The organism is Pseudomonas brassicacearum (assembly GCF_003732265.1).
GTDB classification, from domain to species: domain Bacteria; phylum Pseudomonadota; class Gammaproteobacteria; order Pseudomonadales; family Pseudomonadaceae; genus Aquipseudomonas; species Aquipseudomonas brassicacearum_D.
On the sequence record NZ_MOBK01000010.1, the window covers coordinates 113,023 to 170,338 of the forward strand.

The following is a 57,316-nucleotide window of genomic DNA, read 5'->3' on the forward strand; positions in this document are numbered from 1 at the left end:
GGCTTCTCCCAGCACTCGGGCATGGTGATTGTCTGCGACGGTACTGACGAAGCGGCCGAGCGTATTGCTCGCGTGCTGCACAACGACCCGGCGACCGGCGTTATGCGTCACGCCGATGCGGGTTACCAGATCGCAATCGACTGCGCCAAGGAACAAGGGCTGAACCTGCCGATGATTACTGGAAAATAACGCAGTACTTGTGGGAGCGGGCTTGCTCGCGAAAGCGGTAGACCAGTCGGCATTGATGTTGGATGTGCTGGCCTCTTCGCGAGCAAGCCCGCTCCCACATAGAGCAGTTACACAGTGAATTCCAATAACAATCCACAGAGGTTGAACCATGGCTGTCAACGATCGTGCAAGCAACAAACCGTTGATCGAGAAGCGCTCGATCGACTACATCCCGGAAGCGGAAAGACACGGTCGTCTATTTAGCCAGTTCACCCTGTGGATGGGTGCCAACCTGCAAATCACCGCGATTGTCACCGGGGCCCTGGCCGTGGTGCTGGGCGGTGATGTGTTCTGGTCGTTGATCGGTCTGTTGATCGGTCAACTGCTCGGCGGCGGGGTCATGGCGTTGCATGCGGCGCAAGGGCCTAAACTTGGTCTGCCGCAGATGATTTCCAGCAGGGTACAGTTCGGCGTGTATGGCGCGGCCATCCCGATCGTGCTGGTCTGCTTGATGTACCTCGGCTTCACCGCAACGGGCACCGTACTTTCCGGTCAGGCGCTGGGCCAGTTGTTTGGCGTCAGCGACAGCGTCGGCATTCTGATTTTCGCCAGTGTCATCGTGCTGGTGACGGTGCTCGGTTATCGGGTGATCCATTGGATCGGCCGTGTGGCCAGTGTCATTGGCGTGATTGCCTTTGTTTATCTGTTCAGCCGTCTGATGAGCCAGGTCGATGTGGGCGCACTGTTGCAAATCCGCCACTTCAGCTGGAGCAGCTTCCTGCTGGCGGTGTCGCTCGCGGCGTCCTGGCAGATCGCCTTCGGCCCTTACGTGGCTGACTACTCGCGCTACCTGCCGAGCAAGATTTCCTCGGTGAAAACTTTTTTTGCCGCCGGCGCAGGTTCGGTCATTGGTGCGCAGGTGGCGATGGTCCTCGGTGTGTTCGCTGCCGCCTCGGCCAACGGCCAATTCGCCGGCCATGAAGTCGCCTACATCGTTGGTCTGGGCGGTACCGGTGCCACCGCTGCGCTGCTGTATTTCAGCATCGCGTTCGGCAAGGTCACGATCTCCACGCTGAACTCCTACGGCAGCTTCATGTGCATTGCGACCATCATCAGCGGCTTCCGTGGTGACCTGAAAGTATCGCGCATGCAGCGTCTGGTCTTCGTGCTGGTAATCGTCGGTGCGGCGACCCTGATGGCGTTGCTCGGTCAGCACTCGTTCCTCGGTGCGTTCAAGTCCTTCATTCTGTTCCTGCTGGCGTTCTTCACGCCATGGAGCGCGATCAACCTGGTGGACTACTACTGCATCACCCGCGAGCGTTATGACGTGCCGGCACTGGCCGATCCGAACGGTCGCTACGGCCGTTGGAACGCCCTCGGTATCAGCGTCTATGTCTTCGGTGTGCTGGTGCAGCTGCCGTTCATCTCCACCAAGTTCTATACCGGTCCGCTGGTGGCGGCCCTGGGTGATGTGGATATCTCCTGGATCATCGGTCTGGTGATTCCCGCAGCCCTGTATTACGTGTGTGCGAAAAAATGGCACGGCAGCGTGCCCGATCAACTGATTCTGCCGGTCGAGCAGGACAGCGTTGTACAACCTAAAACAAACGGGACCGGTCGCGTGGCGACGCAGGCCTGATTGGACGTGGACAGGGCTGGATGCCTCTTGACTGCCGTAAGCCAATTCATGATTAGGAGCGTCACAACAATGAAATCGAACAAGACCCTGCTGACCACATTGCTTTCCATGGGCCTGCTGGCCAGTGCTGGCGCCACTCAGGCTGCTGGTTGGTGCGAGTCGGGCAAACCGGTGAAATTCGCCGGCCTGAACTGGGAAAGCGCCATGCTGCTGACCGACGTGATGCAAGTCGTGTTGGAGAAGGGCTACGACTGCAAGACCGACAGCCTGCCGGGTAACTCCATCACCATGGAAAACGCCCTGAGCAGCAACGACATCCAGGTGTTTGCCGAAGAGTGGGTCGGCCGCAGTGAAGTCTGGAACAAGGCCGAGAAGGCCGGCAAAGTCGTCGGTGTCGGCGCACCCGTTGTGGGCGCCATCGAAGGCTGGTACGTGCCGCGTTACGTCATCGAAGGCGATGCCAAGCGCAAGCTGGAAGCCAAGGCCCCCGACCTGAAAAACATTGCCGATCTGGGCAAATACTCGGCGATTTTCAAGGACGCCGAAGAGCCATCCAAGGGCCGTTTCTACAACTGCCCGGCCGGCTGGACCTGCGAGCTGGATAACAGCGAAATGCTGAAAAGCTACGGCCTGGAAAGCACCTACACCAACTTCCGCCCAGGCACCGGCCCGGCGCTGGATGCGGCCGTGCTGTCGAGCTACAAGCGTGGCGAGCCGATCCTGTTCTACTACTGGTCGCCAACTCCGCTGATGGGCCAGATCGACGTGGTGAAACTCGAAGAGAAACCAGGCGTGAACAAGACCGTGGATATCAAGGTCGGCCTGTCCAAGACTTTCCACGAGCAAGCCCCGGAACTGGTGGCCGTGCTGGAAAAGGTCAACGTGCCAATCGACATCCTCAACCAGAACCTTGGGCGCATGACCAAAGAGCGGATCGAGTCGCCAAAACTGGCCAAGATCTTCTTGAAGGAACATCCTGAAGTCTGGCACGCGTGGGTGAGCGAAGACGCAGCCAAGAAAATCGACGCGGCCTTGTAGGTTGAGCCTCTCCGACTGCCGGTAGCGGCAGTCGGACGCTTGATCGCAACCCCTTGATTGAGAGTCTCTTATGTTTCCCGAAAGCTTTACCTTTTCCATCGCCGACTGGGTCAACGGTTGGGTCGATTCGCTGGTCACCAACTACGGCGACGTGTTCCGGCAGATCTCTGACACGCTGCTGTGGGCCATCGTCAACCTTGAAGGCCTGCTGCGTGCGGCGCCTTGGTGGTTGATGCTCGCCATCGTCGCGGGCATTGCCTGGCACGCCACGCGCAAAGTCGTGACCACGGCCGTGATTGTCGGCTTGTTGTTCCTGGTGGGAGCGGTCGGCCTCTGGGACAAGCTGATGCAAACCCTGGCGCTGATGATGGTGGCGACGATCATTTCGGTGCTGATTGGCATTCCGCTGGGCATTCTCTCGGCGCGCAGCAATCGCCTGCGTTCGGTGCTGATGCCGTTGCTGGACATCATGCAAACCATGCCGAGTTTCGTTTACCTGATCCCGGTGCTGATGCTGTTTGGCCTGGGCAAGGTGCCGGCGATTTTCGCCACCGTGATCTACGCCGCACCCCCGCTGATTCGCTTGACCGACCTGGGCATTCGCCAGGTTGATGGTGAAGTGATGGAAGCGATCAACGCCTTCGGTGCTAGCCGCTGGCAGCAACTGTTTGGCGTGCAACTGCCCCTGGCGTTGCCGAGCATCATGGCCGGCATCAACCAGACGACAATGATGGCGCTGTCGATGGTGGTCATTGCCTCGATGATTGGTGCCCGTGGCTTGGGCGAAGACGTACTGGTGGGGATTCAGACCCTCAACGTCGGACGTGGCCTGGAAGCCGGTCTGGCGATCGTGATTCTGGCTGTGGTGATCGACCGCATTACTCAGGCGTACGGTCGGGCACGGCATGAGGTGAGCAAATGAACAACGCGACCGTAAGCAAGATCGAAGTCAAAAACGTCTTCAAGATTTTCGGCAACCGCTCCAAGGATGCGCTGGCGATGATTGGCCAGGGCAAGACCAAAGACCAGGTGCTGTCCGAAACCGGCTGCGTGGTCGGCGTGAATGATCTGTCCCTGAGCATCGGCACCGGCGAGATCTTCGTGATCATGGGCCTGTCGGGTTCCGGCAAATCGACTTTGGTGCGCCACTTCAATCGCCTGATCGACCCGACCAGCGGCGCGATCCTGGTGGACGGCGTGGACATCCTGCAATACGACATGGAAGCCCTGCGCGAATTTCGCCGGCACAAGATCAGCATGGTGTTCCAGAGCTTCGGCCTGCTGCCGCACAAGACCGTGGTGGACAACGTCGCCTACGGCCTGAAAGTGCGCGGCGAGAGCAAGCAAATGTGCTCTGAGCGCGCGCTGCACTGGATCAACACCGTGGGCCTCAAGGGCTACGAAAACAAATACCCGCATCAGCTCTCGGGCGGCATGCGTCAGCGTGTCGGCCTGGCCCGCGCCTTGGCGGCGGACACCGATATCATCCTGATGGACGAAGCGTTCAGTGCCCTCGACCCGCTGATCCGCGCCGAGATGCAGGACCAGTTGCTGGAACTGCAAAAGACCCTGCACAAGACCATCGTCTTCATCACCCACGACCTCGACGAGGCCGTGCGCATCGGCAACCGCATCGCGATCCTCAAGGACGGCCGCCTGATTCAGGTCGGCACCCCGCGCGAGATCCTGCATTCGCCGGCGGATGAGTATGTCGACCGGTTCGTGCAGCGTCGGGCTGCGGTGGTTTGAGAGATTTGCGGTGACTGTACCGGCCCCTTCGCGAGCAGGCTCGCTCCCACATTGGAATGCATCCCCTGTGGGAGCGAGCCTGCTCGCGAAGGCGGCGGTGGAGTTGCATCAAAATTGAAGAAATACAGTTGAGGTCAAAGATGTCCCAGGCTGAAAAAATCGTTATCACCGAAGCGCAGGTCCGTTGGCAGGATGTGGTCGCCGTCGCCCGTCATGGCGCACAGCTTGAGCTGTCGGCGCCGGTCTGGGCACGCATTGAAAATGCTCAGGGCATCGTCCAGCGCATCGTTACCAGCGGCGAGCGTGCCTATGGCATCAACACCGGGCTGGGCGCGTTGTGCAACGTCTCCCTGCAAGATGAACAACTCAGCCAACTGTCGCGCAACACCCTGCTCAGCCACGCCTGTGGTGTCGGCGCACCGCTGACCAACGAGCAGACTCGCGCCATCATGTGCGCCGCCGTCGTCAACTACAGCCACGGCAAATCCGGCCTGCACCGCCAGGTGGTCGAAGCCCTGCTGGCGCTGCTCAACCGTGGCATCACCCCGCAAGTGCCGTCCCAGGGTTCCGTCGGCTACCTGACGCACATGGCGCACATCGGCATCGCGTTGCTGGGTGTCGGCAATGTCAGCTATCGCGGGCAAATCGTCTCCGCTCAGCAAGCCCTGGCCGAAGAAGGCCTGCAACCGGTCAAGCTCGGCGCCAAGGACGGTTTGTGCCTGGTCAACGGCACGCCGTGCATGACCGGCCTCAGTTGCCTGGCGATTGCCGACGCTGCGCATTTGCTGCTGTGGGCCGACGTGATCGGCGCCATGAGTTTCGAAGCCCAGCGCGGTCAGATCGATGCGTTCGACGCCGAGATCATCGCGCTCAAACCGCACCCGGGCATGCAGCAAGTTGGCATCAACCTGCGCGCCGTGCTCGATGGCAGTGAAGTGATCGCCAGCAGCAAAGGCATTCGCACCCAGGACGCCTTGAGCATTCGCTCGATCCCGCAGGTCCACGGCGCTGCCCGTGACCAGCTGGTTCACGCGACTCAACAGATCGAAAACGAACTCAACGGCGCCACCGACAACCCGTTGGTGCTGGGTACACCGGACAACTACCGCGTCGTTTCCCAAGCCAACCCGCACGGCCAGTCCGTAGCGATGGCGGCGGACCTGCTGGCCATCGCCATGGCAGAAATCGGCTCCATCGCCGAGCGTCGCCTCGATCGCCTGATCAACCCGCACGTCAGCGGTCTGCCGGCGTTTCTGGTGGCCAATCCGGGCGTCAACTCCGGGATGATGATCGTCCAGTACGTCGCCGCTTCCCTGTGCGCGGAAAACCGTCAATTGGCGCAACCGGCCGTGCTCGACAACTACGTTACGTCCGGACTGCAGGAAGACCACTTGAGCCTGGGCACCAACGCTGCGCTGAAGCTGCATCGCGCATTGGAAAACTGCACGCAGATCCTTGCCATCGAGTACTTGCTGGCGGCCCAGGCGTTTGAATTCTTGAAAGAGCAACGCTTCGGCGCGGGCACTGATGCGGCGTGGCGTCTGCTGCGCGAGCGTGTTCCGGCTTATGATCAGGACCGCTGGCTGGCGCCGGACATTGCTGCCGCTGCCGCCGTATTGAAAGAACAGAATTTGCTGCACAAGGCTGTACCGAACCTGAACTGAAATCCACAACACCAGCGTGCCAAGGCGCCAGCCCCTCTCACAAAGTCGGGAAGCGACGGACAACGGAAATCTCCGGAGCGTCTGGTTAGTTAATAAAAACTCTCAAAAGGAGAATGATGTGACTGCGCTTAATTTGATTCCCGGCCAACTGAGCCTTGCCCAACTGCGTGATGTGTATCAGCAACCGGTCAAAATCACCCTCGACAACAGCGCCTCGGCGCAGATCGAGGCCAGCGTTGCCTGTGTAGAACAAATTCTCGCCGAGAACCGCACCGCCTACGGCATCAACACCGGTTTCGGCCTGCTGGCCTCGACCCGCATCGCCAGCGAAGACCTGGAAAACCTCCAGCGCTCGCTGGTGTTGTCCCACGCCGCCGGTGTCGGCGAGCCGATCAGCGACGCGCTGGTGCGCCTGGTCATGGTGCTCAAGGTCAACAGCCTGAGCCGTGGTTTCTCCGGTATTCGCCGTGTGGTCATCGACGCGCTGATCGCCCTGATCAACGCCGAGGTTTACCCGCATATCCCGTTGAAAGGTTCAGTCGGTGCTTCCGGCGATTTGGCGCCTCTGGCCCACATGTCGCTGGTGCTGCTGGGCGAAGGCAAGGCGCGCTACAAGGGCGAGTGGATGGAAGCCACCGAAGCGCTGAAAATCGCTGGTCTGACTCCGCTGACCCTGGCCGCGAAAGAAGGTCTGGCGCTGCTCAATGGCACTCAGGTGTCGACTGCTTACGCCTTGCGTGGTCTGTTCGAAGGTGAAGACCTGTTCGCTGGCGCTGTGGCGCTGGGTGCGCTGACCGTTGAAGCGGTATTGGGCTCGCGCTCGCCGTTCGACGCACGCATCCACGCTGCCCGTGGCCAGAAAGGCCAGATCGACGCGGCTGCCGCGTACCGCGATTTGCTGGGTGAGCGCAGCGAAGTGTCCGACTCGCACGAGAACTGCGAAAAGGTCCAGGACCCGTACTCCTTGCGCTGCCAGCCACAAGTCATGGGCGCTTGCCTGACCCAGTTCCGTCAGGCTGCCGAAGTGTTGGTCGTCGAAGCCAACGCCGTGTCGGATAACCCGCTGGTGTTCGCCGCTGAAGGCGACGTGATTTCCGGCGGTAACTTCCACGCCGAACCGGTGGCCATGGCCGCCGACAACATGGCGCTGGCCATCGCCGAAATCGGCTCCCTGAGCGAGCGTCGCATTTCGCTGATGATGGACAAGCACATGTCGCAACTGCCGCCGTTCCTGGTGGCCAATGGCGGCGTGAACTCCGGCTTCATGATCGCCCAGGTGACTGCCGCGGCACTGGCCAGCGAGAACAAGGCCCTGGCGCATCCGCATTCGGTGGATAGCCTGCCGACCTCGGCGAACCAGGAAGACCATGTGTCCATGGCTCCGGCGGCGGGCAAGCGCCTGTGGGAAATGGCCGAAAACACCCGCGGTGTGCTCGCGGTGGAATGGTTGGCAGCGGCTCAAGGCTTGGACTTGCGCAATGGCCTGAAGACTTCGCCGAAACTGGAAAAGGCGCGGGCGATTCTGCGTAACGAAGTGCCGTTCTATGAGAAGGACCGCTTCTTCGCACCGGACATCAATGCCGCGACCGAGTTGTTGGCGACCCGTTGCCTGAATGAGCTGCTGTCGGTGAAGTTGCTGCCTAGCCTGTAAGGGCCCCTTCGCGAGCAGGCTCGCTCCCACAGGGAGTACGCAATCTCCTGTGGGAGCGAGCCTGCTCGCGAATCGATTTTGAATTTGATGGAGACTCGGGATGAAAACTCTCTGGCAACACTGCCACGTCGCAACCATGGCGCAAGGCGTCTACTCGATCATCGAGGATGCGGCCATCGTGACGTCCGGTGCGCACATTGAGTGGATTGGCCCACGCACTGAACTGCCGGCGGGTGAATACCCGGCCGTCAACGATTTGAAAGGGGCCTGGGTAACGCCGGGCCTGATCGACTGCCACACCCACACGGTGTTTGGCGGTAACCGCAGCGGTGAATTCGAACAGCGTCTGCAAGGCGTCAGTTACGCGGAAATCGCCGCGGCCGGTGGTGGTATCGCCAGCACCGTGCGCGCTACTCGCGCGGCGACCGAAGACGAACTGTTCGCCAGCGCCGCCAAGCGCCTGAAAAGCCTGATGCGCGACGGCGTGACCACGGTCGAAATGAAATCCGGCTACGGCCTGGACCTGGCCAGCGAACGCAAAATCCTTCGCGTGATCCGCCGCCTCGGCGCCGAGCTGCCGGTGAGCGTGCGCAGCACCTGCCTGGCTGCCCACGCCTTGCCACCGGAATATGCCGATCGCGCCGACGACTACATCGATCACATCTGCGCCGACATGCTTCCGGCCCTGGCCGCCGAAGGGTTGGTGGATGCAGTGGACGCCTTCTGCGAATACCTGGCGTTCTCGCCGGCGCAGGTTGAGCGTGTGTTCATCACCGCACAAGAACTCGGTTTACCGGTGAAGCTGCACGCCGAGCAACTGTCCTCGCTGCACGGTTCGAGCCTGGCGGCGCGTTATCACGCACTGTCGGCCGATCACCTGGAGTTCATGACCGAGGACGACGCCATCGCCATGGCCAAGTCGGGCACCGTCGCGGTGCTGCTGCCGGGCGCGTTCTACTTCCTGCGGGAAACCCAGTTGCCGCCAATGGAAGCCCTGCGCAAGCACGGCGTGAAAATCGCCATCGCCAGCGACCTCAACCCCGGCACCTCGCCGGCGCTGTCGTTGCGCTTGATGCTGAACATGGCCTGCACCTGTTTCCGCATGACCCCGGAAGAAGCCCTGGCCGGTGCAACGATTCATGCCGCCACCGCGCTGGGCATGGCCGACACCCACGGTTCGCTGGAGGCCGGCAAGGTCGCGGATTTTGTCGCCTGGCAAATCGATCGGCCGGCCGACCTGTCGTACTGGCTGGGCGGTGACCTGGAAAAACGCGTCGTGCGTCACGGCGTCGAGACAAGCGTTTAGGAGAGCAGTTGTGGATAAGGTTCTGAACTTCAAACAAGGCCGCGTGCCGCTGCTGATCAGCATGCCCCACGCCGGCCTGCGCCTGACCCCGGCGGTCGAAGCCGGGTTGATCCCCGACGCCCGCAGCCTGCCGGACACCGACTGGCACATTCCGCAGCTTTACGAGTTTGCCGCCGAGTTGGGCGCGAGCACGTTGGCTGCCGAGTATTCGCGGTTCGTGATCGACCTGAACCGGCCATCCGACGACAAGCCTTTGTATGTCGGCGCGACCACTGGTCTGTACCCGGCGACGCTATTCGATGGCATTCCATTGTTCCGCGAAGGGCTGGAGCCGTCGAAAGAAGAACGCGCGACCTATCTGGAGCAGATCTGGACGCCGTATCACACGACCTTGCAGAACGAACTGGCGCGACTGAAAGCCGAGTTCGGTTATGCGTTGCTGTTTGACGCGCACTCGATCCGCTCGATCATCCCGCACCTGTTCGACGGCAAACTGCCGGACTTCAACCTCGGTACTTTCAATGGCGCCAGTTGCGATCCGCAGTTGGCCACTCAGCTGGAAGCGATCTGCGCGCGTCACGGCGACTACAGCCATGTGCTGAACGGTCGCTTCAAGGGCGGCCACATCACCCGGCATTACGGTAACCCGGCCGAAAACATTCATGCGGTGCAACTGGAGTTGGGGCAGTGCACGTACATGGAAGAGTTCGAGCCGTTCCGCTATCGCCCGGATCTGGCCGAGCCGACGCAAGTGGTGCTCAAGGAATTGCTGCAAGGCCTGCTCACTTGGGGCAATAAACGCTACGCAGCCTAACCCTGTGGCGAGGGGGCTTGCCCCCGTTCGAGCGCGAAGCGGTCGTAGATTTTTTTGGGGCCGCTCCGCGGCCCAACGGGGGCAAGCCCCCTCGCCACAGGTTTTCATTCGTCTCGATGGCTCTTCGATTCTGTCGCCACCGTGCAAAACTCGGTCGCCACAGTTCGCTTTTACCCTCTCGCTGCTGCGTAATGTGCTGAGCACGGTGCACGAAGACACCGGCCCTCACAATAATCTGCCGCACGAGACTCTCCCGATGAAAAGACTGTTCACCCGCTGTCTCTCAATCCTCTGCGGCACCGCTCTTCTGAGCACCAGCGTCCTGGCCAGTGATGATGCTTCCTGCAAGGCTGTGCGCATGGGCGTGGTCAACTGGACCGACGTCATCGCCACCAGCGGCATGGCCGATGTGCTGCTCAATGGCCTCGGCTACGAAAGCAAGCAAACCAGCGCCGTGCAGCAAATCATCTTCGCCGGCATCCGCGACAAGCGCCTCGACATCTTCCTCGGTTACTGGAAACCGGCGATGGACAAAAACATCGCGCCGTTTGTGGCCGCCAATCAGGTGAAGGTCATGGACAAGCCGAGCCTGGCCGATGCCCAGGCGACGCTCGCGGTGCCTGATTACGTGGCCGCCGCTGGATTGAAAACTTTCGCAGATATCGCAAAATTCAAGGATCAGCTCGGTGGCAAGATCTATGGCATAGAGCCGGGAAGCGGCGCCAACACCACGATCAAAACCATGATCGAGACCAATCACTTTGGCTTGAAGGATTTCAAACTGATCGAGTCCGGTGAGGCCGGCATGCTTGCCGCCGTGCAACGCGCAGTGAACCGCAAGGAATTCGTGGTGTTCGTCGGCTGGACCCCGCACCCGATGAACATCAACATGAAGATCGCCTACCTGACCGGCAGTGAAGACGTGTACGGGCCGAACGAAGGCGCGGCCACCGTTTCCACCGTTACCGCGCCGGATTACGCCGAGCGTTGCCCGAACGTCAACCGTCTGCTGGAAAACCTGACGTTTACCGCGTCCCAGGAAAGCCAGTTGATGGTGCCGATCATGGAGCGCAAGACACCTCAGGACGTGGCCCGGCAATGGTTGCGTGATAACCCGCAAGATTTGCAGCGCTGGTTGGCGGGGGTGTCCAGTTTTGATGGCAAGGATGGCGTCGCAACCGTACAGGCCAGCCTGAAAAACTGACCCACCGGTAATGACGAGTACACCCCTGTGGTGAGGGGGCTTGTCGGATCGCCGCACCGTCCCGTTCGGCGGCGAAGCCGTCGTCAATCCGGCTGACAGGGTGTGCCTGATGCAACTGGGTTGAATGGCTATGGGGTTGCTTCGCAACCCAGCGGGGGCAAGCCCCCTCGCCACAAAGGCCCTCTTCACGACATTCTGACGGACTGACACTGGCTCATGACTTCCTACCCGCTTTCCGAACAGATGACGGCCTTCGTCGACAAAACCGTCAGCTTCAACAGCACCGACACCAGCCTCGCCGGTTTGCGCCTGGCCTACAGCGAGATGTGCCGGGCGTTCACCCCGCCGCGTCCTGAAGGGCTCTATGTCGTCGATTTCGATTTGGCCGGTGTGGCTGTCAGGTCTTACCAGCCACACGCGTCGCCATCGTCCGATGCGTGCTCGTGCATTGTGTATCTGCACGGTGGTGGGTGGGTGGTCGGTGATCTGGATTCCCATGACTTCATCTGCGCCGAGCTCGCCTCGACACTCGGTGTGTTGGTGATTGCCGTCGATTACCGTCTGGCGCCGGAGCATCCGTTTCCAGCGGGGTTCGATGATTGCCTCAAAGTCTGGCGCGCGTTGCGCACCGGCCCGTTCCGGCTTGATCCCCAACGAACGCTGGTGATGGGGGACAGTGCCGGCGGCAATCTGGCGGCGGCATTGTGCCTGGCGCTGCGCGATGCCCACGAGCCACTGCCGGCTGCGCAAGTCCTGATCTATCCGGGCCTGGGTGGCAATCAGCAATCGCCATCGCGCAGCGAATGCATCGACGCACCGTTACTCAGCAGCAGCGATGTCGATTGCTATCACGCCTTGTACTTGCGCGGCAGCCGACAGCCGGGCGCCTATGCCATGCCATTGCTCGCCGGGCATTTCGGTGGACTGCCGCCGGCCTTGATTGCCGTTGCGCAATTCGATCCGCTGCGCGATGACGGCGTGCTCTACGCCGAACAACTGGAAGCCGCTGGTGTGGCCACCACGTTGTACTACGGCGAAGGGCTGGTTCACGGCTGTTTGCGCGCGCGCGGCGAGGCCGCCGAGGTCGACGCACTCTATGAAACGCTGCTCGGGTTTTTGGCTGACAGACTCTGACGCAGCAAGGGGCATGCTCATTGACGTAATTCGGGTTTATGATGCCGGACGGCAGAATAATAGAAGTCCCCCCAGGGATGACCTCGACCCCTTACGGAGCGCGCAATGCAGACTTTGTACCCGCAGATCAAACCCCACGCCCGGCACGATCTGGCCGTCGATGACACCCATACGCTCTACGTCGACGAAAGCGGTTCACCGGAAGGTTTGCCGGTGGTGTTCATCCACGGCGGCCCCGGCGCCGGGTGTGATGCCCAGAGCCGTCGGTATTTCGATCCAAACCTGTATCGCATTGTCACCTTTGACCAGCGTGGTTGCGGGCGCTCCACCCCCCACGCCAGCCTCGAAAACAACACCACCTGGGATCTGGTCGCCGACCTTGAGCGAATTCGCAAGCATCTGGGCATCGACAAATGGGTGCTGTTTGGCGGCTCCTGGGGTTCGACCCTGGCGCTGGCCTACGCGCAAACCCACCCGGAGCGTGTCCACGGTCTGATCCTGCGCGGGATCTTTCTCTGTCGTGCGCAGGAAATCGAGTGGTTCTACCAGGCGGGCGCCAGTCGTCTGTTCCCCGATTACTGGCAGGACTACATTGCGCCGATCCCGCTGGACGAGCGGGGCGACTTGCTCAGCGCTTTCCACAAGCGCCTGATCGGCAACGACCAGATTGCCCAGATGCATGCGGCCAAGGCCTGGTCCACGTGGGAAGGCCGGACCGCGACGTTGCGTCCGAACCCGCTGGTGGTCGATCGCTTCTCGGAACCTCAGCGCGCGTTGTCGATTGCACGCATCGAATGTCACTACTTCACCAACAATGCCTTCCTTGAACCCAACCAGCTCATCCGTGACATGGGCAAGATTGCCCATTTGCCCGGTGTGATCATCCACGGTCGCTACGATGTGATTTGCCCGTTGGATAACGCCTGGGAATTGCACCAGAACTGGCCGAACAGTGAATTACAGATCATCCGTGACGCCGGCCATGCCGCCGCCGAGCCGGGCATCACCGATGCGTTGGTACGGGCCGCCGGTCAGATGGCGCGCCGCTTGCTCGACTTGCCGCCCGAAGAAGCATGAAGGGCCTGCTGCAACGCGTGCGGTGTGCGCGAGTCGAGGTTGCGGGGGAAGTGGTGGGGGCGATCGACCAGGGGTTGCTGGTACTGGTCGCCGTCGAGCCCGAGGATACTCGGGCCAGTGCCGACAAACTTCTGAATAAGCTGCTTAACTATCGGGTATTCAGCGACGCCGAGGGCAAGATGAATCTGTCCCTGGCGGATGTCGGTGGAGGGTTGCTGCTGGTCTCACAGTTCACCCTGGCTGCTGACACAAAAAGCGGGCTGCGTCCGAGTTTTTCGACCGCGGCCCCTCCCGCGTTGGGTGAGGAGCTTTTCGACTATCTATTAGGCAAAGCGAAACAGGTGCATGGCACTGTGGCATCAGGTAGATTCGGCGCGGATATGCAGGTGCACCTGGTCAACGATGGCCCGGTAACCTTCCTGTTACAGACCTGAAAGCGCTTGAAACAACTTTTTAAGGGCTTTTCGACTGTAAACAGGCGTTTTTCGCGAGAAATACTTTGTTGCGCCTGATGCGTTGTAACGCGGCCTACTAGATAATCGCGCGCTACGGGGATCGGCGTTCGTTGGTCCATTTTGACTTAGGTAGAGACTTGTCCTGGACCGTTTGGGGAATCATTTAGCCCCATCGGAGTCGGAACAATGCTCGCCAACTTGGCAAGAGTGGTTTGCAAGGTCGGTTTTTTCATGCCGTTGACCGTGCAAACCCTTCAACTGGCCGTTGGTTTTTTGATCTGTTTTCGGCGAGGGTTGCTCGTGATTGTTAGTCCCTGTAATGCACCAAAATTGACTGCCAAACGGTTCCGAAGCGCTCTGGTAGCGGGCTCTGCACTGCTCTGCCTATTCAGCGCCGGCCAGCTTTGGGCATTCAATCTGGAGGATGTGTCGGTCAAGGCAAAAGAGCTGGCCGCACAAAAATACGAAGCTCCGCGCAGTAACCTGCCGAACGAGTTCCGCGAGATGAAATTCGCGGATTATCAGAAAATTCGTTTCCTGACCGAAAAAGCCGAATGGGCCGATCAGAAGACCCCATTCAAGCTGTCGTTCTATCACCAGGGTATGCATTTCGATACACCGGTGAAAATCAACGAAATCACGGCTAACTCCGTCGAAGAAATCAAATACGACCCAAGTCGTTTCGATTTCGGCGACGTGAAGTTCGATCCCAAGGCCACCGAACAACTGGGTTATGCCGGTTTCCGGGTGCTGTACCCGATCAACAAGGCTGACAAGCAAGACGAAATCATGACCATGCTCGGCGCCAGCTACTTCCGCGTCGTCGGCAAGGGGCACGTCTATGGTTTGTCTGCGCGTGGCATGGCGATTGATACCGCATTGCCGTCCGGCGAAGAATTCCCGCGTTTCACCGAGTTCTGGATTCAGCAGCCAAAGCCGGGTGACAAACACCTGGTGATTTTCGCCTTGCTGGATTCGCCACGTGCGACCGGTGCCTATCGCCTGACCCTGCGTCCGGGCAGCGACACCATTGTCGACGTCAAGGCGCAGATGTTCCTGCGTGACAAGGTCGGCAAGCTGGGTGTCGCCCCATTGACCAGCATGTACCTGTTCGGCGCCAACCAGCCCTCGAAAGTGCTGAACTACCGTCGTGAACTGCACGATTCCAGCGGCCTGGCGATCCATGCCGGCAACGGCGAGTGGATCTGGCGTCCGTTGAACAACCCGAAACATCTGTCGGTGAGCAATTTCTCGGTCGAGAACCCGCGTGGTTTTGGTCTGCTGCAACGTGGCCGTGATTTCAGCCACTACGAAGACCTCGACGATCGCTACGACAAGCGCCCAAGTGCCTGGATCGAGCCGAAGGGTGACTGGGGCAAAGGTACCGTGGATCTGGTCGAGATTCCGACCGCCGACGAAACCAACGATAATATCGTGGCTTTCTGGAACCCGGAAAAACTGCCGGAGCCAGGCCAGCCGCTCGATGTTGCCTATCGCATGCACTGGACCATGGACGAATCCGCGATTCACGCGCCTGACAGTGCCTGGGTCAAGCAGACCCTGCGTTCCACCGGTGACGTTAAACAGTCCAACCTGATCCGTCAGCCGGACGGCAGCGTTGCTTATCTGGTGGACTTCGAAGGCCCGTCCCTGGCGGCATTGCCACCGGATGCGGACGTTCGCAGCCAGGTCAGCGTGGGCGACAACGCCGAACTGGTCGAGAACAGCGTGCGTTACAACCCTGAGACCAAGGGCTGGCGCCTGACGCTGCGCATGAAGATCAAGGACGCGGGCAAAGCCACCGAAATGCGTGCGGCCCTGGTGCAGAACATCGTGCCGGCAGACCTGGCCAAGACCTCGATTCCAGCCTCGAATTCGTCTGTCGCCAAAGCGGACAAGGTTGCCGCCAAGCAACAGGAAAAGGCCGACAAGGAAGCCAAGCAAGCAGAAGCCAAGCAGGCCGATGCCAAACCGGTTGCAGATGCCAAGGACAAGGCTAATAAAGACGCCAAGCAGCCAGTAGCTGCCGACGCGGCCCCAGCCACACCGGAATCGGCATCGACTGAAGAAGTCCTGACCGAGACCTGGAGCTATCAGTTGTCTGCCGATGAGTAATTCTCAAGTACAGCCAGAGACGCTTGCCGAGTATCTGGCGCATCTACCGATGACCGACGAGCAGCGCGCGGAACTCGCGGGCTGCCAGTCCTTCAGCGAATTGCACCAGCGTCTGTCGTCGCAGGCGTTCGACGCTCCGGCCGAGGCTGCCCAAGCCTCGGTAGGCCGTCGCTTGACCCTGAACACTGCGCAAGAACTGGAAGACGCGGAAATGCTGGCAGCCGACGCCAGCGGTCGGGTTTTCCTCAAGGCCACACCGCCGATCCGTCGGACCAAAGTCGTGCCGGAGCCGTGGCGCACCAACATTCTGGTGCGTGGCTGGCGTCGTCTGACCGGTCGCACCAATCCGCCGGCGCCGCCGAAAGATGAACGTGTGTTGCCGGCAGCTCGCTGGCGCACTGTCGGTTCGATCCGTCGCTACATTCTGCTGGTATTGATGCTCGGGCAGACCATCGTCGCCGGCTGGTACATGAAAGGCATCATGCCGTACCAGGGCTGGTCGTTCGTCGACCTCAACGAAGTGCTGCATCAACCGCTGCTGCAAACCGCCACGCAAGTGCTGCCATACGCATTGCAAACCAGCATCCTGATTCTGTTCGGGATTCTGTTCTGCTGGGTGTCGGCCGGTTTCTGGACTGCGCTGATGGGCTTCCTCGAGTTGCTCACCGGGCACGATAAATACCGCATCTCCGGTAAAAGCGCCGGTAACGAGCCGATTCCGAAGGATGCGCGCACCGCACTGGTGATGCCGATCTGCAACGAAGACGTGCCGCGTGTATTTGCCGGTCTGCGGGCGACGTTTGAATCGGTAGCGGCCACGGGTGACCTGGATCGCTTCGACTTCTTCGTCCTCAGCGACAGTAACGACGCCGACATTTGCGTGGCCGAGCAGCAAGCCTGGCTGGACGTCTGCCGCGAAGCCGGTGGCTTCGGCAAGATCTTCTACCGCCGCCGTCGCCGTCGCGTGAAACGTAAAAGCGGCAACCTCGACGACTTCTGCCGTCGTTGGGGCGGTGACTACAAGTACATGGTCGTGCTCGACGCGGACTCCGTGATGAGCGGCGAATGCCTGACCAGCCTGGTGCGCTTGATGGAAGCCACGCCGGACGCAGGGATCATCCAGACCGCGCCGCGTGCGTCGGGCATGGACACCCTGTATGCACGCATGCAACAGTTTGCGACGCGTGTGTACGGTCCGTTGTTTACCGCCGGTCTGCACTTCTGGCAGTTGGGTGAATCCCACTACTGGGGCCACAACGCGATCATCCGCATGAAGCCGTTCATCGAGCACTGCGCCCTGGCGCCGTTGCCGGGCAAAGGTGCTTTCGCCGGTGCGATTCTGTCCCACGACTTCGTTGAAGCCGCGCTGATGCGCCGTGCCGGCTGGGGCGTGTGGATTGCCTACGATTTGCCGGGCAGTTACGAAGAACTGCCGCCGAACCTGCTGGACGAACTCAAGCGTGACCGTCGCTGGTGCCACGGTAACCTGATGAACTTCCGCCTGTTCCTGGTCAAGGGTATGCACCCGGTTCACCGGGCGGTGTTCCTGACCGGCGTGATGTCTTACCTGTCGGCGCCGTTGTGGTTCTTCTTTCTTGTACTGTCGACGGCGCTGCTGGCGGTCAATACGCTGATGGAGCCGCAGTACTTCATGGAGCCGCGACAGCTGTATCCGCTGTGGCCGCAATGGCATCCCGACAAGGCTGTCGCGCTGTTCTCCACGACAGTGGTGTTGTTGTTCCTGCCGAAGCTGTTGAGCATCATCCTGATTTGGGCTAAAGGCGCGACAGAGTTCGGCGGCAAGTTCAAGGTGACGATGTCGATGCTGCTGGAGATGCTGTTCTCCATGCTGCTGGCGCCGGTGCGGATGATTTTCCACACCCGTTTCGTACTCGCCGCGTTCCTTGGCTGGGCCGCGACCTGGAACTCGCCGCAACGTGACGACGACTCCACGCCATGGAGCGAAGCGGTCAAGCGTCACGGGCCTCAAACCTTGCTGGGCTTCTTCTGGGCCTTGCTGGTGATCTGGCTGAACCCGAGCTTCCTGTGGTGGCTGGTGCCGATTGTCGGTTCGTTGATGCTGTCGATCCCGGTGTCCGTGATTTCCAGCCGTGTCGGTCTGGGCTTGAAGTCCCGTGACGAAAGCCTGTTCCTGATCCCTGAGGAATACAATCCGCCGCAGGCGCTGCTGGCCACAGATCAGTACACCCACGAAAACCGTTATCACGCACTGAACGACGGCTTCGTCCGGTCGGTGGTCGATCCGCAGCAGAACGCCCTGGCGTGCTCGCTGGCGACCTCGCGTCACGGTCAGGCCGAGCCAATCGAATGGCTGCGGGTAGAGCGGGTTCGGCACGCCTTGAAAGTCGGGCCTGAAGGCCTGAACAACAATGAGCGTGTGCAATTGCTGAGTGACCCGGTGGCTTTGGGTCGTCTGCATGAGCAGATCTGGAGTGAAGGCCACCCCGAATGGCTGCAAGCCTGGCGTCAATCGGTGCAAGCCGATCCCCACGCGCCGTTGCTGCCGCTCAAGCCGCTGAGCGCACAGCCTCAGTTGGCGTAATAAAAAACCCCGCGAAAGCGGGGTTTTTTTTGCGCAGTATCAGGCAACAAATCCTGCTTAAACCCTTGTGCAAACGGGCGAGTAGTTTAGGATCCGTCCCCGAATTGGTGCGCCCGGATAATTTTTTGTCCGTATGGGTGAGTTTCCCGAGGGAAACCGCCGTTTTTGCGCGCCTCACACCGCAATGGTTTTGGGGACATGATGATGAAGAAGTATCTGTCGATGCTGCTGGTCGGCGTCACGGCATTGGTTGCAGTCAGCGCGGCGCAGGCCGGTGCCATCGATGACGCGGTCAAGCGCGGCACGCTGAAAGTCGGCATGGACCCGACCTACATGCCGTTCGAGATGACCAACAAGCGCGGCGAGATCATCGGTTTCGAAGTCGACATCCTCAAAGCCATGTCCAAAGCCATGGGCGTCAAGCTGGAGCTGGTGTCCACCGGCTACGACGGCATCATCCCGGCCCTGATGACCGACAAGTTCGACATGATCGGCAGCGGCATGACCCTGACCCAGGAACGCAACCTGCGCCTGAACTTCAGTGAACCGTTCATCGTCGTCGGCCAGACCCTGCTGATCCGCAAGGAGCTGGAAGGCACCATCAAGTCCTATAAAGACCTGAACACCGACGAGTACCGCATCACCTCCAAGCTCGGCACCACTGGCGAAATGGTCGCCAGGAAGCTGATCTCCAAAGCCAAGTACCACGGTTACGACAACGAGCAGGAAGCGGTGCTGGACGTGGTCAATGGCAAGGCTGACGCCTTCATCTACGACGCACCGTACAACGTGGTGGCTGTAAACAAGGTCGGCGCCGGCAAACTGGTGTTCCTCGACAAGCCGTTCACCTACGAGCCATTGGCCTTCGGTCTGAAGAAGGGTGACTACGACAGCATCAACTTCATCAACAACTTCCTGCACCAGATCCACGAAGACGGCACCTACGATCGCATTCATGACAAGTGGTTCAAAGACACTGCTTGGCAGAAAGACATGGAATAAGGGCTCGGTCAAATAGACCGCGTCGCGCCATTCGCGAGCAAGCCCGCTCCCACACTAGATCTAGGTCGAACACACAACCTGTATTCACTGAAGATCAAATGTGGGAGCGGGCTTGCTCGCGAAGGCGGCCTCACTGGCGACAAAAAATTCGGAACCCTCAGCCTCAATGAAACAAAAAAAACCCCAATGGCCTTGGCACGTTTTAACCGTGCTGGTGCTGATCGGCCTGGCCGGCGCGTTGTATTACGCCACCTCGCTGATGTCCTACGAATGGCGCTGGAACCGCGTGCCGCAATACTTCGCCTACCACACCGAAGAATCCCAGCGTGCCGCCGACATCTCCACCGTCAGCGAACTGGTGCGCAAGGGCGATAAAGCCGAAGTCACCCTGCGCAACGACGCGGGTGATGAGCAGCGCGTGACGGTTGACGACAACAGCCTGCAAGTCGCCCAGGGTGATGATGTGGCCGAAGGCGATGTGATCGGCGTGACTCGCCATTGGGCTGCCGGTCCGCTGCTTTGGGGGCTGTGGACCACGTTATGGTTGTCCGTGGTGTCCGGCGTACTCGGCCTGTTGATCGGCCTCGTCACCGGCCTGTGCCGGCTGTCGAACAACCCGACCCTGCGCGATCTCTCGACCATTTACGTCGAACTGGTCCGTGGCACGCCGCTGCTGGTGCAGATTTTCATTTTCTATTTCTTCATCGGCACCGTGATGAACCTGTCCCGGGAATTCGCCGGTATTGCCGCGTTGTCGCTGTTCACGGGCGCCTATGTTGCGGAAATCATCCGTTCCGGCGTGCAGTCCATCGCTCGCGGCCAGAACGAGGCCGCACGTTCATTGGGCCTGAGTGCGGGCCAGTCGATGCGTCACGTGGTGATGCCGCAAGCCTTGAAACGGGTACTGCCGCCCTTGGCCGGGCAATTCATCAGTCTGGTGAAGGACACGTCGCTGGTTTCGGTGATCGCGATTACCGAACTGCTGAAAAGCGGCCGCGAAGTCATCACTACCTCGTTCTCGCCGTTCGAAATCCTGTTCTGTGTGGCCGGGTTGTACCTGTTGATCAACCTGCCGCTGTCGAAAATCGCCAGCCGGCTTGAGCGGAGGCTCGCGCAAAGTGATTGAAGTCCGCGATCTGGTAAAAGTCTTCGACACCCGCGGCCAGGTGGTTCGTGCGGTGGATAACGTCACCACGCACGTGGCCAAGGGTGAAGTGCTGGTGGTGATCGGCCCGTCCGGTTCCGGGAAATCGACCTTCCTGCGCTGCCTCAATGGCCTGGAAGAATTCGACTCGGGTTCGGTGAGCATCGACGGCCTGCAACTGGCCGACCCGAAAACCGACGTTAACGCCTACCGCCGCGAAGTTGGCATGGTGTTTCAGCACTTCAACCTGTTCCCGCACATGACCGTCCTGGAAAACCTCTGCCTGGCGCAGAAAGTCGTGCGCAAGCGCGGCAAGAAAGAGCGCGAGGCCAAGGCCTTGGCGTTGCTGGAAAAGGTTGGCATCGCACAGAAGGCCAACGAATTTCCGTCGCGCCTGTCCGGTGGTCAGCAACAGCGCGTGGCGATTGCGCGGGCGTTGGCCATGGAACCCAAGGTCATGCTGTTTGATGAACCGACTTCGGCGCTTGACCCGGAAATGGTCGGCGAAGTGCTGGACGTGATGAAAACCCTGGCAGTGGAAGGCATGACCATGGTTTGTGTCACCCATGAGATGGGTTTTGCGCGGGAAGTGGCGGATCGGGTGCTGTTCTTCGATCACGGCAAATTGCTGGAAGACGCTTCGCCGGCGGAGTTCTTTGATGCGCCGAAGGATCCACGGGCGCAGGCCTTTTTGCGTCAGGTTCTCTAAATAGCGGTGACCTTTCGGCAGCTTTCGCGAGCAAGCCCGCTCCCACATTTAACCGGGTTTCAATTCAGTAGCGCGGTCAAATGTGGGAGCGGGCTTGCTCGCGAATGCATCACCTCGGTTCTAAGTGAACCGAGGCAAAAGCATCACCTCAAACCTTGAACCTGCCCACCAGCATCTGCAGATGCGTCCCCAGCCGCGCCAGCTCAATGCTGGACGCCGCAGTCTCTTCACTGGCTGCCGAGGTCTGCTCGGACACGTCACGCACGTTGAGCACGCTACGGTTGATCTCCTCGGCCACCGCCGTTTGCTGCTCGGCAGCGGCGGCGATCTGCTGGTTCATCGACTGAATCGCCGACACGGTGCGGGTGATGCTTTCCAGTGAGCCGCCAGCGCGGCGGGTCAGTTCGACGCTGCTGTCGGTCAGGGCGCGGCTGTTGTCCATGATCGTGGCGACTTGCTGGGTGCCGTTCTGCAAGCCGACGATCAGCTCTTCGATTTCTTCGGTGGACTTCTGGGTCCGTTGCGCGAGGCTGCGAACTTCATCGGCCACCACCGCAAAACCCCGTCCGGCTTCACCGGCACGGGCGGCTTCGATGGCGGCGTTGAGCGCCAGCAGGTTGGTTTGCTGGGCCACGGATTTGATCACGTCGAGCACACTGCCGATCTTGTCGCTTTCGCGTTTCAGATCGCCCATAGCGGCGGTGGAGTTACCGACTTCGAGCGCCAGGCGCTCGATCTGGGCGATGGCTTCACCAACCACTTTGTCACCCTCGCGGGCTTGCTGATCGGCGGCGACGGCGGCTTCGGAGGCTTCTTCGGCATTGCGCGCGACTTCCTGCACGGTCGCGGTCATTTCGTTCATGGCGGTCGCTACCTGATCGGTCTCGACTTTCTGGCTGTTGACCCCGGCACTGGTCTGCTCGGTGACCGCCGACAACTCTTCGGCAGCGCTGGCGATTTGGGTGACGCCGTCGCTGATGCCGCCGATCAATTCACGCAAGCCCAGGGTCATGCTCTGCATGGCGCGCTGGAGCTGGCCGAGTTCGTCGCGACGCTTGGACGTCAGGTTGTGAGTCAGGTCGCCGGCCGCCACGCGTTCAGCCACTTTCAGGGTCTGGTTCAGCGGGATGACGATCTGGCGAGTGATCGCCCAGGCCGCGACCATGCCAAAGGCGAGGGCCAGGGCGGTGGCCATCAGCAGCATGTTCTTGGCGTGAGCCGCATCGGTATCGCGGACGATGGTTTGCGACACGGTGAGTTTCTTGCTGACGTCGAGCAGGATGTCGCCTTGCGCGGCCATGCGCACGAGTGCGGCAGCACTGGCGACCTGGGAGTCACGGTACTGGCTGACGGCGGCGCGATAGGCCTTGAGCGAGTCGTTGGCCTGTTGCAGGTTGGCGGCGTGCTCTTGCGGCAGTTTGGGCGTCAGGCTTTCGAGGTTTTTCAGGGCTTTGTCGATGGCGTCCAGCGCAGGCTGTTCGGCTTCGGGCTTGGCGCTGTAGGTGTAGCCGCGAACCTGGAAGCGTGCTTGCTGAATCAATTTGCTCAAATCGATCACGCTGTTGAACTGGGCGACGTTGTCGCCTTGCAGCAGGGATTTCTCGACTTCAGCGACGCGGGCGACAGCGTTATCGGCCGTGGCCCCGAGTTTGCTGCGGGCGTCCTCGCGGTTGGCGCCGGCCTGGATCATCGCGCTGAACGCTTGTTTGTACTGGCTGACGGCAGCCAGTTGCTGGTCAACCATCGCCGCGTCGGCCGGTTGCTCAATCAGTTTGCGAGCGGTTTGCAGGCCGGCATCGAGTTGCGCGAGCTTGTCGTTCACCGCTCCCGGGCCTTGTTCGCCGCGGCGCATTTCATAGTCCAGACGGGCCAGGCGCAGGTCTTTGGTCAGGTCATTGAGGCTGGCGATGAACCCGAGCTTGTCGCCACGGCTCGTCACGTCGCTCAGGCCAGTCCAGCCGGTGAAGGTGATCAACAGGGTAAGCAACAACACCAGACCGAAACCGATTCCCAGTTTGCGATTGACGCTGATGTTCCCCAGATTATCGGCTAGCCATTGGTACATGCTGCAACTCCCTGGACCACTGATTGGTTTTGTGGGAACTGTATCGGCAGGCGCAAGAGAATCTGTAGGCGATGGAGAAATACCTGTGGCGAGGGGGCTTGCCCCCGTTTGGGCGCGAAGCGGCCACCGCTTTTTCCATCCAAACCGTATGTGCCGGTTTTACGACTGCTTCGCAGCCGAGCGGGAGCAAGCTCCCTCGCCACAATGGATTGTGTTTGAAGTCAGAACAGGCGGGCGAGCAGGGCGGTGACGGCGGTTTCGACTCGCAGGATGCGCTCACCGAGTTGCACTGGTTGCAGGCCGGACTTGCCCAGCAGGTCGATCTCGTAAGGAATCCAGCCACCTTCAGGGCCGATGGCCAGGGTCACCGGTTCGTCGAGGCCTCGGGGGCAGGGCGGGTAATTGCCGGGATGGCCGACCAGGCCGAGGGTGCCCTCGGTGATTGCCGGCAGACGATCCTCAACGAAGGGCTTGAAGCGCTTCTCGATAACGATCTCGGGCAGCACACTGTCCCGGGCCTGTTCGAGGCCGAGGATCAATTGCTCGCGAATCGCCTCGGGTTCCAGAAACGGGGTTTGCCAGAAGCTCTTCTCGACGCGATAGCTGTTCACCAGCACCACGCGCGGCACACCCATGGCGGCCACGGTCTGAAACACCCTACGGAGCATTTTCGGGCGTGGCAGGGCCAACACCAGGGTCAATGGCAACTTGCTTGGGGGTTGTTGGTCGAGGGTGACGCGCAATTCGGCTTCAGCGGCATCCAGGCGCAACACCTCGGCCGCGCCCATCAGCCCGCCGATCCTGCCGACGCGCATGCTGTCACCGACTTCGCAGCGGTGAACTTCCTGCATGTGCGTCAACCGGCGATCACGCAGGATCACCCGGTCGGCCGCAATGAAATCGGCTTCTTCGAGCAGCAGCAGGTTCACGGTTGGGTCGCTGGCGGCTGGTCGTTGTGATCGTCAACCGGTTGGTCGTCCGGATGCTCGCCACGTTTGCTGATCAGGCTGCCAAACAGGATGCCGATCTCGAACAGCAGCCACATCGGAACCGCCAACAGCGTTTGCGAGAAGATGTCCGGCGGCGTCAGGATCATGCCGACCACGAAGCAACCGATGACCACGTACGGGCGGATTTTCTTAAGGTATTTGACGTCAACCACGCCGATCCACACCAGCAGCACCACGGCCACCGGAATTTCAAACGCCACGCCGAAGGCAAAGAACAGCGTCATGACGAAGTCAAGGTAGCTGCTGATGTCGGTCATCATTTCCACGCCGGCCGGAGTGGCGGCGGCGAAGAACTTGAAGATCAGCGGGAACACCAGGTAATAGGCGAACGCCATGCCGGCGTAAAACAGCATGATGCTGGATACCAGCAACGGCACGGCGATGCGCTTCTCATGCTTGTACAGGCCCGGCGCGATGAAGCCCCAGATTTGATGCAGGATCACCGGGATCGCCAGGAACAGCGAGACCATCATGGTCAGCTTCAGCGGCGTCAGGAACGGCGACGACACGTCGGTGGCGATCATCGTCGCGCCGGCGGGCAGGTACGCGCGCAGCGGCGTGGAGACAAAGGTGTAGATCTGCTGGGTGAAGGCAAACAACCCGGCGAAGATGATGAAAATCGCCGCTACACAGCGCAGCAGGCGGGTACGCAACTCGGTGAGGTGCGAAACCAGCGGCATGTGCTGGTCGTTTTCGGGAAGATCGCTCATGGGGCTCGCGGCGGCAGTGTTGGGTCATGAGGGGCCGGCGCTGTCGGCGCGACGGCAGGAGCAACCGGTTCAACCGGTGTTGCTGGAACGGCGGGCGCAGATGGCTCCGTCGCAACAACAGGTGCAGGTGCGGGTGCCGGTTCAATGGATGCGGCAGGTGTGTGAATCGTCTGCGCTCCCACGTGCTCCACCGGCGTTGGCTCCTGCTGGGTCGGCGAGAAAATCTTCCGCGCCTCCTGCTCCAGCGACAGGATGTGCTCGTTGTGCAGCTGCCGACGAATTTCGTCGGCACCGATTTCACGTTCAACTTCCTGTTTGATCGCGTTGAAGCTGCGCTTCAAGCGCCCGACCCACAGGCCGGCGGTGCGCGCAGCACCCGGCAAGCGCTCGGGGCCCAGCACCAGCAGGGCAACGAGGCCGACGAGCAGCAGTTCAGAGAAGCTGATACCAAACATTAGTCAGTGCTCACACGTCTTTGCGGATCGGCTCTTCGACTTTTTGTGCCTGCACGTCGATGGTGTGCGGCTGGTTCACGGACTGCGTGGTCTGCGGCTGAACAGGCGGAACCGGTTGGGCCGGGGTCACCGTAGGATCGGCCGGTTTTTCATCGTCGTTCATGGCTTTCTTGAAGCCCTTGATCGATTCGCCCACGTCCGTGCCGAGGTTTTTCAGTTTCTTGGTGCCGAACACCAATACGACAACAACCAGGATGACGATCCAGTGTTTCCAGTCAAAAATGCCCATGTTGCTGCTCCTCTCTAATAATTGTTCAGGCGGACGGGCGCGAGGCTTTCTCGTCGTGTCCGGACAGACCGAAGCGACGGTCCAGTTCATCAAGTACAGCCTGCGGATGCTGCCCCAGTTGGGCGAGCATGACCATGCTGTGGAACCACAAATCGGCGGTCTCGTAGATCACATCGCTGCAGTCACCGCTGATGGCGGCATCCTTGGCGGCAATGATGGTTTCGACCGACTCTTCGCCGACTTTTTCCAGAATCTTGTTCAAGCCCTTGTGGTACAGGCTGGCAACATACGAGCTGTCGGCGGCGGCGCCTTTGCGCTCTTCCAGCACTGCGGCCAGACGGGTCAGAGTGTCACTCATGTTTGGGTCCTGCGGAATAGATGGCGTGCGGATCTTTCAGGACCGGGTCGACTGTTGTCCAGTCGCCGTTCTCATAGACGCGGTAGAAGCAGCTTTGGCGGCCGGTATGGCAAGCGATGTCGCCAATTTGCTCGACCATCAGGATGATCACGTCGGCGTCGCAGTCCAGGCGCATCTCGTGCAGGGTTTGCACGTGGCCGGACTCTTCGCCCTTGCGCCACAGCTTGCCACGGGAACGAGACCAGTAAATGGCACGGTTCTCGGCAGCGGTCAGTTCCAGCGCTTCACGGTTCATCCAGGCCATCATCAGGACGCGCCCGGTCTTGTGATCCTGGGCAATCGCCGGCACCAGGCCATCAGCGTCCCACTTGATCTCGTCCAGCCAGTTTTTCATCTTCGACTCCGACAGCGGGCCTCGCACTTCATTAGCCAGGCCCAACGTTCAAACAGTGTGCCAGTGGATCACACAACTGGCTATCGGCGAACGACCAGATACAAACCAACGGCCACCATGATTCCCCCGGGCCAATGACCCAGTTCGTTCAGCGGTCCGCCGGCCAGCAGAATAACGCCGCCCGCCAGGTGTGCGCAGCCGAGCAGCCGCAAGAACCAGTCATCCTTGCGTTTATGCCACGGTGGTGGCGGGTCGTAGGCGTGGGGTTGGGACATGCGTTCGAGCAGGTCGCGGGCCATGTTGGCCAGATGCGGCAACTGTTCGAACTGGCTCTGCACGTTGCCGATCAAGGCTTTGGGGCTGACGCGCTCGCGCATCCAGCGCTCAAGGAACGGCTGCGCGGTGTTCCACAAGTCCAGGTCCGGGTACAACTGACGGCCCAGGCCTTCGATGTTCAACAGGGTTTTTTGCAGCAGCACGAGTTGTGGCTGCACTTCCATGTTGAAGCGTCGAGCGGTCTGGAACAGGCGCATCAGCACCTGGCCGAAGGAAATATCTTTTAACGGTTTTTCGAAGATCGGCTCGCACACGGTACGGATTGCCGCTTCGAATTCGTTGAGTTTGGTTTCCGCTGGCACCCAGCCCGAATCGATGTGCAATTGCGCCACACGACGGTAGTCACGCTTGAAGAAAGCGAACAGGTTGCGGGCCAGGTAGTCCTGGTCTTCCGGGGTCAGGCTGCCGACGATGCCGCAGTCGATCGCAATGTACTGCGGGCTCCACGGGTTGACGGTGCTGACGAAGATGTTGCCGGGATGCATGTCGGCGTGGAAGAAGCTGTCGCGGAACACCTGGGTGAAGAAGATCTCCACGCCGCGTTCGGCGAGCATTTTCATGTCGGTGCGCTGGTCGGCCAGGGTGGTCAGGTCGGTGACCTGGATGCCGTAGATGCGCTCCATCACCAACACTTTCGGCCGGCACCAGTCCCAATAGACTTGCGGCACGTACAGCAGCGGCGAGCCTTCGAAGTTACGTTTCAACTGGCTGGCGTTGGCCGCTTCGCGCAACAGGTCGAGTTCGTCGTAGATGGTTTTTTCGTAGTCCTGGACCACGTCCACCGGGTGCAGCAGGCGCGCATCGGCCGAGAGTTTTTCAGCGGCGCGGGCCAGAATGAACAGCCACGCCAGATCCTGGGCGATGATCGGCTTGAGGCCTGGGCGGATCACCTTGACCACCACTTCTTCGCCGGTTTTCAACTGCGCGGCATGCACCTGCGCCACCGAGGCGGACGCCAGCGGCTCGACGTCGAAACGGCTGAACACTTCACTGATCTTCTTGCCGAGCTGCTCTTCGATCAGCTTCACGGACACTTGCGAGTCGAACGGCGGCACGCGGTCCTGCAGCTTCATCAGCTCATCGGCGATGTCTTCCGGCAGCAGGTCGCGGCGGGTGGACAGGATCTGCCCGAACTTGATGAAAATCGGCCCCAGGTCCTGCAACGCCAGGCGCAATCGTGCGCCACGGCTCAGGTCCAGCGTCTTGCGCGGAAACCAGCGCCACGGCAAGGCATAACGCAGTGCCAGCAGAAACCAGGGCAGCGGCAGGGCAAACAGCAGGTCATCGAGGCGGTAACGAATCACAACGCGCTGGATGCGCAACAAACGGCGGACGGCAAGCAGCTTCATGCGTTATCGCTTGGGTCGAGGGATCGGGAAAGGCGCTCGAAACGCGCCTCGAGACGTTCCAGATCGAGTTTGATCTGGTCCAGTTCACTGAAACGGGCTTCGGCTTCGCGCTGACCGACGAGGGTGCGCGACTCTTCAGCCAGGTATTCGCCGAGGTTCTGCCCCAGGCTGATGAACCCTTGCTGATACCAGCGAGCGCGACTGCGCAGGTGACCGCCAACCAGTTGCGTGGCCACCGGTCCCAGCCAGCGCGAGAGTTCGTACTCCCAGTCCAGCTCCAGGTCCTGAAGGATCGCCGCCAGTTCCAGCAGCACGCCGCTGTCACCGTCGAGTTCGACTTCAGGGCCATGCAGGACCGAGGTCTTGTCCTTGCTCATCGCCAGTTTCAACAGGCTTGAGGCCGGTGCACGCAGGGTGCAGTCGGCGCCGGTTTCCCAGTGGGAAGCGAGCATCAGGCCTTCATCGCTGGGCAGGATGAACAGCTGCAACGCCGGGCTGCGGCAGTCGACGGCAATCACCCGGCCGCTCAAATGCGCCAGCCGCGGCAGCGCGGTGCTGTCGAGACGCAGCACCCGGTTCAGGCCGAGTTCAACGCTGGCGAGCAGGCCGGCCAGCAACATCAGGGTTTGATGCCGCGGTGCAGGGCGACGATGCCTGCGGTCATGTTGTGGTAGGTCACGCGGTCGAAACCGGCCTCGACCATCATCGACTTCAGGGTTTCCTGATTCGGGTGCATGCGGATCGATTCGGCCAGGTAGCGATAGCTTTCCGAGTCGTTGGTGATCAGCTTGCCCATCAGTGGCATGAAGGCGAACGAGTAGGCGTCGTAGGCCTTGGACATCAGCGCGTTGGTCGGCTTGGAGAATTCCAGCACCAACAGGCGGCCGCCAGGCTTGAGCACGCGCAGCATCGAGCGCAGGGCGTCTTCCTTGTGCGTCACGTTGCGCAGGCCGAAGGCAATGGTCACGCAGTCGAAGTGATTGTCCGGGAACGGCAGCTTTTCAGCGTCGGCCTGAACGAATTCGACGTTGCCGGCGACACCGAGGTCCAGCAGGCGGTCACGACCGACCTTGAGCATGGATTCGTTGATGTCGGCCAACACCACCTGGCCGGTCGGGCCGACGAGGTGCGAGAATTTCTTGGTCAGGTCGCCCGTACCGCCGGCGATGTCCAGCACGCGATTACCAGTGCGCACGCCCGAAAGCTCGATTGCGAAACGCTTCCACAAACGGTGCATGCCGCCCGACAGGAGGTCGTTCATCAAGTCGTACTTGGCGGCTACCGAATGGAAAACCTCAGCGACTTTTTCCGCTTTTTGGCTTTCCGGAACGTTTTTGAAACCGAAGTGAGTGGTGGGTTCGGCATCGCTGCCTTTGCGCTGATCAGTCATATCGCTGTCACCAGAAGAGAATGCGGGACATTCTAATCCCCAAGGCATGCTTTGTCTTGGCAAGGCTGAAGGTAAGATGGGCAACCACCGGGACGTTTTGACGCAGTAATGGTCAAGATGCTTCAGGAAAGTATCCATAAAGCAGGAGACATTCGATGGCCCGTATTAGTGTTGAGCGTGCCCACGGCCTGGGCAAGGAAGCGGCCCGCGAGAAGGCTGACAAGCTGGCGCAGAAATTGTCCGAGCAATACGGCCTGGAGCCGCAGTGGTCCGGCGACACGCTGAACCTCAAGCGCTCCGGAGTGAAAGGCGCGGTGCATGTCAGCGAAGATTCGATCCGCGTCGATGTGGAGTTGGGCCTGATGATGTCGGCCATGAGCGGCATGATCAAATCTGAAATCGAGAAGGCGCTCGATAAAGCGCTGGTCTGATTCCGGATTGAGATCCCTTCCCCTGTAGGAGTGAGCCTGCTCGCGATAGCGGTCTATCAGTCAACATTGATTTCGACTGATAGACCGCTATCGCGAGCAGGCTCGCTCCCACAGTTTTTTATTGCGGTGCCTCCCGGGGGTTTATGTCAGTTGTTAGGGTGCCGTTTCTAATTTTTCTCCCTACTTTGTGCCTGAGCCCGACACTTGTCCGGGCAGTTCCTCAAACCTTCTGCGCGTGAGGTGCACCATGGCCAAAGTTATTTTGAAGAAAAAAATCGACGCTTCGACTACCGCTCTGGGCGACGTCAAATCCTATGCCCGCAAGATCTGGCTGGCAGGCCTGGGTGCCTACGCCAAGGTCGGGCAAGAGGGTAGCGAGTACTTTCAAGAGTTGATCAAGGCTGGTCAAACTGTTGAAAAGAAAGGCAAAAAAGTAGTGGCTGAAAAGCTTGAAGCCGCTAATGCCGAGATCGTTGAAGCCAAGAGCGAAGTGAGTACTTTCAAAGGCAAGGTCGAAGTTCAACTCGACAAGGTCGAGAAGGCTTTTGACTCGCGTGTCGCAAGTGCCTTGAATCGTATCGGCATTCCGTCTAAACATGACGTTGAGACACTCTCTGCTAAGCTCGATGAGCTGACGGCATTGCTCGAACGCGTCGCGCGTAAATCTTAAGGAGAACGGGATGGCTGGTAAAAAGAACACCGATAAAGAAGGCAGCTCGTGGATCGGGAAAGTCGAAGACTACTCCCGCAAAATCTGGCTGGCTGGTTTAGGCGTGTACTCGAAGATCGACACTGACGGCAGCAAGCTCTTCGATACATTGGTCAAAGACGGCGAGAAAGCCGAGAAGCTCACCAAGAGCGCTGTCGGCAAAAAAGTCGATGACGTCAAGGATTCCGCTTCGTCGGCCAAGTCGCGTATCACTGGCGTTAAAGATCGTGCGCTGGGCAAGTGGGATGAGCTGGAAGGCGCTTTCGACAAGCGTCTGAACAGCGCCATTTCGCGCCTCGGTGTTCCGAGCCGCAACGAAGTGAAAGCACTGCACAGCAAGGTCGATACCCTGACCAAGCAAATCGAAAAACTCACCGGTGCCAAGGTTGCGCCTGTTGCGGCGAAAACCGCAGCGGCCAAGCCAGCGGCTAAAACCGCTGCCAAGCCATTGGCAAAAGCCGCCGCTAAACCGGCTGCCAAACCTGCTGCGAAAGCAGCGGCCAAGCCTGCTGCCAAAACTGCTGCAGCCAAACCTGCCGCAGCCAAGCCGGCGGCTAAACCGGTTGCCGCCAAAGCAGCCGCCAAGCCAGCTGCCAAAACCGCAGCTGCCAAACCGGCCGCCAAGCCAGCAGCAAAACCTGCTGCAGCGAAGAAGCCTGCGGTGAAAAAGCCAGCAGCGCCGAAAGCCGCCGCACCAAAACCAGCAGTGGCTGCTGTTGCCAAACCGGCAACCCCGGCCGCCCCGGTCAGCGCATCGAACTCTGCTACCGCGCCGACCCCTGCTGTAACCCAGACTGTAGCGCCAGCAACGACGCCAACCAGTCAGTCCTGATTTTCAGGGCTCAAAAAAACGCCCGGCCTGCCAAGGTCGGGCGTTTTTGTTTGTGTACGGTTTAAGGTCATCACAAAACCAATGTGGGAGCGGTCGGGACTATTCGTGTTCTTCCAGGTATTGCAGCGCCATCTGCTCCGTCGCCACCTTGATCGGCGGCAGCAAGTGCGGTGCCACCAGCATCATGATCTGGTACACCACCAGCCTCACCTCACCCTCACGATCCAGAATCCGCTGGTAGTCCAGCGAGAACAGCAGCGTCATGGTGATCTGTTCCACCAACTGCCCCAGCGCCTGGGTATCACTGACCAATTGCCCCTGAGCCTTCAACTGCGCGAGCAATGACGCCAGTGTGCGCTTCAGCGCATTGAGCAGGTTGCGTATGCCCTTGGCCAGTTTGGGCAGGCGTCCGGCGAGGTTCGACAGGTCCTGGAACAGAAACCGGTAATGCGACAGTCGCTCGACGATCAGGTGCAGGAACAGCCAGTAATCGTCCGGTGCCAGTTCCACATCGGCAGGAGGGTCGAGCAGCGGCGCCAGTTCAGACTGGAAGCGCTCGAACAACCCGAGAATCAGCGGCTCCTTGCCGTGAAAGTGGTAGTAGAGGTTGCCGGGGCTGATGCCCATCTCGTTGGCAACTTCCATGGTGGAGACGTTCGGTTCGCCTTTCTGATTGAACAACTGCAAAGCACATTCGAGAATCCGGTCGCGGGTTTTCATCCAGTCTTCTTAATGGTCGAGTCAGTGCCACGGCCAGCGTCGGCCGTGGTGGGTTGAACGTCAGCGCACACGCACGTAAGTACCGGGTGCTGCCTCTTGCGGTGGATAGTTCTGATTGCCGAGGGTCATGTGGGTTTCTTTCAGCGCGCCGGAACGTTGCTGAATCCACTCCAGCCATTGCGTCCACCAACTGCCGTCGACCTGCTTGGCGTCGTAATACCAGGCCCGTGGATCGCTGCTCAGTTTTGCGCCTTCGACGTAGTTGGCTTTCGGGTTGCTCGGCGGGTTGAGAATGCTCTGCACGTGACCGCTGTTGGACAGCACGAAGCGTCGCTCGCCGCCCAGCAGCAGTGTCGAGCGGTACACCGCGTCCCACGGCGTGATGTGGTCGTTGATGCCCGCGACGCTGAAGCTGTCGACGGTGACTTTCTGCAAGTCGATGGGCGTGCCGCACACTTCAAGGCCGCCCGGGTGGCTCAGCGGGTTGTGTTTGAAGAAGTCCAGCAGATCGCCGTGAAAGGCCGCCGGCAGCCGCGTGTTGTCGTTGTTCCAGTAGAGAATGTCGAACGCTGGCGGTTCTTTGCCAAGCAGGTAGTTATTGACGAAATAACTCCAGATCAAGTCGTTGGGGCGCATCCAGGCGAACACCTTGGCCATGTCGCGACCATCCAGCACACCTTTCTGATAGGACTTGCGCTTGGCCGCTTCAAGGGTCTGTTCGTCGGCGAACAGCGTTGCCGGGGAGTCCATCTGACTGTCGAGCAGGCTCACCAGATAGGTCGCGCTCGACACGCGGCGCAGCTGTCGCTTGGCCTGCAAGTGACCTTGCAGTGCAGCGATGGTCAGCCCGCCGGCGCAGGCACCCATGAGGTTGACCTCGCGCGCACCGGTGATCGCCCGGCAGACATTCATCGCTTCTTCCACGGCTTCAACGTAGGTCGACAGCCCCCATTCGCGATGGCGCACATCCGGATTGCGCCAACTGATCATGAAGGTCTGCAGGCCGTTCTTCAGGGCAAACTGGACGAAGCTGTTGTGCGGGCTCAGGTCGAAAATGTAGTACTTGTTGATCTGCGGCGGTACCACCAGCAGCGGTTTTGAATACTGTTTTTCGCTCATCGGCTTGTACTGGATCAGCTCCAGCAGCTCGTTGCGAAACACCACCGAACCAGTGGTCGTGGCGACGGTTCTACCGACTTCGAACGCTTGCTTGGTGACTTGCCGGGGCAGGCCGTCGTTGTGCAGGAAGTCGTCGACCAGATGGCTGACACCCCGTACCAGGCTGTTGCCGCCGGAATTGAAGATTTCCTTGATCGCCAACGGATTGAGCAGGGTGTTGGACGGCGACACGGCGTCATTGAGCAAGGCAAACGCAAAGTGCGCGCGGGCGCGATCGTCGGGGGACATGGCGCTGTCGTCGATCCAGTTTTTGACCTGTTTCTGCCAGCTCAGGTAGGCCTGCAGGCTGCGACGATAAAACGGGTTGAGACTCCACGCCGGGTCGCTGAAACGACTGTCCTGCGGGTTGGTCGCGTGCAAGGTTTCACCCAACAAGACACGGCCCAACTGACCGCCCAGTTTCAAGGCGTGTCGGGCGCTGTGCACCGGGTTGCGCAAACCGTGGGCCGCTACGCTGCGCAGGGTCGAAATCAGATCCCGGCCACGCAGGCCGGTGATCGCACTCTGTGCGTTGATGAACGCGGCGGGAGTGGGTAAAGCGTCTCTCGCTGGTTTCTCGCGCATGTCTCAACACTCCTTCGTTTCAAGCCAAAAACAAACTCACTGAACCAGATCACCATAGACGCTGTTGTGGGTTGCTGCGCGGCGCGGCGTCCTGCCGGCCGATGAAGCGACTAACTGCCCAACGGCGAAGGATGCGGATGCATCACGGCGCGCTGACGTTCTTCCTCGAGGAATTTCATGATGATCGGTGCCACCGCTTCGGCGCGGGTGATCAGGAACAGATGCCCGTCATCGATGATGTGCAGCTGGGCGTTGGGAATTCGCCAGGCCAGCAGGCGCATGTTGACCAACGGGATCAACGGGTCGTCGTCGCCGGCCAGTACCAGCGTCGGCTGGTTGATCTTGTGCAGCCAGTGAATGCTGGTCCAGCCCAGGCCGGCAAACAGCTGCCAGTAATAACCGAGCTTGCCCGCCGAGCGGACTTTCGCCGCGTGGCTGGCCGCCAGGGTGGGGTCGCGACGGAAGGCGCCGCCATAAATCATCGGTGCAATGCGGATCACGTGCGACGGCTGGATGTAGCGCCGTGGGCTGGCCATCATCCACAGCACTTTCGGTTTGCCCGGCACCATGACTGCGCCGGCAGCCGTGGCCGCCAACACGAGTTTCTTGCAGCGCTCAGGGTAGTCATACGCAAACTGCTGGGCGAGGGCGCCGCCCCAGGACACGCCGATCACGTTGACTTGCCCGTAGTCGAGATAATCGAGCATCCGTGCCGTGAGTTTCGCCAGGCCCGGAAAGCGGTACGGCCGATTTGGCGTCGACGAGCCGCCGACACCGGGGACGTCGAACGCAATGACTTCCAGGTCCGGGTCCAATGCTGCGACGAACGGAAACACCAGCTCCAGGTTGGCGCCGATGCCATTGAAAATCAGCAAGGGCGTCAAGTGAGGCTTGCCGGGGCGTACCGCCGTGCGGAGGGTCTGGCCATCCAGGTCGACGGTACGGAATATGAACGGTTGCGGCATGCTTCAAGGCCCTGTGGGTCACTTTCTCAAATTCATCCTCGAACCCCTGTGGGAGCGGGCTTGCTCGCGAATGCATCAGTTCAGTCGACATCACTGTTGAATGATTAATCGCTTTCGCGAGCAAGCCCGCTCCTACAAGAGGGCGAGGTGTGTCAGTTACCGCTCATGCACATAAGTACCCGGTGCTGCTTCGCCGGCGGTGAAGGTTTTGTTGCCATAAACCGTTGGGGACTTCTTCAGTTTGCCCGAACGTTCGCCCAGCCATGCATGCCAGTGCAGCCACCAGGAATCGGTGTGCTTGGTGGAGTTTTCTTGCCAGTCTTCGGCCTTGGCCGGCATGTCGCTGCTGGTCATGTAGCGCGATTTCGGGTTGCCCGGCGGGTTCAGAATGCTCTGGATATGCCCACTGCTCGAGAGCACGAATTCGACCTTGCCGCCAAACAGTTGCGCCGACTTGTAGCAGGACTTCCACGGAGTGATGTGGTCGGTGGTGCCGGCCAGGCTGTAAATGTCAGCGGTGACTTGTTTCAGGTCGATTGGCGTACCGCACACTTCCAGTGCATCGGGACGGATCAGTGGATTACTTTTGAACATCTCGATCAGGTCGCCGTGGAACGCGGCGGGCAGGCGTGTGGTGTCATTGTTCCAGAACAGGATGTCGAACACCGGCGGCTCGTTACCCAACAGGTAGTTGTTGACCCAGTAGTTCCAGATCAAATCGTTGGGGCGCATCCAGGCGAAGACTTTCGCCATGTCGCGGCCTTCCAGCACACCGGCCTGATAGGACTGGCGCTTGGCGGATTCCAGGGTTTGCTCGTCGACGAACAGGGCGACGTCGCTGTCCAGGGTGGTATCCAGCACGCTGACCAGCAGCGTCAGGGCGTTGACCTTTTTCTCGCCGAGTGCCGCGTAATGGCCCAGCAGCGCGGTGCAGGTGATGCCGCCGGAGCAGGCGCCGAGCATGTTGATGTCTTTGCTGCCTGTGATGGCGCTGACCACATCGACCGCTTCCTTGAGCGCTTCAATGTAGGTCGACAGGCCCCACTCGCGCTGCGCCTTGGTCGGGTTGCGCCAGCTGACGATAAAAGTCTGCACATTGCTGCGCAGGCAGTAGCGCGCCAGGCTCTTTTCCGGGCTCAGGTCGAATACGTAGAACTTGTTGATCTGTGGCGGCACCACCAGCAGGGGGCGCTCGAAGACTTGTTCGGTGGTTGGTTTGTACTGGATCAGTTCCAGCACGTCGTTGCGGAACACGACAGCGCCTTCGGTGACGCCCAGGCTCTTGCCGACTTCGAATGCGCCCATGTTGACCTGGCTCGGCATGCCGCCGTTGTGCACCATGTCCTTGGCCAGATGCGAAAGGCCGTCGAGCAGGCTTTTGCCGCCGGTTTCGAAGAAGCGTTTGACTGCCGCCGGGTTGGCCGCCGTGTTGGTCGGGGCCATGGCTTCGGTCATGAGGTTGATCACGAAGTGCCCGCGCGCGACATCCTTGGGCGTCAGATTACTCTCGTCGATCCAGTCGTGGAGCTCCTTGCGCCACGCCAGGTAAGTTTGCAGATAACGTTTATAGAGCGGGTTCTGACTCCACGCCGGATCGTTGAAGCGACGGTCTTCGGGGGTCGGAAGCAGTTCGGATTTACCGAACAACACGTTCTTCAGTTCAAGGCCGAAATGGGCAACATGCTTTGCACTGTGGACCGGTTGTTTGATGGCCTGCCTGAGCACCATGCGAGCAGAAGCCAGTAGATCTTTACCACGCAACCCAACGACAGGATTCAGCCCCAGCGTGTTTTCCGAGGCTTGATATTTCAAGTCATCGTTATTCTTGTTACTCATCTACGACGCTCCATTGTCCTGAGACGAGTACCTGAACCTGACTGTGCAGTCACAAAGCCAATGCCAGGTACTACTGCTCGGGTGACCGTTAATACTGCATCGCTGCTTTTTAGTTCAGAGAGCCTGCAGGGAACTTGCCAGATCCATTGGTTACCCGAGTTTAATTTTTTTCGCAAGCGGGCCAATCATTGACCCTGAGGCGGAGCATTCAAACAGATGAAATTAGAAAATGCCCTCTAAAGAGCAAGAGGCTTGACTTAGAGCATCAGCTTGACGACGGATTCGTTCGGGTCGCGGGTTTTTCCGGCGGCTTTGAGCTCGGCAAGATAGTCTTCCCAGAGTGCGTCATAACGTCGCGCCAGCTCGTACAGGTATTCCCAGGTGAACAGGCCGCTGTCGTGGCCGTCGTCGAAGGTCAACTTCAGTGCGTACTGACCGGCCGGTTCTACCTTGGTCAGGCCGACGTTGATCTTGCCAAATTGCAGGATGGGTTTGCCGTGGCCCTGGACCTCGGCGGAGGGGGAGTGCACGCGCAGGAACTCGGCGGGCAGGTGATATTCCTCGCCGGACGCATATTTCAGCGACAGGGTTTTCGAGGCTTTGTGCAGTTTGATGTCGGTGGGAAGCATAGGAAGAGCCTCGGGCGGAAAGCTACAAGCTGCAAGCTTAACTCGATAAGCTTGACGCTTGTAGCTTGCAACTTGAGGCTTACAGAATGTAGCGGGACAGGTCTTCGTTCTGTGCCAATTCGCCCAAGTGGCTGTTGACGTAGTCGGCGTCGATCATGATCACCTTGCCGTCATGGGCGCTGGCCAGGTCACCGGCGCTGAACGACACCTCTTCAAGCAGGCGCTCAAGCAAGGTGTGCAGGCGACGGGCACCGATGTTCTCGGTCTTCTCGTTGACCTGCCAGGCGATCTCGGCAATGCGCTTGATGCCATCCGGCTGGAATTCGATGCCCAGGCCTTCGGTTTTCAGCAGGGCGCAATATTGCTCGGTGAGCGACGCATGCGGCTCGCTGAGAATGCGTTCGAAGTCTTCCGGCGTCAGCGCCTTGAGTTCGACGCGAATCGGCAGGCGACCTTGCAGCTCAGGCACCAGGTCGCTCGGCTTGCTCAGGTGGAATGCACCGGAAGCAATGAACAGGATGTGGTCGGTCTTGACCATGCCCAGCTTGGTGTTGACGGTGCAGCCTTCGATCAGCGGCAGCAAATCGCGCTGCACGCCTTCACGGGACACGTCGACGCCGCCGGAGTTGCCACGCTTGGCGACCTTGTCGATTTCGTCGATGAACACGATGCCGTGCTGCTCGACCGCTTCCAGCGCCTTGGCCTTCAACTCTTCTTCGTTGACCAGGCGGCCGGCTTCTTCGTCACGCACCAGTTTCAGTGCTTCCTTGACCTTGAGCTTGCGGCTTTTCTTTTTGCCCTTGCCCATGTTGGCGAACAGGTTCTGCAACTGGTTGGTCATTTCTTCCATGCCCGGTGGCGCGGAGATGTCGACGCCGGCCACTTCGGCGACTTCGATTTCGATCTCCTTGTCATCCAGCTGACCTTCGCGCAGGCGCTTGCGGAACAGCTGACGGGTGTTGGAATCGGTAGCCGATCCGGCGTCTTCGTTACTGAAACCCATGCGTGCCGGTGGCAGCAGGGCGTCGAGGATACGATCTTCGGCAGCGTCTTCGGCGCGATGGCGGACCTTGGTCATTTCCTGTTCGCGCAGCAGCTTGATCGCCGCGTCTGCCAGGTCACGAATGATCGATTCAACGTCGCGGCCCACATAGCCGACTTCGGTGAACTTGGTCGCTTCCACTTTGATGAACGGTGCGTTGGCGAGTTTGGCCAGGCGGCGAGCGATTTCGGTTTTACCGACACCGGTCGGGCCGATCATCAGGATGTTCTTGGGGGTTACTTCAACGCGCAGCTCTTCCGGCAGCTGCATCCGGCGCCAGCGGTTACGCAGCGCGATGGCGACGGCGCGCTTGGCATCGTCCTGGCCGATGATATGGCGATTGAGTTCGTGGACGATTTCACGGGGAGTCATGGACATAGTAATTGGCGGTCCTCAGGTAAAAGTGAGCCGTGGCGTGGTGGCCAAAACAGGCTTACTCAGCGAGGTCCTGCTCCTCAATGGTGAAGGTGTGGTTGGTGAATACACAGATGTCGCCGGCGATGCCCAGGGCGGTTTCGACGATTTCCCGGGCCGACAGATCGGTCTTCTTCAGCAGTGCGCTGGCAGCGGCCTGGGCGTACCCGCCGCCGGAACCCATGGCGATCAGGCCTTCTTCGGGTTCAACCACATCGCCGTTGCCGGTGATGATCAGGGAGGCGTCTTTGTTGGCGACCGCGAGCATGGCTTCTAGGCGGCTGAGCGAACGGTCGGTGCGCCATTCTTTGGCGAGCTCGACAGCTGCGCGAACCAGGTGACCTTGGTGTTTCTCAAGCTGGCCTTCGAAACGTTCGAAGAGGGTGAAGGCGTCAGCGGTGGCCCCGGCAAAACCGGCGATAACCTGGCCGTGGTACAGGCGGCGAACTTTCTTCGCGTTGCCTTTCATCACGGTGTTGCCGAGAGAAACCTGGCCGTCGCCGCCCATGACGACTTTGCCGTGGCGGCGAACTGAAACGATGGTGGTCAAGGGAGAGTCTCCACGCAGCGGGGCGAAAATGCCTTATGCCAACTCATATGGGGGTGGTGGAGTGGATTTCAACTGTTGGGCGGGAGAGGGGACGAGTGGTGCGAGTCAGGTCGGAGCTGTGGTGTTTGCCAGGGCCCCTTCGCGAGCAAGCCCGCTCCCACCTTGGAATGCGGTCAAATGTGGGAGCGGGCTTGCTCGCGAAGAACGATGACGCGGTGTCTCTGACGTGATCAGCGGCTTTGGCGTTGTTGTAACAACAGGTTGCTAAACCCGGCACCGGCCAGTTGTTTCTGCGCCGTGGTCAGTTGTTCGCGGTTGCTGAACGGCCCGACCAGAACGCGATACCACGTCTCATCCTTCACCGTGCCGGACTCAACCGCCACGGCCTGCCCCAGCAAAATGATCTGCGCGCGAACCTTGTCCGCATCAGTCTCCTTGCGGAACGAGCCGGCCTGCAGGAAGAACTTGGTCACTGGCGCCGCTTTGGTAACGGGTGGCGCCGGTGGCGGCGTAATCCCGGCCAGAGCGGCCTGCGCGCGCGCCGTGTCAATCTTCGCCGCTTCGGCCGGCGTTACCGGTGTGGTCGGGATCGCTGGCACTTGTGGCGTTGGCAGAGTCTTCTCAGGCACGGCATCCGGCGGCACGATCACTTCCGATTCCGGCAGCAAGGTGTAGAAGTCGTACTTCGGCTTCACCGGTTGCGTCGGGCTCGGCGGGGTCTTGTTGGCCTCGGCGATCTTGGCTTTCTGTTGCTGTTCCACCTTCTCGCGCTTGACCGTGTCGCTGCCCTTGCCGGGTTCCAGTTTCATCAGGAAGACGATGAACGCGCCGACCGTCAGGCCAATAGCCATCCACAGCCAGCCCGGGATCGGCTGTTTTGCAGGAGCTTGGTAACGGCTGGCGCCACGCTTGGGTGCAGGTTTTTTCTTGGCAGCCAACTTACATACGCTCCAGAGTTTCCAGACCCAAGAGTTCCAGGCCTTGCTTGAGAGTGCGGCCGGTCAGCGCGGCGAGGCGCAGACGGCTTTGCATTTGCGCCGGGGTGTCGGCGCTGAGGATCGGGCAGTTCTCGTAGAAGCTGGAGAACAGGCCGGCCACATCGTACAGGTAGGTGCAGAGAATGTGCGGCGTGCCTTTGTCGGACACGTTGTTGAGGATTTCACCGAACTGCGCCAGTTTGGCGGCCAGTTCAAGTTCGTGCTCCGCTTCCAGCACGATCTGGCCTTCGACTTCGGTGAAGTCCTTGCCCAGTTTACGGAACACGCCAGCGACGCGGGTGTAGGCATACAGCAAGTACGGCGCAGTGTTGCCTTCGAAGTTCAGCATCAAGTCGAAGTTGAAGCTGTAGTCGCTGGTGCGGTGCTTGGACAGGTCGGCGTATTTCACCGCGCCAATGCCCACCACCTTGGCGATGTTGCGCAACTCGTCATCAGCCAGCTCCGGGTTCTTCTCCTTCACCAGGGTATAGGCGCGCTCCTGGGCTTCGGTCAGCAAGTCGATTAGCTTCACGGTGCCGCCGTCACGGGTCTTGAACGGACGGCCATCTTTACCGTTCATGGTGCCGAAGCCCATGTGTTCCATTTCCATCGGGTGCGTCACGAAGCCGGCCTTGCGCGCCACGGCGAACACTTGCTGGAAGTGCAGGGCCTGACGCTGGTCGACGAAGTACAGCGCGCGATCAGCCTTGAGCTTGCCGCTGCGGTAACGCACGGCCGCCAGGTCGGTGGTGGCGTAGAGGTAGCCGCCATCTGCCTTGACGATGATCACCGGCAACGGGTCGCCGTCGGCGTTTTTGAACTCGTCGAGGAACACGCACTGGGCGCCATTGCTCTCGACCAGCATGCCGGCGGCCTTGAGGTCGTTGACCACGTTGATCAGGTCGTCGTTGTAGGCACTTTCGCCCATCACGTCAGCCATGGTCAGTTTGACGTTCAGCAGTTCGTAGATTTTCTGGCAGTGCGACAGCGAGATGTCCTTGAACTTGGTCCACAGCGCCAGGCAGTCCGGGTCACCGGCTTGCAGCTTGACCACCAGGCCACGGGCGCGATCGGCAAACTCTTCGGATTCGTCGAAGCGCTGCTTGGCCGCACGGTAGAAGTTTTCCAGGTCCGACAGCTCGTCGCTGGTGATCGGGTTTTCCTGGAGGTACGCCATCAGCATGCCGAACTGGGTGCCCCAGTCGCCCACGTGGTTCTGACGGATCACGTCGTCGCCGAGGAACTCCAGAACGCGCGCCACGCCGTCACCGATGATGGTCGAGCGCAAATGGCCGACGTGCATTTCTTTGGCGAGGTTCGGTGCCGACAGATCGACCACGGTGCGTTGCACCGGGCCGGCCTTGCGCACGCCGATGTGTGCGTCGGCCAGTGCGGCATCGAGGCGAGTGGCCAGGGCATCGGTGTTCTGGAAGAAGTTCAGGAAGCCCGGGCCGGCGATTTCGGTTTTGCTGACGTTTTCATCAGCCGGCAGCGCAGCGATGATCTTCTCGGCCAGGTCACGCGGCTTCATGCCGGCCGGTTTGGCCAGCATCATGGCGATGTTGCTGGCGAAGTCGCCGTTCTTCTTGTCGCGGGAGTTTTCCACCTGGATCGCCGGCGACAGGCCTTCAGGCAACACACCTTCATTGACGAGTTGGGTGATGGCTTGTTGGATCAGCTGGCGAATGGTGTCTTTCATGGTGGTCTCTTTCGACCGCAAGCGCGGCGCGCGCTTCGATGCGCTGGTGGAAAAACTGGGCATTATCCGTTGCGAAGACGGGCTTGCCAACTATAGCGGGCAGGATATGGATATGTGGTGACAAATAGTCAGCCTTCGCGAGCAGGCTCGCTCCCACAGGGGATATTCGTCGATCACAAAACCAATGAACACCACAGGTCCATTGTGGGAGCGAGCCTGCTCGCGAAGGCGATCTCTAATTCAATACAAATCCACGGGATCGACATCCAGCGACCAACGCACCGCCCGCCCACTCGGCATCTGCTCCAGCACCAGCAACCAACTGCTCAACAATCGATGCAGCGGCGCCCGCGCTGTGGCCTGCAACAACAACTGTGCGCGATAACGCCCGGCGCGGCGCTCCATCGGCGCCGGCACCGGCCCCAACAACTCAATCCCGCCCAGATTCTGCTCGGCCAGCAAACGCTCGGCCTCGCTGCACGCTTCATCCAGGAAGCTTTCAGCCTGCCCCGGTTTGTGCGCTTCGGCCCGCAGCAGCGCCAAATGCGCAAACGGTGGCAGTCCGGCGGAGCGACGTTCGCTCAACGCCTGCTCGGCAAAGGCGAAATACCCTTGCTCGGTCAGCTGCACCAGCAACGGATGGTCCGCCAGGTGCGTCTGGATAATCACTCTGCCCGGTTCTTCGGCCCGTCCGGCGCGCCCGGCCACCTGAACGATCAACTGCGCCATGCGCTCGCTGGCGCGGAAGTCGCCGGAAAACAGCCCGCCGTCGGCGTCGAGAATTGACACCAGCGTTACTCGTGGAAAGTGATGCCCTTTGGCAAGCATTTGCGTGCCGACCAAAATGCACGGCTGGCCTTTCTGAATGGTGGCGAACAGCTGATTCATCGCGTCCTTGCGCGACGTGCTGTCACGGTCGACCCGCAGCACCGGGACGTCCGGGAACAGAATCGCCAGCCGTTCCTCGGCGCGTTCGGTGCCAGCACCCACGGGGCGCAAATCGACTTTGCTGCATTTCGGGCAGCGCCGCGGTACGCGTTCGACGTAGCCGCAGTGGTGGCAGCGCAGCTCGCCGGATCGCTGGTGCACGGTCATCCGCGCATCGCAGCGCTGGCATTCGGACATCCAGCCGCAATCGTGACATAGCAGCGTCGGCGCAAAGCCGCGACGATTGAGGAACACCAACACTTGCTGGCCGGCGGCCAGTGTCTGACCGATGGCTTGCTGCATCGGCCCGGAAATACCGCTGTCCAGCGGGCGGCTTTTTACATCCAGGCGCAGGAAGCGCGGTTGCTTGGCGCCGCCCGCTCGCTCGTTCAGCCGCAGGAGGCCGTAACGACCGGTGTAGGCGTTGTGCAGGCTTTCCAGCGACGGGGTGGCGGAGCCGAGGACAATCGGGATGTTTTCCTGCCGTGCGCGGACCAGGGCCAGGTCGCGGGCGTGATAACGCAAGCCTTCCTGCTGTTTATAGGAGCCGTCGTGCTCTTCATCGATGATGATCAAGCCTGGGTTTTTCATCGGCGTGAACAGCGCCGAGCGGGTGCCGATAATGATGTCGGCGTCACCGTCCCGCGCGGCAAGCCAGGCTTCGAGGCGTTCGCGGTCGTTAACCGCCGAGTGAATCAGCGCGATGCGCGCATTGAAGCGCTGCTCGAAACGAGCGAGTGTCTGCGGGCCGAGGTTGATCTCCGGGATCAGCACCAGCGCCTGCTTGCCGGCTTCGAGGGTTTCGCGGATCAGCTGTAAATAAACTTCCGTCTTGCCGCTGCCGGTGACGCCGGCCAGCAGAAACGCATGATAGCTGTCGAACCCGGCGCGAATCGCTTCATAGGCGGCGCGTTGTTCCGGGTTGAGTGGCAGTTCCGGCTGCGCCAGCCAATGTTCATGGCGCGCGCCGGGGGCGTGTTTGCGGATTTCCACCTGGACCAGGTCTTTGGCCAGCAACAAATCCAGACTGTCCTTGCTCAGCATCAGTTTGCTCAGCAATTGATGCGCCACGCCGTGGGGATGCTGGGCCAGTGTCGCCAGGGCTTCGCGCTGGCGGGGCGCGCGGGCGATGCGCGGATCATCAAGGCTGGCGCCCGGCGCGGCGGACCAGAAGCGTTCCTGGCGTGCTTCGGCCAGTTCACCCTGACGCAGCAACACCGGCAGCGCCCAGCTCAAGGTGTCGCCGAGACTGTGTTGGTAGTACTGGGATGTCCACAGGCACAGCTTGAACAGCGCGGGTGGCAGCGGTGGCGTGGTGTCGAGCAGGGCCAATGCCGGTTTGAGCTTTTCCACCGGCACTTCGCTGGTGTCGGTAATCTCCACCAGAATCCCGATCATTTCCCGCCGACCGAACGGCACCCGCAGGCGCATGCCCGGTTGCAACTGGGCGCGCAGGACGCCGGCCGGGGCACGGTAATCGAACAGGCGGCGCAGCGGCGAAGGCAGGGCGAGGCGCAAAATGGCGTCGGGCACGCGGGGGGATCTCGATAAACGGGCGGTAGTAAAGTCGGACGCATACTAAATGTGGGAGCGGGCTTGCTCGCGAATGCGGTGGATCAGACACATCATTGTTGCCTGACACACCGTATTCGCGAGCAAGCCCGCTCCCACAAGAGGTGCGCTTTGGGTCGGGAGCCTAGCAGACGGTCGGTCTCAGCGACAGCTTGCGCGATTGGCAATGTCTGGTAGAATCCGCGGCCTAATTACGTGCGGTATTCAACAATAGTGTTGAGTGGCGGCACGCTAGCCTGAGGAATCATCATGAAAGCCGATATCCATCCAACATACGAAGTCACCGCAGTTACCTGCAGCTGTGGCAACAAGTTCGAAACTCGTTCGAACCTGGCCAAGCCTCTGGCGATCGACGTATGCAACGAGTGCCACCCGTTCTACACCGGTAAGCAGAAGACTCTGGATACTGGCGGTCGTGTACAGCGCTTCGCAGACCGTTTTGGCGCTTTCGGCAAGAAAGCTCCAGCTGCTGCAGAGTAAGGTTGAAGGGCCCGATGGGCTTTTCCTTGCTGTTGAAAAAGGCGTCCCTCGCGGGCGCCTTTTTTGTGTCCGCGATTTGGCTCTCCGGCGCCCAGGCATTCTGCCCGACGCCGAGCGAACTGGAGTCGGTCACCGTGCAGCGGGTAGTGGATGGCGACACCTTGCGGCTGAGCGATGGCCGCAGTGTGCGCATGATCGGCTTGAATACGCCTGAGCTGGGCAAGCAGGGCCGTTCCGACGAGCCGTTTGCCGTGGTCGCGCGCAAACGTCTTGAGGCGCTGGTGGCTGACAGTGCCGCAAACGTCGGTTTGCTGCCGGGTAAAGAAAACAAGGACCACTACGGCCGCACGCTGGCCCATGTCTACGGCGCCAACGGTGCCAATCTTGAAGCGCAGATGCTCGCCGAAGGCCTCGGCTTTCAAGTGGCGGTCGCCCCCAATGTCGATCTTGTCGGTTGCCAGCAAGCTGCCGAACACAGTGCCCGACAGGCCGGGCTTGGGGTTTGGCGGCAATCTCCTGTACTGAAAGCGGAGCAGATCAACGTTTCCGGTTTCGTCGTGCTCAGCGGTCGTGTGAGCAAGGTTCAGCGCAATCGCGGCGGGGTTTGGATCGAGTTGCAGGATTCGGTTGTATTGCGTGTTGCACCCAATTTGCTCGGGCAGTTCGATGTCCCGGCGCTGGAAAAGCTGGAAGGCAAGCAGATCGAGGCGCGTGGCTGGGTGCTGGACCGTTCCCGACGCGGCGGGTTGAAATCCGGACAGGCGCGCTGGCTTCTGCCGCTCACCGATCCGTCGATGCTGCAAATCGCGCGATAAGAAAAAATTGTAGACATTTTTTCTGTCGATTGTGAACAGTCTATCCCTTGTGTTCCGCGGCTCTTGGCCCAAAGTCGTAGGGCCGGGCGCTTGACAGGGGTGACCGGTCAGTCTTGTGGGGATTTTGCGAGGCGCGTATCCTCGCTGACCAGTCTGTCCAACAGTAAAAGCGGAATGCCCCCATGTCTGATTTGAAAACTGCCGCTCTCGAATATCATGCCCATCCTCGTCCAGGTAAGCTGAGCGTCGAGCTCACCAAGGCCACTGCTACCGCCCGCGACCTGTCGCTGGCCTACAGCCCCGGCGTAGCCGAACCAGTACGCGAAATCGCCCGCGATCCTGAACTGGCCTACAAATACACCGGCAAAGGCAACCTGGTTGCAGTCATTTCCGATGGCACCGCGATTCTCGGCCTGGGTAACCTCGGCCCATTGGCTTCCAAGCCTGTGATGGAAGGTAAAGGCGTGCTGTTCAAGCGCTTCGCCGGCATCGACGTTTTCGACATCGAAGTCGACTCCGAAAGCCCGCAAGCCTTCATCGACACCGTCAAGCGCATCTCCATCACCTTCGGTGGCATCAACCTGGAAGACATCAAGGCACCTGAGTGCTTTGAGATCGAGCGCGCTCTGATCGAGCAGTGCGACATTCCGGTATTCCACGATGACCAGCACGGCACTGCGATCGTTACCGCGGCCGGCATGATCAACGCCCTGGAAATCGCTGGCAAAACCCTCGCTGACGCCAAGATCGTCTGCCTGGGCGCCGGTGCGGCCGCCATCTCCTGCATGAAATTGCTGGTGAGCATGGGCGCCAACATCGAAAACATCTTCATGGTTGACCGTACCGGTGTGATCCACTCCGGCCGTGACGACCTGAACCAGTACAAGGCTGTCTTCGCTCACGCGACCGACAAGCGCACCCTGGCTGACGCCCTGCAAGGCGCAGACGTGTTCGTCGGCCTGTCCGGCCCGAACCTGCTGAGCGCTGAAGGCCTGAAATCCATGGCGGCCAACCCGATCGTGTTCGCGTGCTCCAACCCGGATCCGGAAATCTCCCCGGAACTGGCTCACGCCACCCGTGACGACGTGATCATGGCCACCGGCCGTTCGGACTACCCGAACCAGGTCAACAACGTGCTGGGTTTCCCGTTCATCTTCCGCGGTGCCCTGGACGTTCGCGCCAAGCGCATCAACGAAGAAATGAAAGTGGCCGCGGCCAACGCCCTGCGTGAACTGGCCAAGCTGCCGGTTCCTCAGGAAGTGTGCGACGCCTACGGCGGTATCAAGCTGGAATTCGGTCGTGAGTACATCATTCCGAAACCAATGGATGCCCGCCTGATCACCCTGATCTCCGATGCTGTGGCCAAGGCTGCCATCGAGACCGGCGTAGCGACCCTGCCGTATCCGAAGAACTACCCGCTGAAAAGCGTGGATGACGTGTTCAACGGCTAAGCCGTTGTAGCGCTTCAACCAAAAAGCCCCGGCTCGTATGAGTCGGGGCTTTTTTTTGCCTGAGCGTTTTGCAGCGGTTGTGATGGCCTCTTCGCGAGCAAGCCCGCTCCCACATTGGACGCGTACCCCTGTGGGAGCGGGCTTGCTCGCGAAGGCGGACTGGCAGGCGACACATCTATGTGTGGAATACACAAATCAAAAAAAAGCCCCGCTCTTCTTCCGAAGGCGGGGCTTTTACGTTGCGCTAGCCGATCAGAACAAATCGATCGGTGCCGCTTCATCCGCTGGCAGCGGGCTGCCCGGCGCCGTGCCGTTGCCCAGCTCGTTCACCGACGGTGGTGTGTCTTCGGCCTTGAACAGTTCGAAGTACGCGCCTGGCGTGCCTGGGCTGGCGGCACGACCACTGACCGGGTCGACTCGCAGGCTCAGGATGCCTTCCGGCTCTGGCTGCGTATGCGGCGGCTTGTCTTTGAGGGCGGCAGCCATGTAGTTCATCCAGATCGGCAACGCGACGGTGCCGCCGAACTCCTTGCGACCCAGGCTTTCTGGCTGGTCGAAACCGGTCCAGACAGTGGTCACGTAATCGGCGTTATAGCCGGAGAACCACGCATCCTTGGATTCGTTGGTCGTACCGGTCTTGCCCGCAATGTCGCCACGTCCCAGGGCCAGCGCGCGACGGCCGGTACCGAGCTTGATCACGTCCTCCAGCATGCTGTTGAGGATGTAAGTCGTGCGGCCATCGACAATGCGTTCGGCTACGGCTGGCGTTTGCGGCGCGGTGCCCGGCGCGGCTGGCGCCTCACCCGGTGTCGCGTTGACCGTAAAGGTCTGCGCGACCGGCGCAGCAATGCCACTGCTCGCTGCAGCGCCCTGAGGAACGCTTGGCGGGTTGGCGACGAACAGCGTGTCGCCGTTGCGACTTTCGATCTTGTCGATGATGTACGGGGTAATCTTGAAGCCGCCGTTGGCGAAGGTGCTCCAGCCCGTGGCGATCTCCATCGGCGTCAGGGTTGCGGTGCCCAGCGCCAGCGACAGGTTGGGCGGCAGGTCCTGCTTGTTGAAGCCAAAGCGGGTGATGTAGTCGATCGTCTTGCCAACGCCCATCGCTTGCAGCAAGCGGATCGACACCAGGTTGCGCGACTTGTACAACGCCTCGCGCAGACGGATCGGACCGAGGAAGGTGTTGGTGTCGTTCTTCGGACGCCAGACCTTGTCCAGGTATTCGTCGACAAACACGATCGGCGCGTCGTTCACCAGGCTGGAGGCGGTGTAGCCGTTATCCAGCGCCGCACTGTAGACGAACGGTTTGAAGCTCGAGCCTGGCTGGCGCTTGGCCTGCAAGGCACGGTTGTAGTTGCTCTGCTCGAAGGCAAAACCGCCGACCAGCGAACGAATGGCGCCGTTCTGCGGATCAAGCGATACCAGCGCGCCTTGCGCCTGCGGGATCTGGCTGAATTTCAGCGAGTTGTCCGGCTGGCGCTGCACGCGAATCAGATCGCCGACCTGGGCTACATCCGCAGGCTGCTTCGGATTGGCGCCCATGCTGTTGGTGTTCAGGAACGGACGTGCCCACTTCATGCTGTCCCAGCCGACGTGTTCGTCACCGGTGCGGGTCATCACTTGCAGGCCATTCTTGTCGACCTGAGTCACGATGGCGGGTTCAAGGCTGCTGATCGTGCGTTGCTTGGTCAGCTCGGTGGCCCAGGCCTCGCGCGTCTTGCCCGGCAGGCGTGACTCGGGGCCGCGATAGCCATGGCGCTGGTCATACGTCATCAAGCCTTCGTGAAGCGCAGTGTTGGCCATTTCCTGCAGATTGCTCGGCACGGTCGTGGTCACGCGGAAACCTTCGGTGTAGGCGTCGCTGCCATAACGCCCGACCATCTCGGCACGGGCCATTTCGGCGATGTACGGTGCATTCACTTCCGGCGTCGGCACGTGATAGCTGGCGTTCAGCGGTTCGTTGATTGCCGTGGTGTAGTCCGCTTCGGTGATTTTCCCGAGCTTGTACATGCGCCCCAGAATCCAGTCGCGGCGCTCTTTACTGCGCGCCGGGTTGGCCAGCGGGTTGAAGCGCGACGGGGCTTTTGGCAGGCCGGCGATCATCGCCATCTGGGCGAGGCTGACGTCACGAATCGATTTGCCGTAGTAAACCTGCGCGGCGGCTTCGATGCCGTAGGCGCGGTTGCCCAGGTAGATCTTGTTGACGTAAAGCTCAAGGATCTCGTCCTTGGTCAGCTGCCGTTCGATCTGCAAGGCCAGGAGAATTTCGGTGGTTTTGCGCGAGAAGCTGCGCTCGCTGGTCAGGAAGAAGTTCTTCGCGACCTGCATGGTGATGGTGCTGCCGCCGGACTGAATGTGCCCGCTTTTGACCAATTGGGTCGCTGCACGCATCAGGCTGCTGGGATCGACGCCATAGTGGTTGGCGAAATTGTCGTCTTCAGCACTTAGTAACGCATTAATGAAATTGGGCGGAATGTCGGCGAAACGGATCGGAGTACGGCGCATTTCGCCAAATTCTGCGATCAACTTGTTATCGCTGCTGTAGACCCGCAAAGGAATCTGCAACTGGATGCTTCTCAGCGCCTCCACGGATGGCAATCCGGGACTAAGGTAAAGAAAGGCGCCACTCAGACCCAGAAGCAGTCCGCAGAAAACGGCGACGATGGACCAACCGAAAAATTTCAGCAGACGAATCAAGGCTTTTGGACATCCAGGGCAAAGAATGAATGAGGCATCAGGGTTCGGATAAACAGGGAACAACCCGCGCTTGAAGTAAAAACCGGAAAAAAACGCTGGGCATTATAAGCATTTTTCCGCGGGGAGCGTCATTGGCGCTTCTGTCAAGACGGGAGGTAATGAACGCAACGGATATTACAGAGTCCGTAAGACACGGATAGTCATAGGGAATGGGCAGTGCTAGGACTCTTCAATAAAAAAGCCAACTCGCTGTTGGGGATCGACATCAGTTCCACGTCGGTAAAGCTTCTGGAACTGAGTCGTCAGGGTGACCGTTATCGGGTCGAGGCCTACGCGGTAGAGCCGTTGCCGGCCAATGCGGTAGTCGAAAAAAACATCGCTGAGCTTGAGGGTGTCGGGCAGGCGCTCTCTCGTGTGCTGCTCAAGGCCAGATCCAGCCTCAAGAACGTGGCGGTGGCAGTGGCTGGTTCGGCAGTGATCACCAAGACCATCGAGATGGACGGCGGTCTTTCCGACGACGAGATGGAAAACCAGCTCAAGATCGAGGCCGATCAATACATTCCCTATCCGTTGGACGAAGTCGCGATCGACTTCGAGGTCCAGGGCGTGTCTGCGCGTAACCCGGAGCGGGTCAATGTGCTGCTGGCCGCCTGTCGCAAGGAAAACGTCGAAGTCCGTGAAGCGGCCCTCGCCCTGGCCGGCCTGACCGCGCGCGTGGTCGATGTCGAGGCTTACGCGCTGGAGCGCTCCTTCGGTTTGCTCTCGACACAACTGGCCGCTTCTCAGGAGCGCCTGACGGTCGCGGTGGTGGACATTGGCGCGACCATGACCACCCTCAGCGTGCTGCACAACGGCAAGATCATCTACACCCGCGAGCAATTGTTCGGCGGTCGGCAACTGACCGAGGAAATTCAGCGACGCTATGGCCTGACGGTCGAGCAGGCCGGGCTGGCGAAGAAGCAGGGCGGTTTGCCCGACGACTACGTCAGCGAGGTCTTGCAACCGTTTCGCGAGGCGCTGGTGCAACAGGTTTCGCGCTCGTTGCAGTTCTTCTTTGCCTCTGGGCAGTACAACGCGGTCGATCACATTCTGCTGGCCGGTGGCACGGCGTCGGTGTCGGGGCTGGACCGGTTGATCGAACAGCGCCTGGACACGCCGACCCAAGTGGCCAACCCGTTCTCCAACATGGCCCTGAGCAGCAAGGTCAACGCCGGCGCCCTGGCCAGCGATGCGCCGGCCTTGATGATCGCGTGCGGGCTCGCCCTCAGGAGTTTCGACTGATGGCGCGGATCAATCTTTTACCCTGGCGCGAAGAGCGGCGAGAAGAACGCCGCAAACGCTTTTTGCTGGCGTTGGTCGGCGTGCTGCTGTGTTCTGTGGGGGGCGTACTGGTCGCGGATCAGCTCATCAGCGGCGCCATCGATCGGCAGGCTGCCCGTAACGCCTACATCGGCAAGCAGATCGCCGTGGTCGACGAGCGGATCGCACAGATCAGTGATTTGAAAGCCCGACGCCAGCAACTGGTCGAGCGCATGCGCATTATTCAGGACCTGCAAGGTAACCGGCCGATCAGCGGCCGGATCTTCGATCAACTGGCGCGCACGTTGCCGGACGGCGTGTATTTCACCGAAGTGAAAATGGTCGGCAAAACCCTCTCCATCACCGGCGCGGCGGAGTCCAACAATCGCGTGTCGGACCTGATGCGCAACCTGGATGCGTCCGACTGGTTCGATGCCCCGAGCCTTACCGAGGTCAAGGCGACGACCGCTGGTCAACTGGACCAGGCCAATGTCTTTCAGCTGACCGTTCGTCAGACACAACCCGCTGCCGTGGAGGACGATAAATGAGTCCGTCCCAATGGCTGGAAGGGTTGCGCAATGTTGACCTGGGCGATCTGGACACCAACAACATGGGTTCCTGGCCGCCAGCGATCAAGGCCGTGGTGGCTGTTCTGCTGATGCTGCTGGTGTTGGCGCTGGGGTACACCTTTTACCTCAGTGACCTCGAAGACCAGCTCAATCTGAAGCGTGAGGAAGAGTCGACCCTCAAGGAACAGTTCGCGACCAAAGCCCACATGGCGGCGAATCTGGAGCTGTACACCCAGCAAATGAAAGAGATGGAAACCTCCTTTGGCATGCTATTGCGGCAATTGCCCAGCGACACCGAGGTTCCCGGCCTGCTGGAAGACATCACCCGCACGGGCCTCGGCAGCGGGCTGGAGTTCGAAGAGATCAAGCTGCTGCCGGAAGTCACCCAGCAGTTTTATATCGAATTGCCGATTCAGATCACTGTCACCGGCGCCTATCACGACCTGGCGACCTTCGTCAGTGGTGTGGCGGGGCTGCCCCGGATCGTGACACTGCATGATTTCGACATTGCGCCGGCCAGCCCTGAAGGCGGACCGAAGTTGCGCATGAGCATCCTTGCCAAGACCTACCGCTACAACGGCAGCGGGGCGCAGAAATGAGCCCGATTCGTTGTGTTTCGATGGTGGTGTTGTTCGCCAGCCTGGCCGCGTGCGGTAGCGACAACGATGTCGGCGACCTGGATGCCTACATGAACGAAGTGCGCCTGCGGGCCCCGGGCAAAATTGAACCAACGCCGACGTTTCGGTCTTACCCAACGTTCACTTACAACGCCGCCAACCTGCGCAGCCCGTTTTCCCGGCAGGTCAGAGTGGACCTGGCGGGCCAGAAACGCGGCTCGCGCAACGTCAAGCCCGACCCCGATCGGGTCAAGCAGTACCTCGAAGGATTCAACATCGAGCAGTTTGAAATGGTCGGCACGATCTCCAATGCCTCCGGCTCCTTTGCGCTGTTGCGCGGGGCGGGCGGGGTGCATCGGCTGAAGGTTGGCGATTACCTGGGGAGAAACGATGGCCGGATCGTCGCCATCAGCGGCTCACAAGTCGATGTGGTCGAAATCGTTCCCGATGGCGAGGGTGCCTGGCTGGAGCGGCCACGAACCCTTCCTTTGAAAGAGCACTCATAGTGGAACTCGAATAATGAACAGGACTTTCTCAACCCTCGGCATTTCGCTATGGATAGCGTTGGTGTCTCCGATGGTGCTGGCGACCAACCTCAAAGCGCTGGATGTTGCTGCGCTGCCGGGTGATCGCGTCGAGTTGAAGTTATCTTTCGATGGGCCGCCACCGGTGCCCGACGGTTACACCACCGAACAGCCGGCGCGGATTGCGCTGGACCTGCCCGGTGTGGTCAGTCAGTTGAAGAGCAAGACTCGCGACCTGGGGGGCGGCAAAGCCCGCAGCGCCACGGTGGTGGAGGCCAACGACCGCACGCGGCTCATCATTAACCTGACGCAGTTGACTCCGTATAACGCGAGGGTCGAAGGCAATAATCTGTTGGTGGTGATTGGACAAGGGGCGAACAGCAAAGCCTCGAAACCGGCACCTCGCGCCGCAGTTGCAACGCCGGCACCGGCGAAAACCTACGCCCCTTCGAGCAAGTCCATTCGCGGCGTCGACTTCCAGCGCGGCACCCAGGGTGAAGGCAATGTGGTCATCGACCTGTCGGATCCCTCCATCGCGCCGGACATCCAGGAACACGAAGGCAAGATCATCCTCGGTTTCGCCAGGACCCAATTGCCCGAAAAGTTGCGTGTGCGCCTCGACGTCAAGGATTTCGCCACCCCGGTGCAATTCGTCAACGCCGTCGCCACCGGCGACCGAGCCACGATCACCATCGAGCCCGGCGGCGCCTTCGACTACTCGACCTATCAGACCGACAACAAGCTGACCGTCAGCATCCGGCCGATGACCGTCGACGATCTGCAAAAGCGCAATGCACAGCGCTTCGCCTACACCGGCGAAAAACTCTCGCTGAATTTCCAGGACATCGACGTGCGCTCGGTGCTGCAACTGATCGCTGATTTCACCAACCTCAATCTGGTGGCCAGCGATACCGTGCAGGGCGGCATCACGTTGCGGTTGCAGAATGTGCCATGGGATCAGGCGCTGGACCTGGTGCTGAAAACCAAGGGCCTGGACAAGCGCAAGATCGGCAACGTGCTGCTGGTGGCGCCGGCCGATGAAATCGCCGCCCGGGAGCGTCAGGAACTGGAATCGCAGAAGCAGATCTCCGAACTGGCGCCGCTGCGGCGCGAGCTGTTGCAGGTTAATTACGCCAAGGCGGCGGACATTGCCAAGCTGTTCACTTCAGTGACCAGCGCCGACGCGAAGGCCGACGAGCGGGGGTCGATTACTGTTGATGAGCGCACCAACAACATCATCGCCTACCAGCCTCAAGATCGCCTGGATGAGCTTCGTCGCATCGTTACGCAACTGGATATCCCGGTTCGTCAGGTAATGATTGAAGCGCGAATCGTCGAAGCCAACGTCGACTACGACAAAAGCCTCGGCGTGCGCTGGGGTGGTTCGGTGCGCAACAAGGGCAACTGGAACACCTCCGGGGCCAGCGATGGGAGGACCATCGGCACACCGGAAAGCACCAGTACCAACTCGTCGTTTGTCGACATGGGCGCAGCGGGAAGCACCTCGGGCATTGGCATTGCCTTCATCACCGACAACGTGTTGCTGGACCTGGAGCTGACGGCAATGGAGAAAACCGGCAACGGTGAAATCGTCTCGCAGCCCAAGGTAGTCACGTCCGACAAGGAAACCGCCAAAATCCTCAAGGGCACGGAGATTCCCTACCAGGAAGCCAGCTCCAGCGGCGCGACGTCTGTGTCTTTCAAGGAGGCCTCGCTGTCGCTGGAAGTGACGCCGCAGATCACCCCGGACAACCGGATCATCATGGAGGTCAAGGTCACCAAGGACGAGCCGGACTACCTGAACAAGGTGCAGGATGTACCGCCGATCAAGAAAAACGAGGTCAACGCCAAGGTCCTGGTCAACGATGGCGAGACCATCGTCATTGGCGGGGTTTTCTCAAATACTCAAAGCAAGGTTGTAGATAAGGTGCCATTTCTCGGCGATGTGCCGTATCTTGGCCGCCTTTTCCGGCGTGACGTGGTTTCGGAGAAAAAATCCGAGCTGCTGGTATTTCTCACTCCGCGTATCATGAACAACCAGGCGATTGCTGTGAGTCATTGATTCTGTGCGAAATTTGATTCTTGTTGGACCGATGGGCGCTGGTAAAAGCACCATCGGCCGGTTGCTGGCCAAAGAGCTGCGCCTGCCGTTCAAAGATTCCGATAAGGAAATTGAATTGCGCACGGGCGCCAATATCCCGTGGATTTTCGATAAAGAAGGCGAACCGGGCTTTCGTGACCGCGAGCAGGCGATGATTGCCGAGCTGTGTGGCTGCGATGGCGTGGTGTTGGCGACCGGTGGCGGCGCAGTCATGCGCGAAGCCAATCGTCGGGCGCTGCATGCCGGTGGTCGGGTGGTCTACTTGCATGCTTCCGTCGAGCAGCAAGTCGGCCGTACTGCCCGCGACCGCAATCGACCCCTGTTGCGTACCGCCGATCCCGCCAAGACCCTGCGGGATCTGTTGGCCATCCGCGATCCGCTGTATCGGGAAATCGCCGACCTGGTGGTTGAAACCGATGAGCGGCCGCCGCGAATGGTGGTGCTCGACATCCTCGAACGCTTGCAGCAGCTACCGCCCCGTTAATGCGCAGCGCGAAATGCGCTATCCTCGGCGTCCTGTCATGACCGCTCCGGGTTGTGGCAGATGGCTACCGAACGGCATCACACCAGCAGATGCCGTGGACATTCGATAACTCAAGGCAGGACGCCTGATTCATCTTCACTGTGGGGACACATGCAGACACTCAAGGTCGATCTAGGCGAGCGCAGCTACCCGATTCACATTGGCGAAGGTTTGTTGGATCAGCCTGAGCTGCTGGCCCCGCATATTCGCGGACGGCAAGTAGCGATCATCTCCAACGAGACCGTTGCACCGCTCTACCTCGAACGTCTGACCCGCAGCCTGGCGCAGTTCTCGGTGATTTCCGTGGTGCTGCCCGACGGCGAAGCCTTCAAGACCTGGGAAACCCTGCAACTGATCTTCGACGGCCTGCTGACCGCACGGCACGACCGCCGCACCACCGTGATCGCCCTCGGTGGCGGCGTGATTGGTGACATGGCCGGGTTTGCCGCCGCCTGCTACCAGCGCGGCGTTGATTTCATTCAAGTGCCGACCACGTTGCTGTCGCAGGTCGACTCTTCGGTGGGCGGCAAGACCGGTATCAACCATCCGCTGGGCAAGAACATGGTCGGCGCGTTCTATCAGCCGAACGTGGTGCTGATCGATACCGCGACCCTCAATACCCTGCCGGCCCGCGAACTGTCCGCCGGCCTGGCTGAAGTCATCAAGTACGGGCTGATCTGTGACGAGCCGTTCCTGACCTGGCTCGAAGAAAACGTTGATCGCCTGCGTGCCCTGGACCAGGTCGCCCTGACCTACGCGATCGAGCGTTCCTGCGCCGCCAAGGCTGCGGTGGTCGGTGCTGACGAAAAAGAGACCGGTGTTCGCGCCACGTTGAACCTCGGTCATACGTTCGGCCATGCCATCGAAACCCACATGGGCTATGGTGTCTGGCTTCATGGTGAGGCCGTTGCTGCTGGCACCGTGATGGCTTTGGAGATGTCCGCGCGCCTGGGCTGGATCAGCGAGCAAGAGCGTGATCGCGGTATTCGCCTGTTCCAGCGCGCCGGCCTGCCGGTCATCCCGCCTGAAGAGATGACCGAAGCCGATTTCCTTGAACACATGGCAATTGACAAGAAAGTGATCGACGGTCGTTTGCGCCTGGTGCTGCTGCGCCACATGGGCGAAGCGGTGGTGACCGACGATTATCCAAAAGAGATTTTACAGGCCACGCTGGGAGCGGATTACCGCGCCCTGGCTCAGCTGAAAGGTTAATAAGATCCCGATGACTAGTTTGCATGCCGACGAGGCTTTCCTCGGCCATTACCAGTTAAGTCATGACCCTTTTGCTCCACGGGTACCTGGCTTCAAATTTTTCCCGGCCCAGCGCAAACCGGTGCTGGGGCAACTGCATCACCTGGCGCGCTATAGCCAGTTGCTGCTGGTGGTCACGGGCCCGCAAGGCAGTG

The 57,316-nt window shown here is 60.3% G+C and carries 54 protein-coding genes and 1 pseudogene (2 of these 55 running past the window's edge); 33 read left to right on the forward strand and 22 right to left on the reverse strand.

Annotation, left to right across the window (positions count from 1 at the left end; genetic code table 11):
* From hutU to BK660_RS24600, 18 genes are all read left to right on the forward strand, one after another.
* A protein-coding gene (hutU, locus tag BK660_RS24505; protein ID WP_123435463.1) for a urocanate hydratase crosses the window boundary here: on the forward strand, positions 1-189 show its 3' end. The gene continues 1,500 nt to the left of window position 1, outside the view; the window shows 189 of its 1,689 coding nt (coding positions 1,501-1,689); its start codon lies beyond the left edge, outside the window; it ends in the stop codon at positions 187-189.
* A 148-nt stretch (positions 190-337) separates the two neighbouring features.
* Positions 338-1,807, forward strand: a complete 1,470-nt coding sequence (locus BK660_RS24510) for a purine-cytosine permease family protein (protein WP_123435464.1) — start codon at positions 338-340, stop codon at positions 1,805-1,807.
* Between the two features lie 69 nt (positions 1,808-1,876).
* Complete coding sequence (locus BK660_RS24515) at positions 1,877-2,845, forward strand: ABC transporter substrate-binding protein (protein ID WP_123435465.1); 969 nt, start codon at positions 1,877-1,879, stop codon at positions 2,843-2,845.
* 70 nt (positions 2,846-2,915) lie between these two features.
* On the forward strand, positions 2,916-3,767 hold the full coding sequence (locus BK660_RS24520; protein ID WP_123435466.1) for an ABC transporter permease: 852 nt from the start codon (positions 2,916-2,918) through the stop codon (positions 3,765-3,767).
* Positions 3,764-4,594, forward strand: coding sequence for a quaternary amine ABC transporter ATP-binding protein (locus BK660_RS24525; RefSeq protein WP_007948989.1), 831 nt, complete (start codon positions 3,764-3,766; stop codon positions 4,592-4,594). Before BK660_RS24520 ends, BK660_RS24525 begins: the two co-directional genes overlap by 4 nt.
* Positions 4,595-4,734: 140 nt before the next feature.
* Entirely contained in the window at positions 4,735-6,258 is a 1,524-nt protein-coding gene (gene hutH, locus BK660_RS24530) for a histidine ammonia-lyase (protein ID WP_123435467.1), read from the forward strand.
* Between the two features lie 118 nt (positions 6,259-6,376).
* Complete coding sequence (gene hutH, locus BK660_RS24535; protein ID WP_123435468.1) at positions 6,377-7,909, forward strand: histidine ammonia-lyase; 1,533 nt, start codon at positions 6,377-6,379, stop codon at positions 7,907-7,909.
* 100 nt (positions 7,910-8,009) lie between these two features.
* Complete coding sequence (gene hutI / locus BK660_RS24540; protein ID WP_123435469.1) at positions 8,010-9,215, forward strand: imidazolonepropionase; 1,206 nt, start codon at positions 8,010-8,012, stop codon at positions 9,213-9,215.
* 10 nt (positions 9,216-9,225) lie between these two features.
* A complete protein-coding gene (gene hutG, locus BK660_RS24545; protein WP_123435470.1) occupies positions 9,226-10,029 on the forward strand; it encodes an N-formylglutamate deformylase in 804 nt (267 codons plus the stop codon).
* 256 nt (positions 10,030-10,285) lie between these two features.
* Positions 10,286-11,233, forward strand: coding sequence for a choline ABC transporter substrate-binding protein (locus BK660_RS24555; protein WP_123435472.1), 948 nt, complete (start codon positions 10,286-10,288; stop codon positions 11,231-11,233).
* A gap of 216 nt (positions 11,234-11,449) precedes the next feature.
* Positions 11,450-12,367, forward strand: coding sequence for an alpha/beta hydrolase (locus BK660_RS24560; RefSeq protein ID WP_123435473.1), 918 nt, complete (start codon positions 11,450-11,452; stop codon positions 12,365-12,367).
* Between the two features lie 105 nt (positions 12,368-12,472).
* Positions 12,473-13,444, forward strand: a complete 972-nt coding sequence (pip, locus tag BK660_RS24565; protein WP_123435474.1) for a prolyl aminopeptidase — start codon at positions 12,473-12,475, stop codon at positions 13,442-13,444.
* The gene (dtd, locus tag BK660_RS24570; RefSeq protein WP_123435475.1) at positions 13,441-13,878 is read left to right on the forward strand and encodes a D-aminoacyl-tRNA deacylase; all 438 of its coding nucleotides are present in this window, start codon (positions 13,441-13,443) and stop codon (positions 13,876-13,878) included. The genes pip and dtd overlap by 4 nt, the downstream gene beginning before the upstream one ends.
* Positions 13,879-14,199: 321 nt before the next feature.
* A complete protein-coding gene (locus BK660_RS24575; protein ID WP_123435590.1) occupies positions 14,200-16,014 on the forward strand; it encodes a glucan biosynthesis protein G in 1,815 nt (604 codons plus the stop codon).
* Complete coding sequence (mdoH, locus tag BK660_RS24580; protein ID WP_123435476.1) at positions 16,007-18,577, forward strand: glucans biosynthesis glucosyltransferase MdoH; 2,571 nt, start codon at positions 16,007-16,009, stop codon at positions 18,575-18,577. Before BK660_RS24575 ends, mdoH begins: the two co-directional genes overlap by 8 nt.
* A gap of 204 nt (positions 18,578-18,781) precedes the next feature.
* Complete coding sequence (locus BK660_RS24585) at positions 18,782-19,579, forward strand: transporter substrate-binding domain-containing protein (RefSeq protein WP_123435591.1); 798 nt, start codon at positions 18,782-18,784, stop codon at positions 19,577-19,579.
* Positions 19,580-19,745: 166 nt separating this feature from the next.
* A complete protein-coding gene (locus tag BK660_RS24595) occupies positions 19,746-20,705 on the forward strand; it encodes an amino acid ABC transporter permease (RefSeq protein ID WP_123435477.1) in 960 nt (319 codons plus the stop codon).
* Complete coding sequence (locus tag BK660_RS24600) at positions 20,698-21,432, forward strand: amino acid ABC transporter ATP-binding protein (protein ID WP_109627537.1); 735 nt, start codon at positions 20,698-20,700, stop codon at positions 21,430-21,432. Before BK660_RS24595 ends, BK660_RS24600 begins: the two co-directional genes overlap by 8 nt.
* A gap of 148 nt (positions 21,433-21,580) precedes the next feature.
* Here BK660_RS24600 and BK660_RS33685 read toward each other — a convergent pair whose 3' ends face one another.
* The 11 genes and pseudogenes from BK660_RS33685 to ubiE all read right to left on the reverse strand — a co-directional run bounded on the left by BK660_RS33685 (position 21,581) and on the right by ubiE (position 29,788).
* Positions 21,581-22,453 (reverse strand): methyl-accepting chemotaxis protein, encoded by an 873-nt coding sequence (locus tag BK660_RS33685; protein ID WP_404942953.1) that lies wholly within the window; start codon positions 22,451-22,453, stop codon positions 21,581-21,583.
* Positions 22,439-23,497, reverse strand: a pseudogene (locus tag BK660_RS33690) (methyl-accepting chemotaxis protein); the annotation flags it as partial. The gene BK660_RS33685 and the pseudogene BK660_RS33690, both read right to left, overlap by 15 nt.
* A 221-nt stretch (positions 23,498-23,718) precedes the next feature.
* Complete coding sequence (locus tag BK660_RS24610; RefSeq protein ID WP_123435479.1) at positions 23,719-24,426, reverse strand: 16S rRNA (uracil(1498)-N(3))-methyltransferase; 708 nt, start codon at positions 24,424-24,426, stop codon at positions 23,719-23,721.
* Positions 24,423-25,217: a twin-arginine translocase subunit TatC gene (tatC, locus tag BK660_RS24615; protein WP_123435480.1), complete on the reverse strand. Its 795-nt coding sequence runs from the start codon at positions 25,215-25,217 to the stop codon at positions 24,423-24,425. Before tatC ends, BK660_RS24610 begins: the two co-directional genes overlap by 4 nt.
* Entirely contained in the window at positions 25,214-25,672 is a 459-nt protein-coding gene (tatB, locus tag BK660_RS24620; protein ID WP_123435481.1) for a Sec-independent protein translocase protein TatB, read from the reverse strand. Before tatB ends, tatC begins: the two co-directional genes overlap by 4 nt.
* A 10-nt stretch (positions 25,673-25,682) precedes the next feature.
* A complete protein-coding gene (locus BK660_RS24625; protein ID WP_010464483.1) occupies positions 25,683-25,961 on the reverse strand; it encodes a twin-arginine translocase TatA/TatE family subunit in 279 nt (92 codons plus the stop codon).
* Between the two features lie 25 nt (positions 25,962-25,986).
* Positions 25,987-26,319 carry a phosphoribosyl-ATP diphosphatase gene (locus BK660_RS24630; protein ID WP_123435482.1) on the reverse strand — a complete coding sequence of 111 codons (333 nt, stop codon included), beginning with the start codon at positions 26,317-26,319 and terminating at the stop codon, positions 25,987-25,989.
* Positions 26,312-26,713: a phosphoribosyl-AMP cyclohydrolase gene (gene hisI / locus BK660_RS24635; RefSeq protein ID WP_123435483.1), complete on the reverse strand. Its 402-nt coding sequence runs from the start codon at positions 26,711-26,713 to the stop codon at positions 26,312-26,314. The genes BK660_RS24630 and hisI overlap by 8 nt, the downstream gene beginning before the upstream one ends.
* 80 nt (positions 26,714-26,793) lie before the next feature.
* Positions 26,794-28,398: a ubiquinone biosynthesis regulatory protein kinase UbiB gene (ubiB, locus tag BK660_RS24640; protein WP_123435484.1), complete on the reverse strand. Its 1,605-nt coding sequence runs from the start codon at positions 28,396-28,398 to the stop codon at positions 26,794-26,796.
* The gene (locus BK660_RS24645) at positions 28,395-29,018 is read right to left on the reverse strand and encodes a ubiquinone biosynthesis accessory factor UbiJ (protein ID WP_123435485.1); all 624 of its coding nucleotides are present in this window, start codon (positions 29,016-29,018) and stop codon (positions 28,395-28,397) included. Before BK660_RS24645 ends, ubiB begins: the two co-directional genes overlap by 4 nt.
* The gene (gene ubiE, locus BK660_RS24650) at positions 29,018-29,788 is read right to left on the reverse strand and encodes a bifunctional demethylmenaquinone methyltransferase/2-methoxy-6-polyprenyl-1,4-benzoquinol methylase UbiE (RefSeq protein ID WP_007948968.1); all 771 of its coding nucleotides are present in this window, start codon (positions 29,786-29,788) and stop codon (positions 29,018-29,020) included. The genes BK660_RS24645 and ubiE overlap by 1 nt, the downstream gene beginning before the upstream one ends.
* A 155-nt stretch (positions 29,789-29,943) precedes the next feature.
* Here ubiE and BK660_RS24655 point away from each other — a divergent pair, with 155 nt between their 5' ends.
* The 3 genes from BK660_RS24655 to BK660_RS24665 all read left to right on the forward strand — a co-directional run bounded on the left by BK660_RS24655 (position 29,944) and on the right by BK660_RS24665 (position 31,760).
* Positions 29,944-30,219, forward strand: coding sequence for a polyhydroxyalkanoic acid system family protein (locus BK660_RS24655; RefSeq protein WP_123435486.1), 276 nt, complete (start codon positions 29,944-29,946; stop codon positions 30,217-30,219).
* 247 nt (positions 30,220-30,466) lie between these two features.
* Entirely contained in the window at positions 30,467-30,889 is a 423-nt protein-coding gene (locus BK660_RS24660; protein WP_027922115.1) for a phasin family protein, read from the forward strand.
* A gap of 10 nt (positions 30,890-30,899) precedes the next feature.
* On the forward strand, positions 30,900-31,760 hold the full coding sequence (locus BK660_RS24665; RefSeq protein WP_123435487.1) for a phasin family protein: 861 nt from the start codon (positions 30,900-30,902) through the stop codon (positions 31,758-31,760).
* A gap of 99 nt (positions 31,761-31,859) precedes the next feature.
* Here BK660_RS24665 and BK660_RS24670 read toward each other — a convergent pair whose 3' ends face one another.
* From BK660_RS24670 to argS, 9 genes are all read right to left on the reverse strand, one after another.
* Complete coding sequence (locus BK660_RS24670) at positions 31,860-32,480, reverse strand: TetR/AcrR family transcriptional regulator (RefSeq protein ID WP_027922113.1); 621 nt, start codon at positions 32,478-32,480, stop codon at positions 31,860-31,862.
* 60 nt (positions 32,481-32,540) lie between these two features.
* Positions 32,541-34,223: a class II poly(R)-hydroxyalkanoic acid synthase gene (gene phaC / locus BK660_RS24675; RefSeq protein ID WP_123435488.1), complete on the reverse strand. Its 1,683-nt coding sequence runs from the start codon at positions 34,221-34,223 to the stop codon at positions 32,541-32,543.
* Between the two features lie 110 nt (positions 34,224-34,333).
* Positions 34,334-35,188, reverse strand: coding sequence for a poly(3-hydroxyalkanoate) depolymerase (gene phaZ, locus BK660_RS24680; protein ID WP_123435489.1), 855 nt, complete (start codon positions 35,186-35,188; stop codon positions 34,334-34,336).
* Positions 35,189-35,344: 156 nt separating this feature from the next.
* Entirely contained in the window at positions 35,345-37,024 is a 1,680-nt protein-coding gene (gene phaC / locus BK660_RS24685; protein WP_123435490.1) for a class II poly(R)-hydroxyalkanoic acid synthase, read from the reverse strand.
* A 257-nt stretch (positions 37,025-37,281) separates the two neighbouring features.
* On the reverse strand, positions 37,282-37,653 hold the full coding sequence (locus BK660_RS24690; RefSeq protein ID WP_123435491.1) for a gamma-butyrobetaine hydroxylase family protein: 372 nt from the start codon (positions 37,651-37,653) through the stop codon (positions 37,282-37,284).
* A gap of 79 nt (positions 37,654-37,732) precedes the next feature.
* Positions 37,733-39,073: an ATP-dependent protease ATPase subunit HslU gene (gene hslU, locus BK660_RS24695; RefSeq protein WP_123435492.1), complete on the reverse strand. Its 1,341-nt coding sequence runs from the start codon at positions 39,071-39,073 to the stop codon at positions 37,733-37,735.
* A gap of 55 nt (positions 39,074-39,128) precedes the next feature.
* Positions 39,129-39,659 (reverse strand): ATP-dependent protease subunit HslV, encoded by a 531-nt coding sequence (hslV, locus tag BK660_RS24700; protein ID WP_007899242.1) that lies wholly within the window; start codon positions 39,657-39,659, stop codon positions 39,129-39,131.
* A gap of 230 nt (positions 39,660-39,889) precedes the next feature.
* Positions 39,890-40,597: an SPOR domain-containing protein gene (locus BK660_RS24710; RefSeq protein WP_123435494.1), complete on the reverse strand. Its 708-nt coding sequence runs from the start codon at positions 40,595-40,597 to the stop codon at positions 39,890-39,892.
* A 1-nt stretch (position 40,598) separates the two neighbouring features.
* Positions 40,599-42,335 (reverse strand): arginine--tRNA ligase, encoded by a 1,737-nt coding sequence (gene argS / locus BK660_RS24715; protein WP_123435495.1) that lies wholly within the window; start codon positions 42,333-42,335, stop codon positions 40,599-40,601.
* Between argS and BK660_RS33150 the strand changes: the two genes are divergently transcribed.
* Positions 42,334-42,456 carry a hypothetical protein gene (locus tag BK660_RS33150; RefSeq protein WP_259698531.1) on the forward strand — a complete coding sequence of 41 codons (123 nt, stop codon included), beginning with the start codon at positions 42,334-42,336 and terminating at the stop codon, positions 42,454-42,456. The genes argS and BK660_RS33150 overlap by 2 nt on opposite strands.
* A gap of 119 nt (positions 42,457-42,575) precedes the next feature.
* Here BK660_RS33150 and BK660_RS24720 read toward each other — a convergent pair whose 3' ends face one another.
* Positions 42,576-44,795 carry a primosomal protein N' gene (locus tag BK660_RS24720; RefSeq protein ID WP_123435496.1) on the reverse strand — a complete coding sequence of 740 codons (2,220 nt, stop codon included), beginning with the start codon at positions 44,793-44,795 and terminating at the stop codon, positions 42,576-42,578.
* Between the two features lie 288 nt (positions 44,796-45,083).
* On the opposite strand from BK660_RS24720, the gene rpmE reads away from it, so the two are divergent.
* From rpmE to BK660_RS24735, 3 genes are all read left to right on the forward strand, one after another.
* Positions 45,084-45,314 carry a 50S ribosomal protein L31 gene (gene rpmE, locus BK660_RS24725; RefSeq protein WP_059181778.1) on the forward strand — a complete coding sequence of 77 codons (231 nt, stop codon included), beginning with the start codon at positions 45,084-45,086 and terminating at the stop codon, positions 45,312-45,314.
* 14 nt (positions 45,315-45,328) lie between these two features.
* Positions 45,329-46,129: a thermonuclease family protein gene (locus BK660_RS24730; RefSeq protein ID WP_123435497.1), complete on the forward strand. Its 801-nt coding sequence runs from the start codon at positions 45,329-45,331 to the stop codon at positions 46,127-46,129.
* 182 nt (positions 46,130-46,311) lie between these two features.
* Positions 46,312-47,580 carry a malic enzyme-like NAD(P)-binding protein gene (locus BK660_RS24735; protein ID WP_027922102.1) on the forward strand — a complete coding sequence of 423 codons (1,269 nt, stop codon included), beginning with the start codon at positions 46,312-46,314 and terminating at the stop codon, positions 47,578-47,580.
* A gap of 252 nt (positions 47,581-47,832) precedes the next feature.
* On the opposite strand, the gene BK660_RS24740 is transcribed toward BK660_RS24735, so the two are convergent.
* Complete coding sequence (locus BK660_RS24740) at positions 47,833-50,274, reverse strand: penicillin-binding protein 1A (protein WP_404942954.1); 2,442 nt, start codon at positions 50,272-50,274, stop codon at positions 47,833-47,835.
* A 219-nt stretch (positions 50,275-50,493) separates the two neighbouring features.
* On the opposite strand from BK660_RS24740, the gene BK660_RS24745 reads away from it, so the two are divergent.
* From BK660_RS24745 to BK660_RS24780, 8 genes are all read left to right on the forward strand, one after another.
* A complete protein-coding gene (locus BK660_RS24745) occupies positions 50,494-51,558 on the forward strand; it encodes a pilus assembly protein PilM (RefSeq protein ID WP_123435499.1) in 1,065 nt (354 codons plus the stop codon).
* The gene (locus BK660_RS24750; protein ID WP_123435500.1) at positions 51,558-52,124 is read left to right on the forward strand and encodes a PilN domain-containing protein; all 567 of its coding nucleotides are present in this window, start codon (positions 51,558-51,560) and stop codon (positions 52,122-52,124) included. Before BK660_RS24745 ends, BK660_RS24750 begins: the two co-directional genes overlap by 1 nt.
* Complete coding sequence (gene pilO / locus BK660_RS24755; protein WP_123435501.1) at positions 52,121-52,744, forward strand: type 4a pilus biogenesis protein PilO; 624 nt, start codon at positions 52,121-52,123, stop codon at positions 52,742-52,744. The genes BK660_RS24750 and pilO overlap by 4 nt, the downstream gene beginning before the upstream one ends.
* Positions 52,741-53,268: a pilus assembly protein PilP gene (locus BK660_RS24760; RefSeq protein WP_123435502.1), complete on the forward strand. Its 528-nt coding sequence runs from the start codon at positions 52,741-52,743 to the stop codon at positions 53,266-53,268. Before pilO ends, BK660_RS24760 begins: the two co-directional genes overlap by 4 nt.
* Before the next feature lie 13 nt (positions 53,269-53,281).
* A complete protein-coding gene (locus BK660_RS24765; protein WP_123435503.1) occupies positions 53,282-55,348 on the forward strand; it encodes a type IV pilus secretin PilQ in 2,067 nt (688 codons plus the stop codon).
* A gap of 4 nt (positions 55,349-55,352) precedes the next feature.
* Positions 55,353-55,871 (forward strand): shikimate kinase AroK, encoded by a 519-nt coding sequence (gene aroK / locus BK660_RS24770; protein ID WP_027922095.1) that lies wholly within the window; start codon positions 55,353-55,355, stop codon positions 55,869-55,871.
* Between the two features lie 150 nt (positions 55,872-56,021).
* The gene (gene aroB / locus BK660_RS24775; RefSeq protein WP_123435504.1) at positions 56,022-57,122 is read left to right on the forward strand and encodes a 3-dehydroquinate synthase; all 1,101 of its coding nucleotides are present in this window, start codon (positions 56,022-56,024) and stop codon (positions 57,120-57,122) included.
* 10 nt (positions 57,123-57,132) lie between these two features.
* Positions 57,133-57,316 carry the 5' portion of an SPOR domain-containing protein gene (locus BK660_RS24780; protein ID WP_123435505.1) on the forward strand. Its footprint extends 1,409 nt past the window's final position, so the window shows 184 of its 1,593 coding nt (coding positions 1-184); the start codon lies at positions 57,133-57,135; the stop codon falls past the right edge of the window.

Excerpts from the sequence above, each read along its gene's own strand:
- BK660_RS24510 (WP_123435464.1), top strand. The coding sequence starts at position 338 with ATGGCTGTCAACGATCGTGCAAGCAACAAACCGTTGATCGAGAAGCGC.
- BK660_RS24515 (WP_123435465.1), top strand. The coding sequence starts at position 1,877 with ATGAAATCGAACAAGACCCTGCTGACCACATTGCTTTCCATGGGCCTG.
- BK660_RS24520 (WP_123435466.1), top strand. The coding sequence starts at position 2,916 with ATGTTTCCCGAAAGCTTTACCTTTTCCATCGCCGACTGGGTCAACGGT.
- BK660_RS24525 (WP_007948989.1), top strand. The coding sequence starts at position 3,764 with ATGAACAACGCGACCGTAAGCAAGATCGAAGTCAAAAACGTCTTCAAG.
- hutH (WP_123435467.1), top strand. The coding sequence starts at position 4,735 with ATGTCCCAGGCTGAAAAAATCGTTATCACCGAAGCGCAGGTCCGTTGG.
- hutI (WP_123435469.1), top strand. The coding sequence starts at position 8,010 with ATGAAAACTCTCTGGCAACACTGCCACGTCGCAACCATGGCGCAAGGC.
- BK660_RS24555 (WP_123435472.1), top strand. The coding sequence starts at position 10,286 with ATGAAAAGACTGTTCACCCGCTGTCTCTCAATCCTCTGCGGCACCGCT.
- BK660_RS24560 (WP_123435473.1), top strand. The coding sequence starts at position 11,450 with ATGACTTCCTACCCGCTTTCCGAACAGATGACGGCCTTCGTCGACAAA.
- pip (WP_123435474.1), top strand. The coding sequence starts at position 12,473 with ATGCAGACTTTGTACCCGCAGATCAAACCCCACGCCCGGCACGATCTG.
- dtd (WP_123435475.1), top strand. The coding sequence starts at position 13,441 with ATGAAGGGCCTGCTGCAACGCGTGCGGTGTGCGCGAGTCGAGGTTGCG.
- mdoH (WP_123435476.1), top strand. The coding sequence starts at position 16,007 with ATGAGTAATTCTCAAGTACAGCCAGAGACGCTTGCCGAGTATCTGGCG.
- BK660_RS24585 (WP_123435591.1), top strand. The coding sequence starts at position 18,782 with ATGAAGAAGTATCTGTCGATGCTGCTGGTCGGCGTCACGGCATTGGTT.
- BK660_RS24595 (WP_123435477.1), top strand. The coding sequence starts at position 19,746 with ATGAAACAAAAAAAACCCCAATGGCCTTGGCACGTTTTAACCGTGCTG.
- BK660_RS33685 (WP_404942953.1), bottom strand. The coding sequence starts at position 22,453 with ATGCAGAGCATGACCCTGGGCTTGCGTGAATTGATCGGCGGCATCAGC.
- tatC (WP_123435480.1), bottom strand. The coding sequence starts at position 25,217 with ATGAGCGATCTTCCCGAAAACGACCAGCACATGCCGCTGGTTTCGCAC.
- tatB (WP_123435481.1), bottom strand. The coding sequence starts at position 25,672 with ATGTTTGGTATCAGCTTCTCTGAACTGCTGCTCGTCGGCCTCGTTGCC.
- BK660_RS24625 (WP_010464483.1), bottom strand. The coding sequence starts at position 25,961 with ATGGGCATTTTTGACTGGAAACACTGGATCGTCATCCTGGTTGTTGTC.
- BK660_RS24630 (WP_123435482.1), bottom strand. The coding sequence starts at position 26,319 with ATGAGTGACACTCTGACCCGTCTGGCCGCAGTGCTGGAAGAGCGCAAA.
- hisI (WP_123435483.1), bottom strand. The coding sequence starts at position 26,713 with ATGAAAAACTGGCTGGACGAGATCAAGTGGGACGCTGATGGCCTGGTG.
- ubiB (WP_123435484.1), bottom strand. The coding sequence starts at position 28,398 with ATGAAGCTGCTTGCCGTCCGCCGTTTGTTGCGCATCCAGCGCGTTGTG.
- BK660_RS24645 (WP_123435485.1), bottom strand. The coding sequence starts at position 29,018 with ATGTTGCTGGCCGGCCTGCTCGCCAGCGTTGAACTCGGCCTGAACCGG.
- ubiE (WP_007948968.1), bottom strand. The coding sequence starts at position 29,788 with ATGACTGATCAGCGCAAAGGCAGCGATGCCGAACCCACCACTCACTTC.
- BK660_RS24655 (WP_123435486.1), top strand. The coding sequence starts at position 29,944 with ATGGCCCGTATTAGTGTTGAGCGTGCCCACGGCCTGGGCAAGGAAGCG.
- BK660_RS24660 (WP_027922115.1), top strand. The coding sequence starts at position 30,467 with ATGGCCAAAGTTATTTTGAAGAAAAAAATCGACGCTTCGACTACCGCT.
- BK660_RS24665 (WP_123435487.1), top strand. The coding sequence starts at position 30,900 with ATGGCTGGTAAAAAGAACACCGATAAAGAAGGCAGCTCGTGGATCGGG.
- BK660_RS24670 (WP_027922113.1), bottom strand. The coding sequence starts at position 32,480 with ATGAAAACCCGCGACCGGATTCTCGAATGTGCTTTGCAGTTGTTCAAT.
- phaC (WP_123435488.1), bottom strand. The coding sequence starts at position 34,223 with ATGCGCGAGAAACCAGCGAGAGACGCTTTACCCACTCCCGCCGCGTTC.
- phaZ (WP_123435489.1), bottom strand. The coding sequence starts at position 35,188 with ATGCCGCAACCGTTCATATTCCGTACCGTCGACCTGGATGGCCAGACC.
- phaC (WP_123435490.1), bottom strand. The coding sequence starts at position 37,024 with ATGAGTAACAAGAATAACGATGACTTGAAATATCAAGCCTCGGAAAAC.
- BK660_RS24690 (WP_123435491.1), bottom strand. The coding sequence starts at position 37,653 with ATGCTTCCCACCGACATCAAACTGCACAAAGCCTCGAAAACCCTGTCG.
- hslU (WP_123435492.1), bottom strand. The coding sequence starts at position 39,073 with ATGTCCATGACTCCCCGTGAAATCGTCCACGAACTCAATCGCCATATC.
- BK660_RS33150 (WP_259698531.1), top strand. The coding sequence starts at position 42,334 with ATGGTGGTCTCTTTCGACCGCAAGCGCGGCGCGCGCTTCGATGCGCTG.
- argS (WP_123435495.1), bottom strand. The coding sequence starts at position 42,335 with ATGAAAGACACCATTCGCCAGCTGATCCAACAAGCCATCACCCAACTC.
- rpmE (WP_059181778.1), top strand. The coding sequence starts at position 45,084 with ATGAAAGCCGATATCCATCCAACATACGAAGTCACCGCAGTTACCTGC.
- BK660_RS24730 (WP_123435497.1), top strand. The coding sequence starts at position 45,329 with ATGGGCTTTTCCTTGCTGTTGAAAAAGGCGTCCCTCGCGGGCGCCTTT.
- BK660_RS24735 (WP_027922102.1), top strand. The coding sequence starts at position 46,312 with ATGTCTGATTTGAAAACTGCCGCTCTCGAATATCATGCCCATCCTCGT.
- BK660_RS24750 (WP_123435500.1), top strand. The coding sequence starts at position 51,558 with ATGGCGCGGATCAATCTTTTACCCTGGCGCGAAGAGCGGCGAGAAGAA.
- pilO (WP_123435501.1), top strand. The coding sequence starts at position 52,121 with ATGAGTCCGTCCCAATGGCTGGAAGGGTTGCGCAATGTTGACCTGGGC.
- BK660_RS24760 (WP_123435502.1), top strand. The coding sequence starts at position 52,741 with ATGAGCCCGATTCGTTGTGTTTCGATGGTGGTGTTGTTCGCCAGCCTG.
- BK660_RS24765 (WP_123435503.1), top strand. The coding sequence starts at position 53,282 with ATGAACAGGACTTTCTCAACCCTCGGCATTTCGCTATGGATAGCGTTG.
- aroB (WP_123435504.1), top strand. The coding sequence starts at position 56,022 with ATGCAGACACTCAAGGTCGATCTAGGCGAGCGCAGCTACCCGATTCAC.